Annotated in this window: 38 protein-coding genes and 1 pseudogene (1 of these 39 running past the window's edge); 26 read left to right on the forward strand and 13 right to left on the reverse strand. The window is 71.0% G+C overall.

The annotated features are described in order from the left end of the window. The 11 genes and pseudogenes from AC1HC7_RS17480 to AC1HC7_RS17530 all read left to right on the forward strand — a co-directional run. Positions 1–1,135 (forward strand): annotated as a pseudogene (locus AC1HC7_RS17480) (hypothetical protein); the annotation flags it as partial. Between the two features lie 2 nt (positions 1,136–1,137). Continuing rightward, a complete protein-coding gene (locus AC1HC7_RS17485) occupies positions 1,138–1,854 on the forward strand; it encodes an ABC-type transport auxiliary lipoprotein family protein (RefSeq protein ID WP_479496881.1) in 717 nt (238 codons plus the stop codon). A gap of 29 nt (positions 1,855–1,883) precedes the next feature. Next, positions 1,884–2,843: an agmatinase gene (gene speB / locus AC1HC7_RS17490; protein WP_479496882.1), complete on the forward strand. Its 960-nt coding sequence runs from the start codon at positions 1,884–1,886 to the stop codon at positions 2,841–2,843. A 377-nt stretch (positions 2,844–3,220) separates the two neighbouring features. Continuing rightward, positions 3,221–4,105, forward strand: coding sequence for an SPOR domain-containing protein (locus AC1HC7_RS17495; protein ID WP_479499270.1), 885 nt, complete (start codon positions 3,221–3,223; stop codon positions 4,103–4,105). Between the two features lie 10 nt (positions 4,106–4,115). Then, on the forward strand, positions 4,116–5,381 hold the full coding sequence (locus tag AC1HC7_RS17500) for a D-alanyl-D-alanine carboxypeptidase family protein (RefSeq protein WP_479499271.1): 1,266 nt from the start codon (positions 4,116–4,118) through the stop codon (positions 5,379–5,381). A gap of 95 nt (positions 5,382–5,476) precedes the next feature. Continuing rightward, positions 5,477–6,097 carry a dTMP kinase gene (gene tmk / locus AC1HC7_RS17505; protein WP_479496896.1) on the forward strand — a complete coding sequence of 207 codons (621 nt, stop codon included), beginning with the start codon at positions 5,477–5,479 and terminating at the stop codon, positions 6,095–6,097. Further along, positions 6,094–7,263, forward strand: coding sequence for a DNA polymerase III subunit delta' (locus tag AC1HC7_RS17510; protein ID WP_479496885.1), 1,170 nt, complete (start codon positions 6,094–6,096; stop codon positions 7,261–7,263). The genes tmk and AC1HC7_RS17510 overlap by 4 nt, the downstream gene beginning before the upstream one ends. 28 nt (positions 7,264–7,291) lie before the next feature. Continuing rightward, the gene (locus AC1HC7_RS17515) at positions 7,292–8,110 is read left to right on the forward strand and encodes a TatD family hydrolase (RefSeq protein ID WP_479496886.1); all 819 of its coding nucleotides are present in this window, start codon (positions 7,292–7,294) and stop codon (positions 8,108–8,110) included. Then, positions 8,107–8,919, forward strand: coding sequence for an MBL fold metallo-hydrolase (locus AC1HC7_RS17520; protein WP_479496887.1), 813 nt, complete (start codon positions 8,107–8,109; stop codon positions 8,917–8,919). Before AC1HC7_RS17515 ends, AC1HC7_RS17520 begins: the two co-directional genes overlap by 4 nt. A 6-nt stretch (positions 8,920–8,925) precedes the next feature. Further along, entirely contained in the window at positions 8,926–9,870 is a 945-nt protein-coding gene (locus tag AC1HC7_RS17525; protein WP_479496888.1) for an AEC family transporter, read from the forward strand. Between the two features lie 108 nt (positions 9,871–9,978). Next, positions 9,979–11,994 (forward strand): putative bifunctional diguanylate cyclase/phosphodiesterase, encoded by a 2,016-nt coding sequence (locus tag AC1HC7_RS17530; RefSeq protein WP_479496889.1) that lies wholly within the window; start codon positions 9,979–9,981, stop codon positions 11,992–11,994. A gap of 101 nt (positions 11,995–12,095) precedes the next feature. On the opposite strand, the gene AC1HC7_RS17535 is transcribed toward AC1HC7_RS17530, so the two are convergent. From AC1HC7_RS17535 to AC1HC7_RS17550, 4 genes are all read right to left on the reverse strand, one after another. Beyond that, positions 12,096–12,410 carry a TraR/DksA family transcriptional regulator gene (locus AC1HC7_RS17535; RefSeq protein WP_479496890.1) on the reverse strand — a complete coding sequence of 105 codons (315 nt, stop codon included), beginning with the start codon at positions 12,408–12,410 and terminating at the stop codon, positions 12,096–12,098. 36 nt (positions 12,411–12,446) lie between these two features. Continuing rightward, positions 12,447–13,973 carry an MFS transporter gene (locus AC1HC7_RS17540; protein WP_479496897.1) on the reverse strand — a complete coding sequence of 509 codons (1,527 nt, stop codon included), beginning with the start codon at positions 13,971–13,973 and terminating at the stop codon, positions 12,447–12,449. A gap of 356 nt (positions 13,974–14,329) precedes the next feature. Continuing rightward, positions 14,330–17,500: an efflux RND transporter permease subunit gene (locus AC1HC7_RS17545; RefSeq protein ID WP_479496891.1), complete on the reverse strand. Its 3,171-nt coding sequence runs from the start codon at positions 17,498–17,500 to the stop codon at positions 14,330–14,332. A 4-nt stretch (positions 17,501–17,504) separates the two neighbouring features. After that, a complete protein-coding gene (locus AC1HC7_RS17550) occupies positions 17,505–18,692 on the reverse strand; it encodes an efflux RND transporter periplasmic adaptor subunit (protein WP_479496892.1) in 1,188 nt (395 codons plus the stop codon). A 259-nt stretch (positions 18,693–18,951) separates the two neighbouring features. Here AC1HC7_RS17550 and AC1HC7_RS17555 point away from each other — a divergent pair, with 259 nt between their 5' ends. The 3 genes from AC1HC7_RS17555 to AC1HC7_RS17565 all read left to right on the forward strand — a co-directional run bounded on the left by AC1HC7_RS17555 (position 18,952) and on the right by AC1HC7_RS17565 (position 23,419). Then, a complete protein-coding gene (locus AC1HC7_RS17555) occupies positions 18,952–19,605 on the forward strand; it encodes an ABC transporter ATP-binding protein (protein ID WP_479496893.1) in 654 nt (217 codons plus the stop codon). Continuing rightward, on the forward strand, positions 19,602–22,121 hold the full coding sequence (locus AC1HC7_RS17560; protein ID WP_479499272.1) for an ABC transporter permease: 2,520 nt from the start codon (positions 19,602–19,604) through the stop codon (positions 22,119–22,121). The genes AC1HC7_RS17555 and AC1HC7_RS17560 overlap by 4 nt, the downstream gene beginning before the upstream one ends. 200 nt (positions 22,122–22,321) lie before the next feature. Then, positions 22,322–23,419, forward strand: a complete 1,098-nt coding sequence (locus tag AC1HC7_RS17565; protein WP_479496895.1) for a lipocalin-like domain-containing protein — start codon at positions 22,322–22,324, stop codon at positions 23,417–23,419. 188 nt (positions 23,420–23,607) lie between these two features. On the opposite strand, the gene AC1HC7_RS17570 is transcribed toward AC1HC7_RS17565, so the two are convergent. The 5 genes from AC1HC7_RS17570 to AC1HC7_RS17590 all read right to left on the reverse strand — a co-directional run bounded on the left by AC1HC7_RS17570 (position 23,608) and on the right by AC1HC7_RS17590 (position 40,253). Beyond that, positions 23,608–26,139, reverse strand: a complete 2,532-nt coding sequence (locus AC1HC7_RS17570; RefSeq protein WP_479498315.1) for a CHAT domain-containing protein — start codon at positions 26,137–26,139, stop codon at positions 23,608–23,610. A gap of 119 nt (positions 26,140–26,258) precedes the next feature. After that, a complete protein-coding gene (locus AC1HC7_RS17575; RefSeq protein WP_479499273.1) occupies positions 26,259–36,620 on the reverse strand; it encodes a two-partner secretion domain-containing protein in 10,362 nt (3,453 codons plus the stop codon). Positions 36,621–36,683: 63 nt separating this feature from the next. Continuing rightward, positions 36,684–38,510, reverse strand: coding sequence for a ShlB/FhaC/HecB family hemolysin secretion/activation protein (locus AC1HC7_RS17580; protein WP_479498317.1), 1,827 nt, complete (start codon positions 38,508–38,510; stop codon positions 36,684–36,686). Between the two features lie 158 nt (positions 38,511–38,668). Further along, on the reverse strand, positions 38,669–39,361 hold the full coding sequence (locus AC1HC7_RS17585) for an OmpA family protein (protein ID WP_479499274.1): 693 nt from the start codon (positions 39,359–39,361) through the stop codon (positions 38,669–38,671). Between the two features lie 199 nt (positions 39,362–39,560). Continuing rightward, positions 39,561–40,253 carry an RluA family pseudouridine synthase gene (locus AC1HC7_RS17590; protein ID WP_479498319.1) on the reverse strand — a complete coding sequence of 231 codons (693 nt, stop codon included), beginning with the start codon at positions 40,251–40,253 and terminating at the stop codon, positions 39,561–39,563. A 200-nt stretch (positions 40,254–40,453) separates the two neighbouring features. Here AC1HC7_RS17590 and AC1HC7_RS17595 point away from each other — a divergent pair, with 200 nt between their 5' ends. Both AC1HC7_RS17595 and AC1HC7_RS17600 read left to right on the forward strand, forming a co-directional pair. Further along, the gene (locus tag AC1HC7_RS17595) at positions 40,454–41,548 is read left to right on the forward strand and encodes an NADP-dependent oxidoreductase (RefSeq protein ID WP_479498320.1); all 1,095 of its coding nucleotides are present in this window, start codon (positions 40,454–40,456) and stop codon (positions 41,546–41,548) included. Further along, a complete protein-coding gene (locus AC1HC7_RS17600; RefSeq protein ID WP_479498321.1) occupies positions 41,545–42,234 on the forward strand; it encodes a histidine phosphatase family protein in 690 nt (229 codons plus the stop codon). The genes AC1HC7_RS17595 and AC1HC7_RS17600 overlap by 4 nt, the downstream gene beginning before the upstream one ends. Positions 42,235–42,283: 49 nt before the next feature. On the opposite strand, the gene AC1HC7_RS17605 is transcribed toward AC1HC7_RS17600, so the two are convergent. Beyond that, positions 42,284–43,096, reverse strand: a complete 813-nt coding sequence (locus AC1HC7_RS17605; protein WP_479498322.1) for an IclR family transcriptional regulator — start codon at positions 43,094–43,096, stop codon at positions 42,284–42,286. 345 nt (positions 43,097–43,441) lie between these two features. On the opposite strand from AC1HC7_RS17605, the gene AC1HC7_RS17610 reads away from it, so the two are divergent. From AC1HC7_RS17610 to AC1HC7_RS17620, 3 genes are all read left to right on the forward strand, one after another. Further along, the gene (locus AC1HC7_RS17610) at positions 43,442–45,199 is read left to right on the forward strand and encodes an AMP-binding protein (RefSeq protein WP_479498323.1); all 1,758 of its coding nucleotides are present in this window, start codon (positions 43,442–43,444) and stop codon (positions 45,197–45,199) included. 272 nt (positions 45,200–45,471) lie between these two features. Next, a complete protein-coding gene (locus AC1HC7_RS17615; protein WP_479498324.1) occupies positions 45,472–45,936 on the forward strand; it encodes a c-type cytochrome in 465 nt (154 codons plus the stop codon). Between the two features lie 15 nt (positions 45,937–45,951). Continuing rightward, positions 45,952–46,881, forward strand: coding sequence for a c-type cytochrome (locus AC1HC7_RS17620; RefSeq protein WP_479498325.1), 930 nt, complete (start codon positions 45,952–45,954; stop codon positions 46,879–46,881). A 229-nt stretch (positions 46,882–47,110) separates the two neighbouring features. Here AC1HC7_RS17620 and AC1HC7_RS17625 read toward each other — a convergent pair whose 3' ends face one another. Next, positions 47,111–48,283: a M20 aminoacylase family protein gene (locus tag AC1HC7_RS17625; RefSeq protein WP_479498326.1), complete on the reverse strand. Its 1,173-nt coding sequence runs from the start codon at positions 48,281–48,283 to the stop codon at positions 47,111–47,113. A 67-nt stretch (positions 48,284–48,350) separates the two neighbouring features. Beyond that, positions 48,351–49,529, reverse strand: a complete 1,179-nt coding sequence (argE, locus tag AC1HC7_RS17630; RefSeq protein WP_479498327.1) for an acetylornithine deacetylase — start codon at positions 49,527–49,529, stop codon at positions 48,351–48,353. 353 nt (positions 49,530–49,882) lie between these two features. Here argE and AC1HC7_RS17635 point away from each other — a divergent pair, with 353 nt between their 5' ends. The 7 genes from AC1HC7_RS17635 to AC1HC7_RS17665 all read left to right on the forward strand — a co-directional run bounded on the left by AC1HC7_RS17635 (position 49,883) and on the right by AC1HC7_RS17665 (position 56,893). Continuing rightward, positions 49,883–50,959 (forward strand): ABC transporter ATP-binding protein, encoded by a 1,077-nt coding sequence (locus tag AC1HC7_RS17635; protein WP_479498328.1) that lies wholly within the window; start codon positions 49,883–49,885, stop codon positions 50,957–50,959. Continuing rightward, positions 50,952–51,968, forward strand: coding sequence for an ABC transporter ATP-binding protein (locus AC1HC7_RS17640; protein WP_479499275.1), 1,017 nt, complete (start codon positions 50,952–50,954; stop codon positions 51,966–51,968). The genes AC1HC7_RS17635 and AC1HC7_RS17640 overlap by 8 nt, the downstream gene beginning before the upstream one ends. A 100-nt stretch (positions 51,969–52,068) precedes the next feature. Continuing rightward, the gene (locus AC1HC7_RS17645) at positions 52,069–53,772 is read left to right on the forward strand and encodes a peptide ABC transporter substrate-binding protein (RefSeq protein ID WP_479498330.1); all 1,704 of its coding nucleotides are present in this window, start codon (positions 52,069–52,071) and stop codon (positions 53,770–53,772) included. A gap of 134 nt (positions 53,773–53,906) precedes the next feature. Continuing rightward, entirely contained in the window at positions 53,907–54,920 is a 1,014-nt protein-coding gene (locus AC1HC7_RS17650; protein ID WP_479498331.1) for an ABC transporter permease, read from the forward strand. 49 nt (positions 54,921–54,969) lie between these two features. Then, complete coding sequence (locus tag AC1HC7_RS17655) at positions 54,970–55,854, forward strand: ABC transporter permease (RefSeq protein ID WP_479498342.1); 885 nt, start codon at positions 54,970–54,972, stop codon at positions 55,852–55,854. Between the two features lie 23 nt (positions 55,855–55,877). Then, a complete protein-coding gene (locus AC1HC7_RS17660; RefSeq protein ID WP_479498332.1) occupies positions 55,878–56,330 on the forward strand; it encodes an alpha/beta fold hydrolase in 453 nt (150 codons plus the stop codon). Between the two features lie 95 nt (positions 56,331–56,425). After that, positions 56,426–56,893 (forward strand): Dps family protein, encoded by a 468-nt coding sequence (locus tag AC1HC7_RS17665; RefSeq protein WP_479498333.1) that lies wholly within the window; start codon positions 56,426–56,428, stop codon positions 56,891–56,893. Between the two features lie 181 nt (positions 56,894–57,074). Here the strand turns inward: AC1HC7_RS17665 and AC1HC7_RS17670 are convergent, their stop codons facing one another. Continuing rightward, on the reverse strand, positions 57,075–57,671 hold the 3' portion of the coding sequence (locus tag AC1HC7_RS17670) for a M20 aminoacylase family protein (RefSeq protein ID WP_479498334.1). Its footprint extends 567 nt past the window's final position; 597 of the gene's 1,164 nt are visible here — the last part of the coding sequence; its start codon lies off the right edge, out of view; it ends in the stop codon at positions 57,075–57,077.

The following is a 57,671-nucleotide window of genomic DNA, read 5'->3' on the forward strand; positions in this document are numbered from 1 at the left end:
CGCGGCGCTGGCCAGCGCCGACAAGACCCTGAAGTCCTTCGATCTCGCGGCGCGCGACGCCGATGCGCTGATCGCCGGCGACGGCGCCGCGCTGGTGGCCGACGCGCGCGCCGCGCTGGCCGCCGCCGACCCGGCCATCGCCCAGGCCGAGGCCACCGCCCGCGCCATCGAGATCGCCGCCGCCGACCTGACCGCCCAGGCCCAGGCGGTGGGCGCGGCCGCCACGGCGCGGCTGATCCAGGCCCAGGCGACGCTTGACAACGCCGACGCCATGTTCGCCTCGATCGCCACGACCTCGGACAGCATCGACGCGCTGGTGGCGGGCGAGGGCGCGGCGCTGGTCGCCGACGCCGCCGCCGTCGCCGCCGAGGCCAGGCGCGCGCTGGAGGCGATCAACGCCGCGCTCGAAACCGACATGCCCGCCATCGTCGCCGATGTGCGCGCCGCCGCCGCCACGGTCAATCGCGTGGTCGACAAGGTGGGCGGGGACCTCTCCGCGTTCACCGGCGATCTCGACATGCTGGCGGCGGAGACCGAGACCGCGCTGAAGGCCGCGACCGAAAGCTTCGCCAACGCCAACGTGACGCTGGCCGCGATCGCCGACACCATGACGGTCAGCGACAGGGCGCTGAATTCGATCCGCGCGACCATGGGCAACACCGACGAGGCGCTGGCCGCGTTCCGGACCACGCTGAACAACAGCGACGCCACCCTGACCGCGATCCGCGCGACCATGGGCAACGCCGACGGCGCGCTGATCGCCGCCAACCAGGCCATCGACCAGGTCAATGTCATTCTCGAGGAGGACGTGGACGCGATCCTCGCCGATGTGCGCAGCGCCTCGGGGGATCTGGCGGTCTCGATCAAGACCATCGCCGCCGACGTGCCGGTGATCACCGGCGAAGTGCGCGGCATGCTGAAGAAGACCTCCGGGCTGGTCGCCAGCCTCAACAGCGTGGTGGTGGACAACAGGGAACAGATCGACGGGTTCCTGAAGGCCGGTCTGCCGCAATTCCTGCGTTTCATCAGGGAATCGCGCGAACTGATCAACACGTTGCAGCGGCTGTCGGCGAAGATCGAACGCGACCCCGCCCGGTTCCTGCTGGGCGGCCGGACGCAGGAATTCAGGAGATGAGCATGATCACTGTCTCAGGCCTATCGCCGACCCGCGCGGCGTCCCCCCGCGCCGGCCGGTTTCGCCCGGCGGGGCGGCTGGCTGGGCGGCTGACCGCCGGCGCTGCGCTGTCGGCGCTGCTGTCCGCCTGCGCCGGGCTCAACACGCTTTCCGCGGTCACCGAGCCCACCGATCTTTATGATCTGACGCCCAAGAGCACGTTCTCGTCCGATCTGCCGAAAGTGCGCAGCCAGATCGTGGTCGACGTGCCCACCGCAACCAGTTACGTGAACACCAACCGGATTCCGGTGAAGTCCAACGAATTCAAGGTCGAATACTTTCCGGTCGCGCGCTGGGCCGACGGCGCGCCGCAGATGGTGCAGACGCTGCTGATCGAATCGCTGGAAAACACCGGCGCGGTTGAATCGGTGGGGCGCGAGGCCATCGGCCTGACCTCGGACTACACCCTGTTCACCGAACTGCGCGAATTCCAGGCGCTGGCGCCGCCCGAGGGCGAGGGGCCGGTGAGCGTCAACGTCCAGCTCAACCTGAAGATCGTCGCCGAGCCGGAGGGGCTGATCATCGCCTCGGAATCCTTCGAACGCCTGATCCCCTCGCCCTCCAACGACATGATCGACGTGGTGCGCAGCTTTGACGTCGCGCTGGGCAAGACCATGCGCGCCGCGGTGGAGTGGACCGTGCGCACCATCGCCGCGCAGCCCCGCCGCCAGCGCTACTGATCGCGCCGCGCCGGCAGAAGGACCCCGCCATGACCGCAAACGCCTATGATCGCGGGCGGCTGAACCTGCCCTTCACCGGCATCTGCACCTTCGGCAAGTATCCGCATGCGCCGGATTGGGACGCGTTCGACGCCGATGTGGCGATCCTCGGCGCGCCCTTCGACGCCGGCACGCAGTATCGGGCCGGGGCGCGGTTCGGGCCGCGTTCGGTGCGCGAGGCCTCGACCCTGTTCGCCTTCGGCCATGGCGGCGCCTATGACCACGAGGACGGCGTCACCTATCTCGACGGCGCGCGGATCGTGGACATGGGCGATGCGGACATCGTGCACACAGACACCGCGCGATCCCACGCCAACATCGCGTTCGGGGTTCGCAAGGCGCTGGCGGCGGGGGCGATCCCGGTCACCATCGGCGGCGATCATTCCGTCAACATCCCCTGCATCGAGGCGTTCGAAGATCAGCCGCCGGTGCATCTGGTGCAGATCGACGCGCATCTGGATTTCGTCGACGAACGCCACGGGGTGCGCAACGGCCACGGCAACCCCATGCGCCGCGCCGCCGAAAAGCCCTGGGTGGGCGGGCTGACCCAGCTTGGCGTCCGCAACGTGTCCTCCACCGCGCGCGAGGGCTATCTGGCCGCCGAGGCCATGGGCTCGGACATCCTGTCCGTGCGCCAGTTCCGGGCGCTGGGCGTGGCCGGCGCGCTGGCGCGCATCCCGGCCGGGGCGCGCTACTATGTGAGCCTCGACATCGACGGATTCGATCCCTCGATCGCGCCGGGCACCGGCACGCCCAGCCATGGCGGGTTCCTGTATTACGAGGTGCTGGAGCTGCTCGACGGGCTGACCCGGCAGGGCGAGATCGTGGGCATGGATCTGGTCGAGGTGGCGCCCGATTACGACCCCGCCGGGATCACCCCGATCCTCGCCGCGCAGATCCTGATGAACGCCATCGGGCGGATGCTCGGCAATCGGCCGGATCGGCCCTGAACCGGGCGGTCCCGGGGGCGCGGCGGCTTTTCTTTGCCTGGTGGCTCCTGTAGCGTCCCAGCCAGAGAGCAGGGCGATGCGCAAACGGGATTCTTGGGCGGGAAATGCAGGCAGGGCGGGGCGTGAGGATTGGCGGTTCGACGTGGCGCCGGGGCCTGGCGGCCATGGCGCTGGCCATGCTGTCGGCCTGCGCGCAGCCGGGGGCGCCGGGCCCCGGCGCGCGGCAGACTCCGGGCGCGCCGCCAGGCGCCGATGCGCCGGCGCCGGCAGATCGAGCCCCCACTGATCGGTCCCCGTCGGAGGCGGCGGCGATCGGGCCGGCCGAGGCCGCCGCGCCGCCCCGGGACCCGCCATCCGGCAACCCGCCGCGCGCCGAGATGGAGGCGCCCGACATCTTCGAATCCACCGGGTTGACGCTTTGGGACGGGCTGCCGTCGCTGGGCGGGATCTGGGCCGCGCATCCACTGGTCGAGCGCCCGACGCGGGTGCGCATCGTCAATCTTGATTCCGGTCTTCAGACCGAGGGCGCGCTGCTGCGCCGCGACGGCAGGCTGGGCGGCCCGGCGATCCAGATCTCGGCCGACGCCGCGGCGGCGCTGGAGGTCGGCGCCGGCAAGGTTGCGCGGATCCGCATCGTCGCGCTGCGCGATGCGCCGATCCGTCCCGACGCCGCGCCCTCGGCCGCGGCCCGACCGGACGGCAAGACCGCATCCGCCCCCCGGCCGGACAGCAACGCCCCGGCGGCGCCGAAGGATTTCGAGGCGAAGATCGCGCGCGCCATCGACAGCGCCGGCGAGACCGGCGCCGCACCCAAGTCACCGGGCGCGCCGGCCCGCCCGGCGCCTGCCGCCGCGATGTCGCCGGTTTCGGCGACGCCCGCCGCCGCCATGCCCGCCGCCGCCAAACCCGCCGCCGCCAAACCCGCCGCGACGCCGGCCCCCGCCCGGCCCGCCGCCGTCAAACCCGCCGCCGAGGCGCCCGCGCCCACGGCAGTGACCGCCGCCGCGCCCCGGGACGCCGGGCCTCCGGCGAAGGCGGCGTATCTGCAGGTCGCGACCTTCTCGAACCCGGATTACGCCGATCGCGCCGCCCGGGGCTTCGCCGACGCCGGGCTCGCGACCCGCATCCGCCGGGTCTGGGCCGGCGATCGCGCCATGCGCGAATTGCTGCTCGGCCCGTTCGACGACCCCGAGGCCATGTCGGCGGCGCTGGCGCAGGCCCGCGCGGCGGGCTATGCCGACGCTTTCAGCGTGCGGCGGTAGGGGGCGCGCCATGACCAGATGCGTCTCGCCGCCGATGCACGCCACGTTCGCCCGCCAAAGCTCCACAGCGCAGGAACCCGCCATGTCCCGCACGCCGCTCGCCCGCTTCCCCGCCCCGTTCCGCCTTGGGCTCGCGCCGCTGCTGCTCGCGCTCGCGCTGCTGCTGACGCCGGGCGCCGGGTCGGCGCTGGAAACCGCCGCGCGCGCGGCGCTGGTGGTGGATGCGGAGACCGGCGCCCGGCTGCTGGAGAAGAACGCGCAGACGCCGATCCCGCCGGCCTCCATGTCCAAGCTGATGACCCTCAACCTGGTGTTCGAGGCCCTGGCCGACGGGCGGCTCGACCTCGACGACCGGTTCCGGGTGTCAGCCCGCGCCGCCAGGATGGGCGGCTCGAAGATGTTCACCCGCGAGGGCGATTCGATCCGCATCGAAGACCTGATCCGCGGCGTCATCGTGCAGTCGGGCAATGACGCCTGCGTGGTGCTGGCCGAGGGGCTGGCCGGGACCGAGACCGCCTTCGCCCGGCGCATGACCGAGCGCGCCCGCGAACTGGGCATGATGGACAGCGTTTTCGCCAATTCCACCGGCTGGCCCGATCCGCGCGGGGTGATGAGCCCGAATGACCTGGTGTTCATCGCCCGGCGCATCATCACCGAATTTCCGCAATATTACGGCTACTTCGCCGAAACCGAATTCACCTGGGCCAAGATCACCCAGAAAAACCGCAACCCGCTCCTGTATCTGAATATCGGCGCCGACGGGCTGAAGACCGGCCATACGGCGGAGGCGGGCTACGGGCTGGTGGGTTCGGCGACCCGCGGCGACCGGCGGGTGATCCTGATGCTTGGCGGGCTGAGCAGCGTGCAGGAACGTTCGGTCGAGGCCGAGCGGCTGATGGACTGGGCGTTTCGCGAATTCGCCAACGAGACGCTTTACGCCAGCGGCCAGGTGCTGGGCGCCGCCGAGGTCTGGCTTGGCGCAAGCGCCATGGCGCCGCTGACCGTGGCCGAGGATGTGCGCGTGACCCTGCCCTATGCCGCGCGCGGCAAGGTGAAGGCGGAAATCTTCTACGAAGGCCCGGTCGAGGCCCCGATCGCCAAGGGCCAGCGCATCGCCGAATTGCGGGTCAGCGCGCCGGGCATGGCCCCGATGACGATCCCCGTGGTGGCGGCAAAGGCCGTGGACAAGGGCAATTATCTGGTGCGCCTGCAGGCGGCGGCGGGGCTGCTGCTGCGTCAGGCCATCGACGCCGCGACCCAGGCGGCGGGGGACTGACCCCGGTGACGCGCGCGGCGGGGGCGAAGGAGCGGGGGGCGAAGCAGGGGGGCGCGAAGGCGGATGGCGCGGACGAAAGCGCCGCGCCGCCCGGTCTGTTCATCACCTTCGAGGGCGGCGACGGCGCCGGCAAGACCACGCAGCTGCGCCGGGTCGCCGCCGGGCTGCGCGCCGCCGGGCGCGACGTGGTCGAGACCCGCGAACCCGGCGGCGCCCCGGGGGCCGAGGAGATCCGCGCGCTGGTGCTGGAAGGCGATCCCGGACGCTGGTCGCCGGTCACCGAATTGCTGCTGTTCGTCGCCGCGCGCCGCGATCATGTGGAACGCGTGATCCGCCCGGCGCTGGCGCGCGGCGCGGTGGTGCTTTGCGATCGTTTCGCCGATTCCACCCGGGTCTATCAGGGGGTCGCTCGCGGCGCCGGGGCGGCGCTGGCCGACGATCTGCACGATCTGGTGATCGGACTGACCCCGGACCTGACCCTGATTTTCGACATATCGCCCCAAACAGGGCTGTCGCGCGGGCTGGCGCGGGACATCGCCGAGGAACGCTTCGAGAAATTCGGCGTCTCGCTGCAGCGGACCGTGCGCGCCGAGTTCCGAAAACTTGCGGCGGCGCATCCCGATCGCTGCCGCATGATCGACGCCGAGGGCGACGCGGATCAAGTCGCCGGGCGCGTCGCGACGGCGCTGGCGCCGCTGCTGGGCGCCCGCCCGTGACCCGCCGCGCGCAAATCGTCGACCCCGCGGCCGCGCCCCCCGAAGCCGACCGCGTCGAGGGCGCGCCGCATCCGCGCGAAACCGCGGCGCTCTACGGTCAGCAGGCGGCGGAGGCCGCGTTTCTCGACGCCTGGCGGGCCGGGCGGCTGCCCCATGCCTGGCTGCTCGCCGGCCCGCGCGGCGTCGGCAAGGCGACGCTGGCCTGGCGCATCGCCCGGACGATGATCGCGCGCCCGCCCGAAACCGGCGATGGCGGGCTGTTTGGCGCGCCCGACGCGGCGCCGATCCCCGACAGCCTGCAGATGGATCCCGACGATCCGGTGTTTCGCCGCGTCGCCGCGCTGGGCGAGGGCCGCATCCGCCTGCTGCGCCGATCCTGGGACGACAAGAAAAAGCGCCTGATGACGGTGATCAACGCCGAGGAGTCCCGGGCGTTGAAACACCTGTTCCAGCAGACCGCCGCCGATGGCGGCTGGCGCGTCGCCATCGTCGATTGCGTGGATGAAATGAACCCGCAGGCGGTGAATTCGCTGCTGAAGCTGATCGAGGAGCCGCCCGCCAATTCGCTGTTCCTGCTGATCAGCCACGCGCCCGGCGGGCTGCTGCCCACGGTGCGCTCGCGCTGCCGCGACCTGAAGCTGAAACCGCTGAACGAGGCGGACCTGCTTGGCGCCGTCGCCATGGACCCGGGCGACCCGCAGGCCAGGGCGCTGGCGCTGCTGGCCGAGGGGTCGGCGGGCGAGGCGCTGCGGCTGGCGGCGATCGACGGCCCGCAGATCTACGCGACGCTGGTCAAGCTGCTGGCCAGCGCGCCGGGCATGGACGGGGCGGCGCTGCAGGCGCTGGCGAGCGGCGCGTCGGGGCGGGAGGGCGCGGCGCGCCTCGACGCCGCCATCCGGCTCGCCAGCCTGCTGTTGGCGCGGCTGGCGCGGGCGGCGGCGCGGGGGATCGCCCCGCCGGAGGCCGCCCCCGGCGAGGCGGCGCTGTGCGCGCGGTTCGCCGCCGCCCCGGCGCAGGCGCGGATCTGGGCCGATGCGGCGCAGGCTTTCGCCGACCGGGCGGCGCGGGCGCGCGCGGTCAATCTTGACCCGGGCCAGATCATCCTTGATACCTTCCTCGCGCTCGACGCCGCCGCGGCACGCGCCCTGGCCGCGTCTCCGGCGTAACCTCCCGCCCCGCTTCGGAGCCGCCTTCATGCCGCCGACCCTTGTTGACAGCCATTGCCATCTGGACTTTCCCGATTTCGACGGGGAGCTGGCGCAGGTGCTGGACCGCGCCCGCGCCGCAGGGGTGACGCGGATGGTGACCATCTGCACGCGGCTCGACGGCGAAGCGCGGGCGCGCGCCATCGCCGAGGCCCACGCCCCGGTGTTCTACGCCTGCGGCACGCATCCCATGAACGTCGCCAGGACCGAGATGATCGCCGTCGCGGATCTCGTCGCCGTCGCCCGCCATCCCAAGATGGTCGGCATCGGCGAAACCGGGCTCGACTATCACTACAGCGCCGACAGCAAGGCGGCGCAGCAGCAGAGCCTGCGCATCCATTGCGAGGTCGCGCGCCAGACCGACCTGCCGCTGATCATCCACGCCCGCGACGCCGATGACGACATGATCCGCATCCTGGCCGAGGAACGCGCCGCCGGGGCCTTTGGCTGCGTGCTGCACTGCTTTTCCTCGGGCCGGGCGCTGGCCGAGGCGGCGCTGGAACTGGGGTTTTATCTGTCCATGTCGGGGATCGCGACCTTCAGGCGCTCCGACGAGATCCGCGCCATCTTCGCCGACGCGCCGCTTGAGCGGGTGCTGGTGGAGACCGATGCGCCCTATCTGGCGCCGCCGCCCCATCGCGGCAAGCGCAACGAGCCCGCCTTCACGGCGCTGACCGCGGCCGTGGGGGCGAAGGTCTTCGGGATCTCGCCCGCGGATTTCGCCGCCGCGACCACCGCCAATTTCGACCGGTTGTTCGCGAAGGCGGCCGCGTGGCCCGGGGCCGGCGCCGACCGGGGCGTCGCATGACGCTGCGCTTCACCATTCTGGGGTGCGGGTCCTCGGGCGGCGTGCCGCGGCTTGGCGGCCATTGGGGCGCCTGCGACCCTGAAAACCCGAAAAACACCCGCCGGCGCTGCTCGATGCTGGTCGAACGCCTCGGCCCCGACGGGGTCACCCGGGTGTTGATCGACACCACCCCGGACCTGCGCCAGCAATTGCTGGATGCGGGGGTCGGGCTGCTCGACGCGGTGCTCTACACCCATGAGCACGCGGACCATGTGCACGGGCTCGACGATTTGCGCATGATCGTCTTCAACCGCCGCGCACGCCTGCCGGTCTGGGCCAATCCCGAAACCCAGAATTCACTGATCAACCGCTTCGGCTACGCCTTCGTGCAGCCGCCGGGTTCGCCCTATCAGCCGATCCTCGATCTGCGCACCATCGACGGGCCGGTGGTGATCGAGGGCAAGGGCGGCGCGATCGAATTCCGCCCCTTCGAGGTCAATCACGGGGCGATCGACGCGCTGGGCTTTCGCATCGGCCCGCTGGCCTACCTGCCGGACGTGCTGGCGATGACCGACCCCGCCTGGGCCGAAATCGAGGGCGCGCACACCTGGATCCTCGACGCCCTGCGCTACAAGCCGCATCCGACCCATGTGCATCTGGAACGGTCGCTGGACTGGATCGCCCGCGCCGGCGTGCGCCGCGGGGTGCTCACCAACATGCATATCGACCTCGATTTCGACACGGTGGCGGCCGAGACCCCCGACAATGTCGACCCCGCCCATGACGGCATGGTGCTGGAGTTTCCGGGTTTTGCCGGCCTCGGGGACTGAGCGCGCGTGTTGGAGATCCTGATCACCGTCATGCCGGTTTTCGTGGTGGTCGGGGCCGGATACGGCGCCGCCAAGGCCGGCTACATGACCGCCGTCGCCATCGACGGGCTGCTCGGCTACGCGGCGAAATTCGCGGTGCCCTGCCTGCTGTTCGCGGCGCTCTACCGCATGGATCTGGGCGCCAGCTTCGACCCGCGCCTGCTGTTCAGCTTCTACGCGGGCAGCGTGTTCAGCTTCGTCGCCGCCATCGTCATCGCCCGCACGGCGTTCAAGCGCCGCCCGGGCGAATCCATCGCCATCGGCTTCGGGGCGCTGTTCTCCAATTCGCTGATGCTGGGCCTGCCGATCACCGAACGCGCCTACGGCGTCGATGCGCTGGCGGGGAACTACGCCATCATCGCCATCCACGCGCCGTTCAGCTACCTGCTGGGCATCGTCGCCATGGAGGCCTCGCGCGCCGACGGGCGCGGGCTGGCGGGGACCCTGCGCGCCACCTCCACGGCGATGTTTCGCAACACGCTGTCCATTGGGCTGGCGCTGGGCTTCATCGCCAATGCATCCGGGCTGGCCATGCCCGAACCGCTGATGGCCGGGGTCGACATGCTGGCGCGCAGCGGGCTGCCGGTGATGCTGTTCGCGCTGGGCGGGGTGTTGTCGCGCTACGCCATACGCAGCGGGCTGGGCGAGGTGGGCATGGTCGCGACCCTGTCGCTGATGGTGCATCCGGCGATCGCCTTCGCGCTCAGCGCCTGGTATTTCGATCTGTCGGAGGCGTCGGTGCGCTCGATCGTGGTCACCGCGTCCATGGCGCCCGGGATCAACGCCTATCTGTTCGCCGCCATGTATCAGCGCGCCGTGGGGGTGACGGCCTCGATCGTGCTGCTCGCCACCGGGCTGTCGGTGGTCACGGTGACATTCTGGCTGCTGGTTCTGGAGGCCGCGGGCTACTGACCCGCCCCCGGCAACAAAACCTTAACACAAGCCTCGCTATCCTTCGCCGGACGTTTGGGTGACGTCGGAGGAAGCGGGGACGCCATGGGCGGGGAACTGGGTGCGCGGATGCGGACGGCATGGGCGGTGTTCATCCGTTCGATGACCGAGCGCCCCAGCGTCGCCGACGTGCAGTGGGTCATGGCGATGACCCCGTTCGGCGCCGCCGTCAGCGCAATCAACGTCATCGCCTTCATGGCCATCGCCCTGCGCAGCGAGCCTGTCGCGCCGCTGCTGCTCTGGGCCGGGGGATCGCTGGCGCTGTTCGCGGGGCTGAGCATGCGCACCCGGCGCGCGGCGGCGCGCGGCGTAACCCGGGTCTCGCGCCGCGCCGGGCCGCGCATGGCGCTGTTCGCGCTGGCCTTCGCCCTGCCATGGGTCATCCTGGTCGCCACCCATGTGGGACAGGGCCCGCTGCCCTTGCAGATGGCCGTGGGGCTGCTGTCGGCCGGCATGACCGCCGGGGGCGCCTTTCTGCTGCACCGGGCGATGATCTCGGCGGTGGTCTACGTCGCCGCGATCCTGCTGGCGCTGAGCGCCACCGCACTGTTGCGCGACGCGGCGGACATGTGGTCGCTGGCGCTGCTCTCGGCGCCCTACAGCCTGTGTCTCTACCTGATGGCGCTGAACGCCGCGCGCACCTCGCGCCAGATGGAGATCTCGGTCGAGGAGCTGTCAGGCAACCTGCGCGCGCTCAACGCCGCCAATGACGAAATCCGCCTGCTCGCCTACACCGACGCGGTGACCGGGCTGCCCAACCGCAAGGCGTTTCACGACCATCTCGGCGCGCTGACAGACCGGGCCGGGCGCAGCGGCGCGCGCATCGCCGTGCTGCTGATGGATCTGGACCGTTTCAAGAACGTCAATGACAGCTACGGCCACCCGGCGGGCGACCGGCTGCTGTCCGTGGTCGGCGCGCGCATCGCCGAATGCCTGCGCGGCGAAGACATGGTGGCGCGCCTCGGCGGCGATGAATTCGCGGTGGTGATCGAACGCCTGGACGATGCGGAGACGGCCTCCGTGGGCCAACGCATCATCGATCGCCTCGCCGCGCCGGTGCGCTTGGGCGAGGCGGTGATCCACACGGGCGCCAGCATCGGCATGGCGCAGTTTCCCGACGACGCGCGCAGCAGCGAAGGCCTGCTGCTGCGCGCCGACATCGCGCTCAACCGCGCCAAGGACGCCGGGCGCGGGCTGCTCATGGCCTATCGCCCGGCCATGGAGGACGCGATTTCGGAGGACAACCGCGTGGAGGCGGCGCTGCGCGGCGCCATTCTCCAGCAGGAATTGCAGATCCACTACCAGCCCAAATGCTGCATCCGCACCGGGCGGCTGATGGGGGCCGAGGCGCTGCTGCGCTGGCGCCACGCGGATATGGGCTGGATCGGCCCCGACAAGATGCTCGAGGTCGCCGAAGGCCGGGGGCTGCTGACCCGGATCACCGATTTCGTCTTCGCCCAGGTGACGCGCGACATATTGATCTGGCGGCTGCGGGGCCTCAGCACCGGGCCGGTGGCGGTGAACATCCATCCCGTGGATCTGAAGAACCCGCAATTCCTGCTCGGGCTGCTGCGCCGCACGCTCGACGCCGGCGTCGGCAACGAGGACATGGTGATCGAGATCACCGAGGGCTGCGTGGTCGGGCGCGGCTCGGACGCCGCCTCGCTGACGCTGGACGCCATCAACGACATGGGATTCGAGATGTCGCTTGATGATTTCGGCACCGGGCACGCCTCGCTGTCGCACCTGAAGCGGCTGCCGGTGCGCGAATTGAAGATCGACCGGGAATTCGTCACCGGGCTCTGCGTCAACCGCAGCGACCGGGCCATCGTCTCGGCGGCGCTGGAGATCGCCCGCTGCATGGACATCCGGTGCGTCGCCGAGGGCGTGCAGGACGCTGGACAGGTGGCGGCCCTGCAGGAACTGGGCGCCGAACTGGGGCAGGGCTACTACTGGTCGCGCCCGCTCACCGCCGACGATTTCGCCGAATTCGCCGCAGCGGACGCCGCGCTTGGCGCGCATGGCTGCGGCGGTCGGCCGCGGACCGCCATCGCCGCCGCCGGGCGCGCGCCGCACGCGACTTGAACGCCCGGCGCCGGCCGATCGCGACCTGAAAGCGCGGCGCATGAACCCGTATGCGCGGGGGCTGATCGCCAGCGCGCCGGCGGGTCGGCCGCGCCCGGCGGTCAGGCGCATTTGCGGCATTTGGCGGCATGGGGCACGATCTCCAGCCGCTCGGGCGAGATCTCCTCGCCGCATGCCACGCAACAGCCGAATTCGCCTGCCTCGATCCGGTCCAGCGCCGCCTTGATCATGCGGATCTCCGCCAGCCCCGAGGCGCCGAGGCTTTCCAGCACCTCGTCGCCCTCGCGTTCGGTGGCGAAATCCTCGAAATCCTTCGGCGGCGCCGCGTCGAGATCGTGCTCGATGTCGTCGAGCCGGGCCTCCAGTTCATGCAGGCGGGCGGTCAGGCGGGCTTTCCAGGGGGCGGGGTCGATCATGGGCGTGTCTCCTTTTCATGAAGGGATGGGGCGTCGTCAGGCGGCGCTGCGGAACCGCGACCGCTGCACCAGCGCGATGGTGGCGAGCGGCAGCGCCAGACCCAGCGCCGCCACCAGGATCAGCAGCGGACCAAGCTGGGAATAATCGGCGGCGGCGGCGACGGCGCCGGCGGGGTCGCGCAATTCGCGCGACACCACGAAGATTTCGTTCAGCCGCCGCGTGGCGAGGGAACTCGCCGACAACGCCAGATTGGTGAAGGAGGCCATGACCGCGAAGAAGGTCGCCTTCAGATGCGCCGGCGCGTTGCGCGCGATCCAGGCCAGCATCGGGATCATGGCGATCTGGCCCAGCGGCGATTCCATGGCGGTGTCCAGCAGCGCGATGAAACGCGCGTCCACCACGCCGCCGGTCATCGCCGAGGTCCAGTGATGCAGCCCGTAGACCAGGCCGATATTGGGCAGCGCCAGCAGCGCCCCGGCGATGCTGAGCGCCGTCACGATCCAGGCGATGGAGCGGCGCGCCATCATCGGGCGCAGCGCGATCATGCCGACCAGCGCCAGCGAGGCCGAGATCAGCGACAGCACCGACAGGAATTGCGGATCGAAGCCCAGCACGTCGATCTCGAACCAGGTGGCGCCGGGGCCGGGCAGGGGCGCGGCGCGGAACACGAAGATGATGATCGCCGTGCCCACCAGCGCGCGCGCCTGCGCCGGCGCCAGCGCGCGCAGCAGCCGCGCCATGATCAGCAGCACGATGGCCATGGAGCCGGCAAAGACGATTTCCTGCGCGAAAGGCGGGTCGCTCAGCCCGACCGCGAGGATGAACGCGGCGAAGCCGAGTCCGCCGCCGAAGATCCGCCAGTCGGGCCGCGTGGCCTCGGCGGGCGCGGGGGCGCGGGCCTTCATGCGCCGAGTCATGACCCAGCCCAGCGCCACGCCGCTCACCGAAAGCGCCGGGATCGCCAGCGCGATCAGGTAGATCTGCGCATAGATCGCGGTTTTCTCGGCCGCGCTCATGGTCTCGACGCCCTGAAAGGCCAGGATGTTGACCAGCGCCACCGCCGCCAGACCCGAGATCACCGCAAAGCGGCCCAGGGTCTGCATGGTGGTGTGCATGGCCTTCTGCTCGGGTTCGGGCAGCGGCGCGCCGGCGGCGTCGAGCGCCGGCACCGCCTCGACGGTCATGGCGTCGGCGACGGTGTCCTGCAGCACGTAGCCCACCGGCGCCAGCAGCGCCGCGAGCACGTACCAGGCCGCGGCCGGGGCCAGCGCGGCCATGGCGGCGTTGCGCGTCACCAGCCCGTGCATGATCATCAGGCTCGCGGCGATCAGCCCCGCGCCCAGCAGCACCAGAAACCCCTTCCAGCGCCAGATCACGTCAACCAGATGCCCCAGCGGCATCTTCAGCGCCCAGGGCAGCCCGGCCCAGAAGGCGATCTCGGCGAGAAAGGCGGCGGAGAGGTCAAGCTGCTCCTTGACGAAGAACGCGCCGACCACCGCCGTCAGACCCGACACCCCGGCGGCGAAATACACCATGAGCGGCGGCAGGAACGACCAGCGCATGCGCTGCGCCAGCCCGACAGTCACGGCGTAGAGCCAGCCCCGTGGGGGCGTCGGGGCGGGCGTCGGGGCGAGGCGCGCGTCGCTGCCGTGCTTGCCGTCGGTGTCGGCCATGGGGTCCTTCGCTGCGGTCAGGGCGCGCGCCCGGCGGGGTCGGCGGGCGCGGGCGGGGTTCCGCAATAGTGGACCTCGCCGCCGGTCGCGCGTTGATGCGGATCAAGTCGCCGCCCGGCCCGGGGCGCCGGCGGCCAATGGCGGATCGGGATCCGCCCTACACAAAATGCAAGGCGGCGATGAAATTTAAGGCGCGGCTTTCGACGCGCCGTAGGGCGGATCCCGATCCGCCATTGGCCTCGGTCTCAGGCGCTGGCGTCGGGATTGCCGGCCGCGCGTTCCGCCGCCGGGCGGATGTCGTTGCCAAGCAGCCGGTGGCCGCGTTCGCGCATCAGCTGGAACACCACGTAAAGCGCCGGGATCAGCGCCACGCCCACCACCGTCGCCGCTGTCATGCCGCCCGCCACCGCGGTGCCCACCGCGCGGCGGCTGAGCATGCCGGCGCCCTCGGCGAAGACCAGCGGCAGCAATCCGGCGACAAAGGACAGCGCCGTCATCATCACCGCCCGAAAGCGCATCCGCGCCGCCTCGATGGCGGCGGCGACCACGGCGAGGCCGGCTTCGCGGCGCTCCTTGGCGAATTCGACGATCAGGATGCCGTTCTTGGCCGCAAGCGCCACCAGCAGCACCAGCCCGATCTGCGCGTAGAGATCGTTCGACAGCCCCGCCGCCAGCACCGCGCCCATGGCCCCGGCCACCGCCACACCGATCGACAGCAGCACCGGCAGCGGGATGGTCCAGCTTTCGTAAAGCCCCACCAGAAACAGGTAGGCGAAGACGATGGCCAGCGCCAGGATCGCGCTGGTCTGCCCCGCGGCCTCGATTTCCTGCAAGGCCGTGCCGGTCCATTCGAAGGCGTAGCCCAAAGGCAGGGTCGCGTCGGACAGCTCCTGCATCGCGGACAGCGCCACGCCCGATGCGACGCCGTCCGCCGGGCCGCCGTTCAGGGTCACCGAGCGGAAATTGTTGTAGCGCACAACCGATTGCGGCCCGAGGGTCTGGCGCACCGTCGCCAGGGATCGCATGGGCGTCATTTCGCCGTCGGCGTTGCGCACATGGATGGCGCCGATGTCGTCGATGGCGTCGCGGTCGCCTTCGACCGCCTGCAGATTGACCTTCCAGCTGCGCCCGAACAGGTTGAAGTCATTGACGTAGATCTGGCCCAGCGTGCCCTGCAGCGTGGCGAACACGTCGCTGACCGCCACGCCGAGCGTCTGCGCCTTTTCGCGGTCGAGTTCGAGATAGAGCTGCGGCGTGCTCGCCGAATAGGCGGTGAACAGCGGCGCCAGCCGCGGGTCCTCGTTGGCGGCGATCATCAGCCCGCGCGCGGTGGAGGCGATCTCCGCCGGCGGGCGGCCCTGCAGGTCCAGCAACTGGTATTCGAATCCCGATCCCGTGCCGAGGCCGGAGATCGGCGGCGGCATGAAGGCGAAGACCTGGGCCTCGCGAATGCCGAGGAACTGCGCCGAGCCGCGCGCCGCGATCGCGGTCGCGGCGTTGTCGCGCCCCGGGCGGTCGGAGAAATCCGCCAGCGAGGCGATCAGGAAGGCGCTGTTGGATTTATACCCGGCGTCCAGCATCGAATAGCCGGCCACCGCGATCACGTCCTCGACCCCGTCGAGCCCGCGCAGGATGCCGTCGACCTTCTTCAGCACCTCGGTGGTGCGGTTGACCGAGGCGCCGTCGGGCAGGGCGACCTCGACGAAGAACGCGCCCTGATCCTCGTTGGGCAGGAACCCGGAGGGCGTGACCTTGAACAGCCAGCCCGCCGCGGCGTAGGCGACCAGCAGCAGCGCCACGCCGAGGATCGCGCGCCGCGCCAGCGCCGAGGAAATGACCACGAACCCGTCGCGGGTCCGGTCGATGCCGCGCGCCACCCAGCCCAGCGGGCCGCGGGGCGGGCCCTTGCGCCGCTTCAGCAGCATGGCCGCCAGCGCCGGGCTCAGGGTCAGCGCGTTGATCGCCGAGATCAGCACCGCCACCGACACCGCCACGGCGAATTGCTGGAACAGCAACCCGGTGATGCCGGGAATGAAGCCCACCGGCACGAACACCGACAGCAGCACCAGCGTGGTGGCGATGATCGGGCCGGAAATTTCGCGCATGGCCAGGCGCGCGGCGTCGGGCGAGGAAATCTCCGGGTCGTCCTCCAGCACCTGCTCCACGCGTTCGACCACGATGATGGCGTCATCCACCACCACGCCGATGGCCAGCACCAGCGCCAGCAGCGACACGGTGTTGAGCGACATGTCCATGGCCAGCATCACCGCCAGCGTGCCCACCAGCGCCACCGGCACCGCGATCACCGGGATGATGGTGGCCCGCCACGAGGCGAGGAACAGGAACACCACCAGCGACACCAGCGCGAAGGCCTCGATCAGGGTGGTCACCACCTCCTCGATGCTGGCCTCGACGAATTTGGTGGTGTCATAGACGATCTTCTGGCTCATGCCCTCGGGAAATTCCCCGGCCAGCCGGGCCATGATCGTCTTCACCTGATCGCCGGCGGCGAGCGCGTTGGCGCCGGGCGCCTGATAGATGCCGATCATCGCCACGGGGGACGCGTTCAGGTAGCTCGCCGCGTCGTAGCTTGCGGCGCCCAGCGTCACATCGGCCACGTCGCGCACCCGCACGAATGCGCCGTCGGGCAGGGCGCGCAGCACCACGTTTTCGAATTCCTTGACGCTGGCGAGGCGCCCCTGCGTCACGATGTTGAACTGCAGCAGCGGGTCGTCGGTCATCGGCTGCGCGCCCACGCGCCCGATCGCCGCCTGGATGTTCTGGTCGCGCAGCGCCGTCACCACGTCCCCGGGGGTGAACCCGAGGCTGGTCAGCTGGTCCACCTTCAGATTGACGCGCATGGAGAAATCGCTGGGCGCGAACATCGAGGCGTCGCCCACCCCCGGCACCCGTTTCAGCGAATCGATGATGTTGATGGCCACGTAGTTGGACAGGAACAGCGCGTCATGCTCCGGATCGTCGGAATAGACCCCGATCACCTGCAGCAGCCCCGAGGATTGCTTGCGGGTGGACACGCCGGCGCGCTTCACCTCTTCGGGCAGGCCGGGTTCGGCCAGCGCCACCCGGTTCTGCACGTTCACCGTGGCGATGTCGGGATCGGTGCCCACCTTGAACGAGATGTTGAGCGTGTAGCCCCCCGAGGCCGAGCTGGTGGATTTCATGTAGATCATGTCGTCCACGCCCACCACGCGGGATTCGATCGGCTGGGCGACGGTGGCCTCGACCACCTCGGCGTCGGCGCCCGGATAGGTGGCGGACACGGTGACCATGGGCGGCACGATGTCGGGATACTGCGCCACCGGCAGCGCCCCCATGGCGATCAGCCCGGCCAGCGACATGACGATGGAAATGACGATGGCCAGCCGGGGGCGGGCGATGAACAGCTGCGAGATCATGCGCTCAGTTCCCCTGCGCGAGAGGATCCGCGATCGGCGCCGCGTCCACCTCCACGCCGGCGCGCACCTTGTTCACGCCCTCGACGATGACCATCTCGCCGGCTTTCAGGCCGTCGGCGATCACCGCCTTGCCCTCGAGCTGGTAGCTCACCGTCACCGCGCGGCGCTCGACTTTGCTTTCGTCGTTGACCAGCAGCACGAAGCTGCCCGCCACGTCGCGCTGAATCGCCTGCTGGGGCACGGTCAGCGCGGTTTCCTTTTCCTTCGAGGACAGCACCGCCACCACCAGCTGCCCGTCCACCAGCGCGCCGCCGGGATTGGCGATGCTGGCGCGCAACAGGATGGTGTCGGTGCCCTGGGACACCTGCACGTCGACGAAATCAAGCTTCGCCTCCTCGGGATAGGTTTCCCCGTCCGACAGCCGGATGCGCACCCGCGGCGTAGTGTCGAGATCGCCCCGTTCGGCGCGGTCGCGCCGGTAGTCCAGCAGCAGCGATTCCGAGACCGGGAACACCACCTCCATCGGGTCGACCGAGGTCAGGGTCGCCAGCGCGCCGCTTTCGGGGCCGACGAATTCGCCCACGTCGTAGCTGCTGAGCCCGATGACGCCGTCGAAGGGCGCGGTGATCCTGGTGTAGCTCAGGTCAAGCTCGGCGCGTTGCAGCGCGCCCTGCAGGCGCAGGATCTCGCCCTCGGCGCTGCCGACCTCGGCGATGGCCCTGTCGAGCTTCTGCTGGGTGCCGGTCTCACGCTCCACCAGCGTCTGCTGGCGCGCGCGCTCCAGTTTCGCGAGGTCGCGCTGGGCCTCGGCGGCGAGGATGGCGCCCCTGATCTCGGTGACCGCGGCCTCGTAGGCGCCGGATTCGATGGTGAACAGCGGATCGCCCTGCTTCACCATGCGCCCCTCCACGAAGTGGCGGTCTTCAAGAAAGCCGATGACGCGGGCGCGGATGTCGATCTTGCTGACCGCCCGCACCCGCCCGGTGAAGGTGATGTTGGGGTCGACCTCGGTGTTGGCGGCGGGCGCGACGGACACCGCCGGCAGCGGCGCGCCGGCGGATTGGGCGCGCGCCCCCGGCAGCGCCGGGGCCAGCAGCGCGGCGCCGAACACGACGATGCGCCCGGCGGCGCGAAGGACGGTCAAAGCCTTGCGCGCGGCGTCTGGGCTGGGGCATGGGCGGAGAATGCGCATGAAGCAATCCTTGTTCGTTGCGTCGGCCGTTCCGGCGACGGATCGTCTCTTGCGGCGCGATGACGCGATACGGGCGAGGTAACTGGCGGATTTCCTGGCGGAGACTAGCAGCAATCAACCGTGCGCAACAATGTCATTGCGCAGATTTCGCCTGCCGATTGCGCGATCAGGCCGTGCCCGCGATCGCGGAGGCGGCGCGATGCCGCTTGCGTTCTCGCGCCGGCGGGTCACATTGCGGCATGTCGTTGCGGAGCCGCCCATGCTGACCGTCCGGTCTCTCGTCAAAAGCTATCCCGGTCCGCAGCGCCCGCTGCAGGTGCTGCGCGGCGTGTCGCTGGATCTGGCGGCGGGCGAGGCGGTGGCGCTGACCGGCGAATCCGGTTCGGGCAAGAGCACCCTGCTGCATCTGATCGCCGGGCTCGACGACGCCGATTCCGGCGAGATCCGCATCGACGGCGCGGCGCTGACCGGGCTGGGCGATGCGGATCGCGCCCGGCTGCGGCGGGAACGCCTCGGGCTGGTTTTCCAGCAGTTCAACCTGATCCCGAGCCTGCGCGTCGCCGACAACCTGTCCTTTCAGGCCCGGCTGGCGGGGCGGCGCGATCCCGGCTGGCTGGCGGAGCTGACGGCGCGGCTGGGGCTTGACGACCTGCTGGCGCGCTATCCCGAACAGCTGTCCGGCGGCCAGCAGCAGCGCGTGGCGATCGGCCGGGCGCTGGCCCCGCGCCCGGCGCTGCTGCTGGCGGACGAACCCACCGGCAATCTCGACGAAAAGACCTCGGATTCGGTGCTGGCGCTGATGCGCGATCTGGTGGCGCGCAGCGGCTGCGCGCTGCTGATGGTCACCCATAGCGAGAGGCTGGCCGCGATGCTGGACCGGCGCCTGCATCTGACGGACGGGGCGCTGGCATGACCGCTTTCGGCTGGACGCTGATCGCGCTGCTGAGCCATTGGCGCCGCCGGCCCATGCAGCTTGCGGCGCTGCTGGTGGGGCTGGCCGCGGCGACGGCGCTGTGGTCCGGGGTGCAGGCGCTGAACGCGCAGGCGCGGGCGAGCTACGATGACGCCGCCTCGGCGTTGGGCGGCGGCGCGGTGTTGGAATCGCGCGGCGGCGGCGCGGTGGCGCAGGCGGATTTCGTGGCGCTGCGGCTGGCGGGCTGGCCGGTCTCGCCGGTGCTGGAGGGGCGGGTGACGATCGCCGGGCGGCCGCTGCGGGTGCTGGGGGTCGAACCGCTGTCCCTGCCCCGCGCCGCCGCCGCGCAGGCCTATGGGCGCGACGATGGCGCGGGCGATGCGCGCGCCGCGCTGGCGGCGTTCCTGATCCCGCCGGGCCGCAGTTGGGTCGCCCCGGAGACCCTGGCGGCGCTGGGCTTGTCCGCGGGGGCTGCGCCCGAAGCCCGGGCGCAGCCGCCCGGGGCCGGCGCCGCCAATGGCGGATCGGGATCCGCCCTACGCATGATCCCGCCGCTTGACGCCCGACCGGGGATGCGGCCCGGGCTTCTGGTGATGGATATCGGCGCCGCGCAGCGGGTGCTGGCGTCGCCCGGCGTCCTGTCCCGGCTGCTGGTGGACCCGCAGGGCTGGTCGCGGGATCTGGCGCGACTCGCCGTGATCGCCCCGGGGCTGACATCGCGCCAGGCGCCGGGAAGCGGCGATCTGGCGCGGCTCGCCGAAAGCTTTCACATGAATCTCAGCGCCTTTGGCCTGCTGTCCTTTCTGGTGGGGTTGTTCATCGTGCATGCGGCGATCGGGCTGGCTTTCGAACAGCGCCTGCCCATGCTGCGCACCCTGCGCGCCTGCGGGGTCGCGGCGCGGACGCTGACGCTGGCGTTGCTGGCCGAATTGCTGACGCTGGCGCTGATCGCCGGGCTGGCGGGCACGCTGGGGGGCTATTTCATCGCCGCGGCGTTGCTGGACGACGTGGCCGCCAGCCTGCACGGGCTTTATGGCGCGACGATCGACGGCGCGCTGACCCTGCGCGCCGCATGGTGGCTGGCGGGGATGGGGATCAGCGTCGCCGGGGCGCTGCTGGCGGCGCTGGGCGGGTTGGCGCGGGTCTGGCGCATGGCGCCGCTGGAGGCCGCCGCGCCGCGCGCCTGGCGGCGCGCGCAGGAAACCCTGCTGCGCCGTCAGGGGCTGGGGGCGCTGGCGGCGCTCGTCGCCGGCGGGCTGGCGCCGCTGGCGTTCGACGGGCTGCTGGCGGGGTTCGCGCTGATGGCGGGGCTGATGCTGGGCGCGGCGCTGGCGCTGCCGCTGGCGCTGGACCGGTGCCTGCGCTGGGGGGCGCGGCGGCGCGGCTCGGCGCTGACGCAATGGGCCTGGGCGGATTCGCGCCAGCAGCTGCCGGGCCTGTCGCTGGCGCTGATGGCGCTTTTGATGGCGCTGGCCGCCAATGTCGGCGTGGGGACCATGGTCGAGGGGTTTCGGGTCACCTTCGTCGACTGGCTCGAGGACCGCCTCGCCCCTGAAATCTACCTGCGCGTCGCCGACCCCGGACAGGCGGCGGCGCTTGAGGCGTGGCTCGCGACCCGCGCAGAGGTGCGCGCGGTGCTGCCGGCCCCCCGCGCCGAGACCCGCATCGGCGGCTTGCCGGTGGAGCTTTACGGGTTCGCCGATCATCCCACCTATCGCGACCGCTGGCCGCTGCTGAGCGCGCGCGCGGGGGTCTGGGACGACCTGGCGCGGGGCGAGGCGGCGGTGATTTCCGAACAGCTCGCCCGCCGGCTGGATCTCGATCTGGGCGACATGCTGGCGCTGCCGGCGCCGGGCGGCGCGTGGCCGGTGCGCGTCGGCGGGATCTTCGCGGATTACGGCAATCCGAAGGGGCAGGTGCGCGTCGCCGCCGGGGCGCTGCTTGATCACTGGCCGGACGCGGATCGCACGCGCTACGGGCTGCGGCTGGCGCCCGAGGCGGTTCCGGCGCTGATGGCGGCGCTCGACGCGGCGCTGTCCCCGGCGCGGATGCTGGATCAGGCGGGGCTGAAGGCGCAGAGCCGGCGGATTTTCGAAAAGACCTTCGCGGTGACCGGCGCGCTCAACGCCCTGACGCTGGGGGTGGCGGCGATCGCCCTGTTCGCGAGCCTCACCACGCTGGCGGCTTCGCGCCTGCCGCAACTGGCGCCGCTCTGGGCGATCGGGCTGGGGCGGCGGCGATTGGCGGCGCTGGAACTGGCCAAGACGCTGGGGCTGGCGCTGGCGACGGTGGCGCTGGCGATCCCGCTGGGGATCGCGGTGGCCTGGGTGCTGGTGGCGGTGGTGAATGTGGAGGCCTTCGGCTGGCGCCTGCCGCTGCGCCTGTTCCCGCTGCAATGGCTGGAACTGGGCGCCTTGGCGCTGGGCGCGGCGCTGGTCGCGGCGGGGGCGCCAATGTGGCGGCTGTCGCGAATGCCGCCGGCGGAATTGGCGAAGGCCTTCGCCAATGAGCGCTGACTTGACGCGGCGCGGCGATGACGCCGCCGCCCTCGCGGCTGCGCCGCATCGGGGCGCATGGCGGCGACCGGGGGTCTTGCTTGTGGAGGGATGCGATGATGACGGGCGGCGCCGGTCTTGCGCCACGGCGGGCGCAACTGGCTGATTCGGACGAACGGGCGAGAGCGCCCTCGCGGCTGCGCCGCATCGGGGGGAGGCGTTTGTCGGCGATCTCGCGCGCGCTGGTCCGCCGGGCGGCGGCGGGCGCGATTGCGCTGTGCCTGACGGCGGCGCCGCTGGCGCAGGTCGCTTGGGCGCAGGGATTCGCCGGGCTTGGCGGCGAGGCCGCCGGGTTCGACAAGGCGCGGCGCGACCATCGCCTTGAGTTTCCCCGCGATCATGGCGCGCATCCGGGGTTTCGCATCGAATGGTGGTATGTGACCGCCAATCTCACCGGCCCCGACGGCGCGGCCTATGGCGTGCAGTGGACGCTGTTTCGCCAGGCGCTGGCCCCCGGCGCGCCGCGCGAAGGCTGGGCGAGCGGACAGATCTGGATGGGCAACGCCGCGGTGACGTCGGCGCGCCGCCACGTCTTTGCCGAGAAATTCGCCCGCGGCGGCGTCGGCATAGCCGGCGTCGCCGCCGCGCCTTTCACGGCATGGATCGACGACTGGCGGCTGGAGAGCGTCGGGGCGGGGTTCTCGCCGCTGCGGATGCGGGCCTCGGGGCCGGAATTCGGCTTTGATCTGTCGCTCGCCACGGACCGGGCGATGGTGCTGCAGGGGGACGCGGGCTACTCGGTCAAATCGGATCGGGGGCAGGCGAGCCATTATGTCTCGCAGCCGTTCTTCTCGGTGCGCGGGGCGCTGCGGCTTGACGGGACGGAGATCGCGGTCACCGGGCGGGCCTGGATGGACCGGGAATGGTCGAGCCAGCCGCTGGCCGCCGATCAGACCGGCTGGGATTGGTTCGCGCTGCATCTGGACGGCGCGGCCGATGGCGAGAAGCTGATGCTGTTCCGGCTGCGCGACGGCGATGGCGCGGGGTTCGTTTCCGGAACCTGGATCGACGCCGACGGGCGCGCAACGCCGCTGACGCGCGACGAGATCGAGATCGCGCCGGTCGCCAGCGGCGAGGTCGCCGGGCGCGAATTGCCGTTGCGATGGCGCGTCGCGGTCCCGTCGCGCGGGTTCGACGTGGCGGTCGCGCCGCTCAACGCCGAGGCCTGGCTTGCCACCCGGTTTCCGTATTGGGAGGGGCCGATCCGCTTTTCAGGCAGCCGCGAGGGCGTCGGCTATCTGGAAATGACCGGTTACTGAACGCCGGGACCGGCGTTGATCCCGCAAGCCGGGCGGATGCCCCTCCCCCCTTTAGGGCCCGCCCAAGGCGGGGCGGGGGCCCCCCCAACCCCAGCCGCGGGCGCCGCGCGCGGCGCCCCCCGCGCCCCCTTTGGGGCCCCGCCCGGGGGGGCTGGGCCTCCCCCCTACGCCCTGCATCGGCCGCAGCGCTAGGCGCCGCCGTCGCCCACCAGCACGAAGGCCGCCCAGTAGAACGGGTCGGAGGAGCGCGGGTTGGCGCGCACCGCCCTTTGCGCCGCGCTCAGGGCGGCGGTGTAGCTGCGCCCGGACTCCAGCGTCCGGTAGAAGGTCTCCACCAGCAGGATCGAGGGGTCGCTGTCGTCGATGGGCCAATGGGTGACCAGCGCCGCCCGCGCGCCCGCGTCGAAGAAGGCGCGGGTGAGGCCCGACAGGGCCTCGCCGCCCTCGCCGATATTGCCCTGCAGCCCGATGACCTTCGCGCCGGCGCTGTCGCAGGCGGTGAGCACCACCAGATCGGCGCTGATTTCCAGCGCCCGGATTTCGGATTCCGTCAGCATGCCGTCGCTGTCGGGCGCGTCGGTGGCGGTCACCGTCAGCCCCGCCTGATTGAGGCAGTCCGCGCTTTGCGGCAGAAAGCCGTGGGTGGCGAAATGCATGATGCCGATTTCGCCCAGCGCGCCGCTGTCGGAATCCGCTTTCAGGCGCTCCTCGGTGAAATCCGCGCCGGTGATCAGCGTCGCCCGGTCGCCGAAAATCTCGCTGATCTTGCTCAGTTCGCGCCGCGTGCCGTCGAGCGGCGAGGCGTTGGAGATCAGCTTCGCCTCGGACAGGCATTCCTCGGGCATGAAGGAGCGCGCCAGCACCTTGCGCGGGTCCACCCCCGGCTTGAAGGCGCCAAAGGCGGTGATGGTCCTGGCGCCGCCGCCGGTCGCCCTGCGCACCCCGGCGGCGCGCAGGCGCACCAGCGTGTCGGGCGAGGGCACGTAGCTGATCTCGAAGCGGTTCGCCATCCAGTCCACATCGGTGAAATCCGTGCCCCGGTCCAGATCGTCGATCGGGGACCGACTGGTGGCCAGCGCCTCCATGGGCAGCGAGGCCAGCGCGCCGCTGACCGTGAAGATCAGCCGCTTGCGGGCGTTGAGGTCGTCCTCCACCGGGGCCAGGAACGCCTCGTAGATGGCGTTGGAGATGTTGGGCGCGTAGGGCGCCCCGCCGCGCATGCCGTCGCGCAGGAACTGCACGTAGCTGCCGAGGATCTCCACCGTCAGATCGACCGCCACCGGTTCGACGCGGATGCCGTCTTTCGTCACCACGAAGATCAGGCTGCGCGGGTCGCCCGGGACGATCTGCACATAGGCCTCGTCCTCGGCCAGCGCGCCCTGCAGCGCCTTCAGGTCCACCTCCGCCGACAGCAGATCAAGGAAATCCGGCGCGTTGGCGCGCAGATCGTCGGTCAGCGACGCCACCTTCTGCGATGCCCGCCGGTGCAGGTCGCGCACCTCGGACACCTGCCCCGGGGTCGCCAGCGGGTTGGCCTCGACCGCGCTGCGCAGGGAGGAGATGCGCGACAGTTCCTGGCGCGCGCGCAGCCAGTCGCGGATGGAGCGGGCCTCGGGGCTGTCGCCCTCGGCGCGGGCGATGGCGGCGGCGGCGACCGAGGCGGCGGTGGTGCGGCTGCGCACCGTCTGGGCGGCCTCGAATATCGCCTCGGTCAGCGCCGCGCGCCGGTCCGGGCGATCGCGCATGGTGCGGATGGCGAGCTGGAAATACGGCCAGATCAGATCATAGGTGATCGGCACCGCCACGGTCTGGTAGATGGCAAAGCCGGCGGCGAAGGCTTTCAGGGCCTCCTCGGGGCGGCCGAGTTCGCTGAGCGCCACGCCCTGCACCACCAGCGCCCGGGCGCCCAGCGCGGTGTCGCGCAGATCGGGCGAGAACATCAGTTCGGCCAGTTTGGCCTCCGCCAACGCCGCCTTGGGGTCGCCGCGCTCCAGCGCCAGAATGCCCTTGGTGGTGCGAAACCGCGGCGTGAAGCTCGATTCCGCCCCCGGCACCGCGGCGATCAGCGTCAGCGCCCGGTTGATGGCGGTCTCGGCGCGGGCGATCTCCTTGCGCTGCAGATGGATGTAGGCGCGGGAAAACTGTTCCAGCGAGGCGATCGCCCGGTCGCGCTTTTCCTTGTCGGACAGCTGGATGAAACTGGCCTGCTCCGCGTCATAGGCGAAGGCCGCGTCGGCGCCTTCGATCAGGGAGTCCGCCAGCCGGTCGGCCTCGGCCAGCGCCGCGTCGTCGGTGACCGCGCGGTTGAGGCTGTGGGTGATGCGCAGCACGTCGAGGATCGCCACCCGGGCTTGGCTTTCGTCGGTGCTGCGGTCGATGTTCTCGGACTCCAGTTCGCGCCGCGCGGCGCGGAACATGCCCTCGGCGGCGACGAATTTGCGCTGGTTGGAATAGACCAGCGCCTGATTGGCCATCAGCGAGGAGCGCGCCGGCGCCTGCGGGCATTCCGCCAGCGGATTGCGGTCGTCATACGACGCGGACAGCTGCGCCCAGACCGCCTCGGCGCTGGCGAACTGGGTGAGGAAATTGTAGCGGTGCGCCTGATCCACCAGCAGCTCGATTTCCGAACAGTAGCTGGTCTGCGCCGTCGGCGCGTCGGCGGCGGTCTCCGCATCCTGGTTGAGCGCGCCGCAGCCGCCGAGCACCGCCAGCGCCAGCATCGTCGCGCGCCCGCGCCCGCATCGCGGGGCCCCGATCGCGCCGCCGAGGGCGGATCGGCGTCCCAGGACGCGCGACAGACCCCCCCGCGCGGCGGGGCGGCGGGGCGGTGCGCTCGGGGTCATTGGCTCTGCTCCTCGTCGTCGTCTTCGCCCAGTTCGTCGGTGGTGAAGGATTGCGGCAGACGCCAGAGATCCTCGTTGCCGAAGGCCCCGAACAGCTCCGACAGGTTGGTGTCGGCCAGTTCGAAGGCGGGCGGTTCGATGAACCTGATCTGCGGGGTGATCACCTCCGGCCCGAGGGTGACGCAGCTGCTCACATTGCCGATCTCGCAATTGTTGAACAGGTATTTGTCGTCGCCGGGCGGGGTGAAGGGGCCGACGGGCAGCAGCCCGACGGTGCGGGTGCGGTTGCCCTGCAGGGCGCCGTAGATCTCGATCCGGTCGGGCTTGTCATCCGTGCCGTCGGGCTGCGTCACCGCGCCGTATTCAAAGCGGTTGGCGATGTCCACGCCGTAGAATTCCAGCGCCCGGGCGAAGAACCCGGCGGCGTTTTCCGAGACCATGAAGCGGATGTCGCCGGTGGCCTGGACGCTGAGCGCGTTCATGACGAAGAAATCCTCCTTGGTGGTCGCCTCCTCGATGAAGAAGGTCGCGACCCCCAGCGCGCCGGACTCCTCGTCGGTCCCCACATTGTCCGCAAACAGGTCGAGATCGCCCTGTTCGATGCGCAGCGGCGCGGCGCGCGTCCCTGCGGCGGGCGCCGCGGGATCGTCGAGCCCTTCGGGGCGCGCGCCCGCCAGCACGTTGCCCGCGCGCGCCACCGCCACGGCGCCCAGCGGGTGCGCGACGCCGGCGCGCTCGAAAAAGACCACGTCGCCGGTCCCGGCGGTCAGGTCCAGCCGCGGCGCGACGCCGGGCGTCCCGTCCACCTTGCCGAGAAAGACGATCGAGCTGTCGGCGTCGCCGCCGGCGCTGTCGATGGCGAGGTCGCCGTGCAGCGTCAGGTCCGGATAGACCTGCACCTGATCGGCGGTGAGAATGCGCGTGTCGCCGCCCACGTCGAGCAGGCCCAGCGCCAGCAGGTCCGGGTCGGCGGCCGGGCGGCGGGCAAGCTCCGCCGTCACCGGGGCGGGCAGGGCGCCGCCGCGCTCCTCGGTCAGCAGCGCGTCGCCGCCGATGTTCCCAAGCCGGATCGCCGGTCCGAAGCTGTTGTCCGGGTTGTCGAGCGTCACCGCCCGCGCCGCGCCCGCGCCGCCGCCTTTCTGTTCGATGTCGAGCCCCGCCGCGGCGGTCACAGACCCGAGCGCGTCCCAGGCGCGCAGCTCCGCCGGGCGCAGCGTCAGCGGCGTTGCGTCGCCGGCGGCGATCTTCGCCGCGCCGCCCGCGTCGGTCAGCGCGCCGTTGACCCGGGCCGGGGCGAAGCCGACGTCGCCCGGCGCGAGGTCGGACACCGCCGCCCGGCCGCCGCCGCCGTCGCGATCGGCGACCAGCGCCAGCGAGCTTGCCAGAACCCGGCCGAGGCCGATGTCGCTGTTGGATTCGATGGTCACGGTCTTGCCGAAACCCGATGCGCCGCCGCTGAAATCGGCGCCGGCGACGCGGATGTCCTGATCGCGGCGGGTGGCGGCCTCCAGCCCGGCGACGCGGCGCACCCGGCTGAGCGCGATGCCCGCGGTCGCCTCGACCGACAGATCGCCGCCGATGTCGTAGCCGGCGCCCGGCGCGGTGCTGACCTCGCCGCCCGTGGCGATCAGCCGCGCGTCGCCCTCAGCCGCGACCCCCGGCGCCGGCGCCGCTGCCGACAGCAGCCCGGGCGCGGCGTCGGCGCCGATTTGCAGCGCGCCCGCGACCTCGACATAGAGCGCCGCGCCCGCATCGGCGGTGACGCCGCCGTCAAAGACGTTGGTCGATCCGCCCAGCGCCGCGCTTTCCGGGGCCATGAGGATGTTGGTCGCGGCCAGCAGCGCGGTTCCGCCGCGCACGCCGACCAGTTCGCCCGCCACGGCGTCGGCGGCGTCGGCGGCCAGGGTTTCGCGCAGCCGCGCGTCGCTCGCCGCGCCGAGGATCGCGGCCGCGTCAAAGCCGATCTCCGCAGCGCGCGCGCCGGGCGGGGCGACATTGTCGGTATCGCGGGTGACGATGGCGCCGTTGTCGGCCTCCGCCGCCAACCCGCCCGCGACCGTCACCGCGCCCAGCCGCGCATCGCCGCTGCGCGCGCGCAGGATCAGGTCGCCCTCGGTTGTCAGATGATCCAGCGAGATCCGCCCGACGGCGTCCACCGTGACGCCGCTTTCAGCCACCGCATGTTCGATGGTCACGCCCCCGCCGCTGGGCGCGCCCCCGCCGCCGACGGCAAGCGCGCCGCCCGCCCCGCCCGCGTCGGCGCGCAGCCGCGCGTCGCGGATTGTCAGGTCGCCGCCGCTGGACAGCGCGGCGTCGCGCGCCAGCAGCGAGATCGCGGCGAATGCGTTGCCGGCGTCGGCGAGCGTCACGTCGCCGAGCGCCGCGCGCGTCAGCCCGCCGGCGTGATCGCCGGTGATGAAGCTCGCCCGACCGGCGACGGCGATCGCCGCGGTCTGGGTGATGCCCGCGCCGCCCGCGGCGTCGGCGTTGTCGGCATTGCTGCGCAGCGCCAGTTCGCCGGCCACGTCGAGCGCGCCGTCGGCGGCGACGAACGCCGTGCCGTCCGGGCGCAGCCCCGCCGAGCGGCCCAGCGCGATCGCGCCCGCCGCCTCCAGCGCCGCGTCGCCATCGGCGAACACCGCCGCGCCGGCGGCGAACCCGTTGTGATCGCCGCCGCCGTTGCGGGTGATCGCGAGGCTGCCGGCGGTCGCCGCCGACCCCGCGCCGGCGCGCCCGGCGATGAACAGCGCGTCGCCGCTGACCGTCAGCGCACCGCCCAGCGCGGCGCGCCCGGTGATCGGCAGGTCGGCTTCAGACGCGGCCTCGGCGAAGATGCGGCCGCGCAGTTCGCTGTTGCCGAGTTCGCTGGCGACGTCGAAGCCCAGCTGCGCCGGCGCGCCGGCATTGGCCCCGGCGATGGCGTAGTCGCGATCGGGCGCCGGGGCGGCGTCGGCGGTGAAGATCGCGCCGTCGAGAGTTTGCGCCGCGAAGGCGCCGCCGACGCCGGTCGGGCCCAGCGCGATGTCGCCGCCACGCGCCAGCAGCGACAGGTCGCCGGCGCTTTCCACCTGCGCCAGGGTCATGGCGGCGGCGCTTTCGAAGCCGCCCCCGTCCATGACCAGGTTGTCGAGATCCAGCGCGCCGCCGCTGACCGCGCCGGTCGCGCCGCCGCCGGTCATGGCGCCGTCCGTCAGGGCCATGGCGCCGCCCGAGGTCAGGTCGAACCCGGCGATGTCGAACCGCGTCAGGGTCAGGGCGCCGCCTGCCGCCAGGTCGACCAGCCCGCTCGCCTGCAGATCGTCAAGGCGCACATCCCCGTCGGCGGCGACGGTCGCGCCGCCGATGTCGAGCCGCGCGCCGGTGACGTCGCCCGACGCCTCGGCGACAAGCGCGCCCGCGACCACCGTGTCGCTGACGGTCAGATCGCCGGTGACGAGCCCGCCCGCGTCGCGCGCCGTCAGGCGCAGATCGCCGGCGAGGCGGCTGCTGGCCAGCTCCAGCCCGTCATCGTCGACCAGTTCGGCGTCGATCGCCAGCAGCTGCGTCACGCCCAGCGCGTTGGCGTCGTCGTCAAGCGTCACGTCGCCGGTCGCGGCGCCGCTTGCGGTGTCGGCGGCAAGAAGGGCGGTCACGCCCGAGACCCGCACTGCGCCGCTTTGGGTGAGGTTCCCGGTCTCGCCCGCGCCCAGCGCCGCGCCGCTGCGCAGGGTCAGGCTGGCGGCCGCGGCTCCGGTGGCGTTGACGCCGCCCAGATTCAGGTCGTTGGCGTCCTCGATCGCCACCCGCCCGGCGCCCAGCACGGTGACCGCGCCCTGAAAATCATTGTGCACGCTGTCCGCCGGGTCGGCGGGGTTGGCGGCGGTGAGCAGCCCGTGGGGCAGCAGCAGATCGCCCCCGGCGTCGAGGTTGAACGCCGCGTCGCCGCGCACCTGCACCAGCCGGTCGTAGGTCTGCCCGGCGACGCCGGCATCTGCGATCATGCCGGCGCCGTCCGAGGCCCGGCCCGGAAAATCCGGGGCGGCGATGACGATGGCGGCGCCGTCGGGGCGGGCCGCGTCCAGCGCCGTGTCGCCCATGGAAACGATGTCCCCGTCAAGCGCCGTCAGATCCATGGCGTCGCCGATGTCGAGGAACCCGGTGACGATGCTGTCGGCGGTGGCGGCGAGGTTTTCCACCCGCAGCCCCGACAACACCAGCGCGCCGTCGGCCGCCAATGTCAGATCGACGCCGCCGCCGAGTCCGTCAATGCCGAAGCTGACGTTTTCGATGGCCACGGCAAGCGCCCCGCCGCCGAAATCCAGCGGGCCCTCCATCAGGCCGTTGATCCAGCTGACATTGCCGCTCGCGGCGCCGGTGGCGACCTCGCCAAGCGCGAAATTCGTCAGCGACAGCGCGCCGTCGAGCGCGGTGGGCGCCAGCGCCGCCGTCGCCGCGCCGCCAAGCGCGGTCTCGCCCGCCACCACGTCCTGCAGGGTTATGCCGCCGCCCGAGGCGACGATCAGCGCGCCGCCGGTCTCGACGGTGATCTCGTTGCCCGCGGGCGCGTCCTCGACGCCCACGAACACCCGGGTCAGGGCCACGTCGCCGTCGCTGGCGGCGGCGAGGCTGGTCGTGGCGTAGCTGTCGCGCAAATCCAGCGCCGGCGCGTTGACGATCGCCACATCGGCGCCGGTCGCGCGCACCGGCCCCGCCAGCGCCGCGTCGCCGCCGGTCAGCGCCACGCGCCCGTAAACGTCGTTGGAAATGTCGTCGTCGAGCTGGTTGTCGAGCGCCGACAGCTCGGTCTGGCCGCTGACCGCGAGCGCCGACCCCGCCTCGTCGACGATGCCGCCGAGCGCCGCGACCGTCAGGTCGTTGGGCGCGTTGACGACGCCAAGCCGGATCTCGTTGCGTTCGCGCAGCGCGATGTCCTGACCGGCGGCGAGCGCGCTGGCGTTGACCGCGCCGATATCGTCGGCGGCGATGGTCCCGTTGAAGCCGAAATCATGCAGCCGCGCCGTGTCGCCGAGCGCGCCGCGCGCATTGTCCAAAAGGATGCCGCCGCCTTGCGAAACCAGCGTGGTCTCGCCGCCGACCCGGATGGCGTCCAGCGCCGCGTCGGTGAGGTCGCCTTGCGCATCCACGCTCAGATCGCGGCTGACGATCACCGCGGATTCGGTCAGTTCGGTCCCGCCGCTTTCCACGAAACCGGTCACCCCGTCGGGCGCGCCGGCGGCGATGACGCTGGCGCTCATGTCAAATTGCAGGCCGCCGGCGCCGGTCTCGGTGATTGTCGCGGCGCCGTCGGCGCGCAGCGCCAGCCCGCCGGCGATCAGCACCCCGCCGCCGCCGGCGTCCGGCCCGATGGCGATGCTGCGCAGCCCGGTGTCGGCGCCCACGTCCCCGGCGATCAGCAGCGCGTCGCCGCCGACAGTCAGCGCGTCGTCGAGCGCCGTGCGGGCGATGTCGGCGTCGGCCACGGCAATGACGCCCTCGATCACCCGCCCGTCGTCGTCGGGCGCCGGGTTGGAAAGCTGCACCGCGCTGTCCACGCCGACATTGGCGCCGCCCGGCCCGGCGACGGTGAAATCGCCGCCCTGTTCGGCGAAAAACGCGTCGTCGCCCGCGTCGCGCGTCGCGATGTCGCCGCCGGTGGATTGCGCCGCCAGCCGCCCGCCGACGTCGAGCCGCCCCAGCCCCAGATCGCCCGCAGCCAGCATTTCCAGATCGTCGACCACCGCCACGCCGGCCAGCGAGATCGCGCTGGCGGCGAAATCCCCGGATTGGATTTCCAGATTGGACAGGGCCAGCGCCCCGCCGCTTTCCGCGGCGCTGGCGCCGTCGCTCAGATCGACGCCCATGGCGCCTTCGGCGAGGCTGACGTCGCCGCTGGCCGCGATGGAGAAATCGCCGATGTCAAACCGCGTGAGGTCGAGCGTCCCGGCCCCGGCGGCGAGCGTGGTCGCCCCCGCGCGCAGGTCGACGATGGCCAGCGAGGTCCCGGCGGCGGCGGCGAACCCCGCCATGTCGAGCCGCGCGCCGGTGATGGCGCCGCTCGTGGCGATGCTGGTCGCGCCGCCGGCGACGATGTCGGCGAGGGCGATGTCGCCGGTCTGCCCGGCGCTCAGCGACAGGGATCCCGCAAGGCGGCTGTTGGCGATGGCGAAGCCGTCGGCGTCGCCGAAGGTCGCATTGTCGGCGACCGCCTGCACGACGGCGAAGCCGTTGCCGAGATCGCCCAGCGTCACGTCGCCATCGGCCAGCGCCGAAAGCGCCCCGGTCACCGAGATGGCCCCGCTCTGGGTCAGGCTGCCGGTCTCAGACGGGTGCGACCCGGCGCGCAGGGCGAGCGTGGCCGCGCCGGAGACGCCGCCGATCAGCAGGTCGTTGGCGTCTTCGATCGCCGCTGTCGGGGCGTTGGCGATGGTCACGGCGCCGGTGAAGTCATTATGCATGCCGTTGGCGCCGCCCGCCGTGGTGTGGGGCAGCAGGATGTCGACGCCGGCGCTCAGCGCCGTGGTCCCGGTCACCGAGATCAGCCGCGTGAACGGGGCCAATCCGGGCGCCGATGCGCCCTCGACGATGCGCCCGCCGCCCGATTGAAGCGGAAAATCCGGCGGCGTCACGTCGATGGGGCCGGGCACGGCCAGCGCCAGCGCCGCGTCCGAGATCGATCGGATCGACCCGGTCGCCGCCGCCGTGACGTTCAGATCGCCGGTGACTTCGAGGAACCCGGTGCGGATGCTGGTCCCGCTCAGCGTCAGGTCGGTGGCGCGCACCCCCGACACGGTGAGCGTGCCGACGGCGCTCAGGTTCAGCGGCCCGCCGCCGGCGCCGGTGAAATTGACCAGCCGCAGGTCGCGCCCGGCGCCGATGCTCTGCACGCCGGTGACCAGACCGGTTTCCAGCGACACCTCGCCGGCGGGCGCGGCGCCCGTGGTCAGGTCCTCGACGATGAATTCGGCGATGCCCACATCGCTGCTCAGCGCCGTGGCGACGCCCGACACGGTGCCCACGCCGCCAAGGGTGGTCGCGCCGGCCAGGATGTTGCGCGCGTCGATGGCGCCGCCCGCGGCCACGGTCAGCGTCGAGGGCGAATCGATGGCGACCGTGGGGCCGGCGGGCGCGGCCTCGACGCCGACGAACACCCGGTTCAGGGTCACGCCGAGGCCGCCGTCGACGGTCAGCGAATCGGTGGCGTAGCTGTCCTCGACATCAAGCGGCGAGGCGCTGGTCAGGGCGATGTCGGAGCCCGCCGCGCTGAGGCGGCCGATGACCAGCAGATCGCCCTGCGTGAGATCCACGGGGCTGTAGACATGATCCGCGACGCTGCCGTCATTGCCGCGATCGAGCGCCTGCAGCCGCGCGTCGCCCTCGACGGCGATGGCGCCGCCGATCGCGGCGCGCAGCGTCTGCTGCGAAAGCACCGTCAGATTGTCGTCGAACCCGGCGTCGCCCGCCGCCGGATCGGCCCCGAGATCGTCGGCGTCGATCTGCGTCAGCACCGTGTCGCCGCCGCCGATCGTGACCAGCGCGATGTCCTCGCCGGTGGCGCTGATCGGCCCCAGCGCATGCCCGGCGTCGAGCACGATGTCGCGCCGCCCGCCGCCCGCGGTTTCGGCGGTGAGCGTGACCGCGCCCGGCGCGGTGACGACATGGCCGTCGGTGTCGAGAATCGAGCCGCCGGCGGTGACGGTCAGCGCGCCGCCCGAGGTCACGTCGCGCAGGGTGACGCCGTTGCGGTCGCTCAGCGTCACCGCCGTGCCGCTGGCCGACAGGGCGGCGGCGAAATCATGGGCGTCGATCCGGTCGATCGCCACCAGCCCGCCGATGCTGGTCAGGGTGGCCGCGGCGCTGGCCTCGATCACCGAGCCGGCGGAATCGGTGATGTCGCCATCGGCGATGACGGTCAGGCTGGTGGCGTCGATCGCGCCGAGGATGATGGCGGAATCCGCCTCGATGCGCACGCCGTCGCCGCTGGCCGACACGATGCCGTCGAAAGTGTGGGTCTGGGGTTCGTTCAGGCGCACGAAGCCGCCGCTGCTGGTCAGCGACGCGGCCCCGCTGGCGTGGATCGCCGCGCCGTTGGCGTCGATGACGTTGCCCCCGGCGACCACGGTCAGCGCCGCCGTGTCGATGTTGCCGAGGCGCAGGTCGTTGACGTCGTGCAGCACCACGCCGACCGCGGCGTCGGCGGTCACGGTCCCCATGAAATCATGGGTGACGGGTTCGTTGAGGCGCACCGCGCCGGAATCGCTGGTCAGCGAGGTCGCGCCCGCCACCGAGATGTCGGCGTCCCCCGCGGTGTCGATGATGTTGCCCGCGGCGCGCAGCGTCAGCGCGCCGCTCAGATCCAGGGTGCGGATGAACATGGCGTTGGTGTCGTCGAGCGCCGCGAAATCCCGCGCCGCGCCATCGAGGGTGGCGAAATCATTGCCGGCGTTCTGCAGGGTCACGTCGCCGGTTCCGGCGTCGAGGATCAGCCGCCCGGCATTGACGATCGAGGCCCCGGCCAGCTGGGTGATGTCGTCACCGGCGGTCTCGATGGTGGTGCGGTTGGCGAAATCGGCGTTGGGAATCACGAAATCCGCGCCTGAAACCAGCAGCGCCGCGTCGCCGCCCGCCGCCGAGGTGATCAGCGCGCCGGCGGCGCCGGTGGTGACGATCAGCCCGGCCCCGCCCTCGATCTCGATGCGCGGGCTGGCGGCGGCGACGCGCACGCTGGCCCCGGGGATCAGCGCCGGATTGAAATCGAAGAACGCGCCGGCGTTGATTTCCAGGATGTTCTGGGCGAAGGCCGAGGCGTTGATGAACACGTCGCGCCCGGCCTCCAGCGTCAGGTCGCCGGTCATGGCGATGGCGGCGTTGACCTCCAGATTGTTGCCCGCGCGCAGGGTCAGGCTGACATTGTCGGCGCCCGGCGCGATCGGCGCCTCCACGGTGATGTCCTCGGTGGCGACCAGCCGCAAGTCGGCGCCGGCGCCGAGGTCGTTGACATAGGCGGTGTTGAGCACCGTGTTGGCGGGCGGGTCGCCGGCGGCGATGTCGGCGCCGCCATTGCCGCCGCCGCCGTCGTCGCCGCCGGGATCCTGGATGACGATGTTGGTCGGGTCGATCAGCAGCGCGCCGGTCGCGCCATGCGCCGCCGTCAGGTCGACGCCGCCGCCGAAGCCGACGAAGCCCTTGGACGAGATTTCCACGAAGCCGCCATTGCCGCCGCGTTCGCCGCCGCGCGCGGTGATGGTTCCGGCGAAACGCGTGTCCTCGTCGGACCACAGCACCGCCAGCCCGCCGTCGCCGGTCAGCGTCGCGTCGGCCTCGATCCGCGCGCCCGCATGCATGACCGTGCGCCGGGCCGTGGCGCCGTCGCCGTGCAGCCCGCCGCCGACGGTGACCCTGCCGCCGCCGGCGGCGCCCGAGGCGTCGAGCCGCGCGGCGTCGCCAAGCTCGATGTCGCCGCCGCGCAGCCTGATCTCGCCGCCGCGCCCGGCGCCGCCCTGGGCGTTGAGGGTTCCGGTGACGTTGACCCGGGCCCCGTCGCTGACGATCAGCCCGGCCCGGCCGTCCAGCGTCCCCGCGTCGATGGCGCCCCCGAGCGAAACGATGGATTCCAGCGCCGCCCCGGCCTCGGCGGCGGAGATCGACACATAGCCGCCGGGGTTGACGATCGCGCCCGAATTGCCGGCGCTGAGCGCGCCCCGCGCCGGGCCGAGGGTCTCCAGCGCCAGGATGCCCTCGCCGGTGACGTCGAGCGCGAAGGTCTCGCGCCCGGCGACGATCACCGCGCCGAGCTTGCCGGCGATGCGCCCGTCATTGGCGGCGTTCGGCGCCACCAGCGCCGCCAGCCCGGCCTCGGCGAAGCTGATGTCGCCGCGGTTGATCACCCTTGCGCCGGGCTTGCCGGGGCGGTCGAACCGGTAGTTTCCGGCCATGAAATCGCCGTTGCCGATATCCGAGGTGGTGGCCAGCAGCCCGCCCACGTCGACGCGCGAATTCCGGTGGAGCACCACGCCGCTGCGATTGACCACCCAGACCTGCCCGTTGGCCTCGAGCGCGCCCTTGATGTGGGTCGGGGCCGCGCCCGTCACCCGGTTGAGCGCGATCGCCTTGCGCCCGGGCTGGGCGAAGCGCGTGGTCTCGCCGGCGTCGATGTCGAAATTGTCCCAGTCGATCACCACCCGGCGCGATGTCTGGCGGATGGTGGTGACCGCGCCCTTGCGGGTGATCTTGGCCTGCCCGGCCTTGACCGCGCCGCCCTTGGGCCCGGCGAACCCCGGCGCCGGGGTCAGCGCCAGCGCCGCCGCGACCAGCGCCGAGCTGGCCAGAAGACCGGCGCGCGCCGAAGCCGGAAGGCCGGAGGGGGCGTCGGGATCGGTCATGAGCTTGGCTCCCAGTGTTTGCGCGGTCGTCGGCGCCCGGCGGTGCGGCGGGCGGGATGAAAGTCAGAATCGCTGCGTGAGGCCGAAGAAGAATCGCAGGTCGCGTTCGCCGTTGCGCGCCAGCGCCCGGTCGAGCGATCGCGCCGCCTCGAATTCCAGATCGGTGTCGCGGGCGATGTTGAGCCGCAGGCCGACCCCGGTCGAGGTCATGTCCTGACGGCCCGGCAACGCGTTGTCGATGTTGAGCGCCAGCCCGTAATCGACGAATCCGTAGACCTGCCAGCCCAGATCCTGATCCTGCAGGGTGAACACGTCGCTGTAATTCACCTCGCCATAGACCGCGAAGCCGGAATCGCCGGTAAGCTCGGAGGGATCGAAGGCCTTGCCGTAGAGCCCGCCGCCGACGGTGAATTCCTGCGTCGACAGCAGCGGCTCGCTGGACCATTGCGCCTTGGCGCGCGCGATCAGCCCGAAACCGGCGCCCAGATCCTGCTCGCGCTCGATCTCGCCGCGCAGCAGCAGGAAATCGCCGCCGCCGTCAAGCCGCGACAGCCCGGCGTCGCCGCGCTTCGAGGCGCCGAACAGGTCGACGCCGAGGCGCAGTTCCGCGAAGCCGCGGGTGAACCCGGCGGCGTCGCGCTCCACCCCGCGCAGGCGCAGATAGGGCATGGACAGGGTGTCGTCGGTGATGGTGCCGGCCCCGGTTTCGGAATCGCTGAGATCGTATTCGAACCCGCCGCCGCCCCAGAACGACCATTTGCGGGTGCGCAGGAACGGGTGTTCGACCTCCACCGCCGCATTGGTCTGGGTGTTGGTCAGATCCACCACCTTGCGCAGGCCGTCGCCGGGCTTGGACTGGCTGTAGAGCGCGCGCAGCTCCAGCCGCGTGGCGCCCTCGCCGAAAAACATGAAATGACGCAGCTGTATGGTGTTGCGCTCGTCCAGATCGAAAGGCGAATGGTCGTCGCCCAGCGAATTGAAATAGGCCAGTTCGGTGGTGCCGCCGAGCGCGGTGTGCGAATTCCACGCCGCGATGCCGCCGATCAGCGCCGGGCCGACGATGGGCGACTGGCGGTTGTCGGCGATGAACACCCCCTGCCAGGGGTCGCGCACCACGTTGAGGTCAAGCCGGATGCGCCCCGGGGCGCTGCCCGCCGTTGGCACGAAGGTGGCGCGGTTGAGCCCGGGGATGTCGGAGATCAGCAGCGACACCCGCTCCAGATCCTCCAGCGTCGGGTTGAGTTTGCCGCGCAGCGGCGCGGCGATCTTTTCCACCGCCGCCATCACCGGGCCGATCTCGCCCTCGGGGGTCTGGATTTCCAGCGTCTCGACCAGCGCGCCGATGACCTCGATGCGCAGGGACAGCGGCGAGGGCGCGGTCAGCTGCGCGCGGGCGTCGGGAATGGCGACGCGGGTGAACACGAACCCGGCCTCGCGCAGGGTCACGCGCATCGCCTGCACAAGGGCCAGCATGTCGGCGGCCGAAACCCGCGCGCCGACATCCCCGGCGTAGATCGCGCGCAGGTCCTCGACCGGCAGGCCGCTGGCGGGCGACAGCGGGGCGCCGGTCTCGTCGATCAGCGCCACCCCGGCAAGTTCGAAGAACAGCTGGTCGGCGCCGGCGGGGGCGGCGGCGGCGGCGGGGGCGTCGGGCGCTGCGGGCAGGGCGCCGGGGGGCTGGTCGATCCGGCGCTCCACGTCCTGCACCTGCTGGGTGGCCGTGGGCAGGGACTGGGCCGCCGTCCGCTGCGCCCCGATCGCGACCAGCGCCAGCGCCGCCAGCGCGCCGGCGATGCGCGGGGCCGTCCCGGGCCGGAGGACGCGCGACCCCGCACGCGATCCCGCCGATTCCGCGCCGCCGCGCGCGCGGCCCGCCCTCGGATAGCTCATGAACACGCATCCCCCTCAGGTTTCCGGCGCCGCTTCATGCGGCGCGCGCGCGGACCATACGCAGCCCGAGCGCCGGGTCCCGGCCTGGCCCCCGATTCCGGCCCTGCAACAATCGCCGCGGCGCGGCCCGGTTCTCCGGGACCGCGCCGCGGCCACGCTCAACTTGCCAGCTGCAATTCCACCCGGCGGTTCTTCGACGCCCGCGGATGGGCGGGGTCCAGCAGCCGCTCCTCGCCCTCGCCCGCCGCGCGGATCCGCGATGCGGAGATGCCGCATTCCGAGATCATGTAGCGGCGCGATTCCTCGGCCCGCGCCAGCGACAGGCGCATGTTGTAGGCGGCCGGACCCGAGGCGTCGGTGTGGCCGATGATGACATAGGTCGCGTCGGGTTCGTCGGCGGCGATCAGCTGACAGTAGTATTTCAACGCCTTGCGCGCCTGCGGCGTCAGCCGGGCGCTGTCATATTCGAAGTTGACCGGCTGGGCGACGGTGATGTCGGCGCTGTAGGCCCGCGTCACCGGCTGCGCGGCCGGCTGCGTCGCCGCCACAGCGGTCGGCGTTGCGGTCGGCGTTGCGGCCGCCACGGGCGTTTGCTTGGCGGCGGGCGCGGCGGCGGTTGTGGCCGCGGGCTTGGCGGCGGTTGTGGCGGCGGGCTTGGCGGCGGTTGTGGCGGCGGGCGCGGCGGGCTGCGCCGGCGTGCGCTTCACCGTCACCGCGGCGGCGGCGGGCTTCTTCGGTTGCGCGGCGTTGTCGACGATGCCGAGCGTGCGCGTCTGCTGTTTGCGAATCACGCTGCGCTGCGCCTGCAGCCGCTGCAGGTCGCTCTGCAGATCATTCGATGACTGGGCCATCCCGACATCGGGCGCCGTCAACAGGATTCCGAACGCAACCGTCAGTCTAAATGGATGAAACATCTTGAAAATCCCCCGATGGATTAACGGATGTTACCCTTTGTCAATGTGATTCGTCCAGCCAGCTGAGAGCCGCCGCCGCCGCCGCGCGCCCGTATCGCGCGCATGACTCCGGGGGGGCGCGATGCGCGCGGGCGGATCAGAACGGGCAGGGGGACTCGAAGGCCGTGGGCGCGCCGTCGCCGGGATGGCGAAACGCCAGACGTGCGGCGTGCAGTTGCAGCCGCGGCGCTGCGGTCAGCGCCGCGCCTTCGGCGTAGAGCGGATCGCCCAGCACCGGGTGGCCGAGGCTCAGCATATGCACCCGCAGCTGGTGGCTGCGCCCGGTGAGCGGGGTCAGCTCCACGCGCGTGGCGTCCGGTTCCCGCGCCAGCACCCGCCAGCGGGTGCGCGCCGGCTTGCCGCGCGCGGCGCAAACCATCTGGCGCGGGCGGTTGGGCCAGTCGGCGATCAGCGGCAGGTCGATCTCGCCGCAATCGGCCGCGATCCGTCCATGCACGCGGGCGATGTAGGTCTTCGCCGTCTGGCGGTTGGCGAACTGCATGGACAATATCCGCTGCGCCCGCCTGGTCATCGCCATCAGCAGCACCCCCGACGTGTCCATGTCCAGCCGGTGCACGATCAGCGCCCCGGGATGGCGCGCCCGGGCCCGCGATTCCACGCAATCGGCCAGATGGGCGCCCTTGCCGGGCACGCTCAGCAGCCCCGCGGGCTTGTCGATCGCCAGCAATTCGGCATCCGCGTGCAGCGCCGTCAGGAACGGCGTCGCGGGCGGGCGGTAGACCAGCGGCGCGGGGGGCGGGCGGTCGGGCGACGGGCGGGGCGCAGGCATGTTTTCACGGCTTTCGGGCAAGGCGGGCGGGGCTGCGCGCAACTTAAGGTCTGGGCGAGCGACGGTCCAGCGGCGCCCCGACGCCGAACCCCGACGCCGAACCCCGCGCTTGATCCCGGCGCATTCGGGGCTAGAGTGCCGAAGGCGCGCGGAACATGGTTTCGCACCAACCCGGAAAACCGCCCAGCAGGAGAGCCCCAATGACCGACGCCCCCTCAGACCTGCCCGCAGACCTGCCCGCCCAGATGCAGCGCATCGTGCTCGCCTCGCGCCCCGACGGCGCGCCGACGCCCGAAAACTTTCGGCTCGAAACCGCCCCCATGCCGCGCCCCGGCCCGGGCGAGATCCTGGTGCGGGTGATCTACCTGTCGCTCGATCCATATATGCGCGGGCGCATGAACGACGTGAAATCCTATGCCGCGGCGGTGCAGATCGGCGACGTGATGGAGGCCGGCTGCGTCGCCGAGGTGCTGGCCTCCCGCACCGACCGCTTCGCGCCCGGCGACATCGTCAACGGCCCGTTCGGCTGGTGCTCGCACGCCGTGCATTCCGGCGAGGGGGTGCGCAAGGTGGACCCGTCGCTGGCCCCGATCTCGACCGCTGTCGGGGTGCTGGGCATGCCGGGGCACACGGCTTTCGTGGGGTTCAACGACATCGGCCGGCCGAAACCGGGCGAGACGCTGGTGGTGGGGGCCGCGACCGGCGCCGTGGGATCCGTGGTCGGGCAGTTGGCCAAGGCGAAGGGGCTGCGCGCGGTGGGCGTCGCCGGCGGCCCGGAGAAATGCCGCTACGCGGTGGAGGAACTGGGCTACGACGCCTGTCTCGACCACCGCGCGGCGGATGAATCCGGGCTGCGCGCGCAACTGGCGGCGGCCTGCCCGGACGGCGTCGACATCTATTACGAAAACGTCGGCGGCAAGACCCGCGACGCGGTGCTGCCGCTGATGAACGTGTTCGGGCGGATCCCGGTCTGCGGCATGATCGCCGGCTACAACATCGGCAGCGGCGACGTCGGCGGGGCCTCGCAGGACCGCTTGCCGGGGCTGTGGCGGGCGATTCTGGTGAAGCGGCTGAAGGTGCAGGGTTTCATTATCTTCGACCATTTCGATCGGTTTGGCGCGTTCCAGGCCGAGGTGTCGGCGCTGATCCGCGACGGGAAGCTGAAATACCGCGAGACCGTGGCCGAGGGGCTGGACAACGCCCCCGCCGCCTTCATGGCGCTGCTCGAAGGCGGCAATTTCGGCAAGCAGCTGGTGCGCGTGTCCCCCGACCCGACGCTGGGCGGCGCCGCGTGAGCGAGGTCTGGCTGATCCGTCACGGGCAGGCGAGCTTTGGCGCGCAGGATTACGACCGGCTCTCGGATCTGGGGCGGCGGCAGGCGCGCTGGCTGGGCGAGCATCTGCGCGCGCTGGGGGTTCGCCCGGCGCGCGTGGTCGCCGGCGGGCTCCGGCGTCAGCGCGACACCGCGTCGGAGATGCTGGCGGGGCTGTTCGGCGGCGATGGCGACGGCGACGGCAATGGGGCGCCGCCGGTCGAGGCCCATGAAGGCTTCGACGAATACGACGCCGAGGCCCTGCTGCGAGGCTGGCTCGCAACCCGCGCGGCGCCCGCGGCGGATGACCGCCGCAGTCATTTCCGCGCTCTGTCCGAGGCGCTGGCCGCGTGGCAGCGCGACGACGCGCGGGAAGGCCCGCAAGGCGCGGAAAGCTGGGCGGCGTTTTGCGCCCGCACCCGGGCGGCGCTGGATTTCGCCGAAGGGGCGCGCGGATCGGTGACGCTCGCCGTGACCTCGGGCGGGGTCATCGGCCAATGCCTGGCCGCCGCCATGGGCGCGCCGCCCGCGGCGATGGTCAGCCTGCACATGCAGGTGAAGAACGCCGGCTATTCGCGGCTGGCGACGCGGCGCGGCGGGCATTGGCTGCTCAGCTTCAACGAAAGCCCGCATCTCGACCAGCGCGAGGGCGCGCTGACCTGGTCCTGAAACCGGCCTGACGCGCCCGCCCCGGCCCCGCCCGCCCGACCGCCCGGCTTCAGTCCGGCTGCGGCGCGTCCATGGGCGACAGGGTCAGGTCGCGGGTGGCCTGCACCAGCCGCGGGCCGATTTCCTCGCGCAGCAATTCGGGGGACACCAGAAATGACGGGCCGCCCACGTTCAACGCGAAGATCCGCTCCCGGTCCATGGAGAAGATCGGCGCGGCGATGCCGTGGATCTCCTTCTTCCAGTCGCCGAAGGAATTGACGAAACCCTGCATGCGGTATTCCTCCAGCGCCCGGGCGACGCCGTCCTCGGTGGCCTGCCGGTGTTCGGGGTAGCGCTCGGCCAGTTCCGCCATCACCTGTGCGCGCTCCTCGGGCTGCATGGCGACCAGGATCGCCCGCCCCATGGCCGAGGCCCCCAGCGGCAGCCGCGCCCCCACGTCCAGCGTCAGCGCCAGCGTCTGCGGCGCCCGGCGCACCGCCAGATACACCGCCTTCAGCCGGTGACGTTCGGCCAGCGCCACGGTGACGTTGGCCGGGGTGGCGAGCGCCTCCATCAGCGGCAGGGCGCGCTCGCGCATCTCCATCCCCGACAGCACGCCGTAGCCGAGCCCAAGGATGCCGGGGCCGAGCTGATAGGCGCCCTCGCGGTCCGAATAGATCAGGTAGCCCAGCGCGCAGAGCGTGTAGGTGAGCCGGGTGACGGTGGGTTTGGGCAGCCCGTTGCGCTCGGCGATCTGCTGGTTGGTGAGGCCGTATTCGCCGGGGCGAAAGCAGCGCAGGATCTCCAGCCCCCGGGCCAGCGAGGTGACGAATTTCCGATCTTCGGCGGTGTCGCGGCCGGCGGGGCCGGTCCCGCCGGTCATGCGCGCGCCCGTGACGCCGGCCTGCGCCGCAATGCCTGTGCCGATGGGGTCGCCATGAGGATCTCCATTGTTTGGCGCCGTATTCGGCGCGCCTTATCGTTTTCCGCTTCGCATTCCGTTTCGCATTCCGCATCGGATTCGGCGCCGGCGCTTGCGCCCGGCGACGGGATCCATGCCTGCGAAACAGCCTTTCGAATACTGGACGCAACGTCAACGTTATTTGCCCGTTCCCGGCGCCGTTCAAGCGGTCCCGCACGCATTGACGCTGCGCGCCGGGCTTCATAGGCTCGCGTCAGAACGGCGTTTTGCACAGCGGAACGCGGCAGGCAAGCAAGCGGGGCGGCGATGGCGGAGGCGAAGGGGCGCAGGGATCGCGCGACGGACGGGTTGGCGGGCGCGGCCGGGTCGCGCGCGCCCATGCGAGAGGCCGAGCCCAAGCCCTGGCGCGCCTCGTATCCGCCCGGCATCGACGCCGACGCGCGCATCGAACCCGCCACCGTGCCGGGGCTGTTTCGCAAGGCGATCGCCGCCCATGGCCCGCGCCCGGCGCTCAGCTATCGCGACGCCGAGCTGAGCTATGACGAACTGGGCGCCCGCGTGGCGCGCATCGCGGCGGCGCTGCGCCGGGGCGGGCTGGGGCGCGGCGGGACGCTGGCGCTGTATCTGCCCAATTGCCCCTTTCACCCGGTGTTTTTCTACGCGGCGCTGTCGATCGGCGCCCGCGTGGCGCATCTGAGCCCGCTCGACGCGTTTCGCGAACTGGAGCACAAATGCCTCGACAGCGGCGCCGACGCGCTGGTGACGCTCAACCTGCCGCCCATGGCCGCGATGGCGGAGCGGCTGGCGGAGGCCGGCGCCGTCGGGCGGGTGATCCTTTGCGACGACGCCGAATTCGGCGCGCCCGCCGCGCCCCTGGCGCCGCTGCCCGCGCGCGCCGATTTCATTGATTGCGCGGGGTTCTGCGACGGGCTGCCCGCGGCGCCGCCGCTGCCCGACGACATGGTCGCGCCCGATGACGTGGCGCTGATCCAGTACACCGGCGGCACCACCGGGCTGCCCAAGGGGGCGATGCTCACCCATGGCAACCTGACCGCCGGCGTGGAGATCTACGACCTGTGGAACAAGGGCTTCGATCAGGGCGGGGCGACGGATCGCGAGGTGGCGCTGCTGGTGCTGCCGCTGTTTCACATCTACGCCATCATCGTGCTGCTGCTGCGCCAGATGCAGGAAGGCGCGCTGCTGCTGCTGCGCATGCGCTTCGACCCGGCGCAGGTGCTGGACGACATCGAACGGCGCCGCGTGACGCTGTTTCCCGGCGTGCCCACCATGTGGACGGCGCTGGTGAACATGCCGGGGGTGGAGGCGCGCGACCTGTCCTCGCTGCGCAATGTCGGTTCGGGCGGCGCGCCGCTGCCGGTGGAGGTGCACCGGCGGTTCCAGAAGCTCACCGGGCTCAGCCTCGGCGGCGGCTGGGGCATGACCGAGACCTGTTCGGCGGGCACCGCGCATCTGCAGGTCCCGGACCCGGCCAAGACCGGGTCCATCGGCCTGCCGCTGCCGGGGCTGGACCTGAAGATCGTGGCGCTGGACGACGCCGCGCGGACGCTGCCGCTGGGCGAATCGGGCGAGATCGCCATCCGCGGCCCCAACATCACCCGCGGCTACCTGAACCGGCCCGAGGCGGCGGCCGAAGCCTTCGCCGACGGCTGGCTGCTGACCGGCGACGTGGGGCGCATCGATTCCGACGGCTATGTCTGGCTGGTGGACCGCAAGAAGGATCTGATCATTTCCGGCGGCTTCAACGTCTACCCGCAGATGATCGAGCAGGCGATCTACGAACACCCCGCCGTGGCCGAGACCGTGGTGGTCGGGATTCCCGACGCCTATCGCGGCGAAAGCGCCCGCGCCTACGTCACCCTGCGCCCCGGCGCGGAGCGGTTTTCGCTGGAGGAGCTGCGGGATTTTCTCGCCGACCGGCTCGGGCGTCACGAACTGCCCGCCTCGCTGGAGTTCCGCGACGCCCTGCCGCGCACCAGCGTCGGCAAGCTGTCGCGCAAGGACCTGCGCGACGAGGCGCGCGCGCAATCCTCCGCCGGCGGGTGATCGACCGATCGGCGCCGGGCGGACAGTTTGTTTCCATATCGGAGACATTCATGCAGCCGGTCCTGACCTGCCTTTTGATCCGCATCTGCTTGGCCAACAACGGGTTAAGGCTTTGTCGCTGCGGTTTTCGCAGCGCGGCGGGGCGCAAGGCGGGGCGCCGGCGCGATTGTTGGTCGGGCGGGAGTCCTGTGGCACACTCGCCGTTGCCAATTGAAACCAAAGCGTCGCACGTCGCTAACGCAGGCGCGCCGCGCCAGTCAGGATCAAGCCCCATGAAACGCCTTGCCTCAACCACCGTCGCGCTGAGCTTCGCCCTTGCGCTTGGCGCCGCCGCTCAGGACAACGCGCCCGCGGATCTGGGAAACCCGATCTCCGTGCGCCAGCACATCATGAAGAACGTGGGCGGCGCCATGAAGCTCGCGGCGATGATGGCCAAGGGCAAGACCGCCTATGATCCGCGCGTCGCCAACGCCGCCTTCCGGGTGATGAACAACGCCGCGCTCGGGATCGGCGCGAATTTCCCGGCGGGCAGCGAGACCGGGCTGGACACCACCGTGTCGCCGAAAATCTGGTCCGACGCCGCCGGGTTCCAGGCGACGCTCGCCAAGTTCCTCGCCGACACCACGGCGGCGGTGGCCGCGACGCCCGCCGATCTCGACGGGTTCCGCGTCGTGTTCGGCAAGGTCGCGGGCAACTGCAAGGCCTGTCACGAGGGGTATCGGATCAAGAAGAAGTAGCCGGGGCCTGAGGGCATGGACTCGCGTCGTCTGCTGTTCGCGGCTTTCGGGCTCGCGGCGGCGGGCGGCGTGGGCGGCTGGCTGCTGAGCGCGCCGCATCACGTGGACCCGGCGGATTTCGCCGGGATCGCCGGAAACGCCGCGCAGGGCGAGGCGGTGTTCAATGTCGGTGGCTGCGCGGCCTGCCACGCGGCGCCGGGCGCCAAGGGCGAGGCGCGGCTGGCGCTGGCCGGCGGGCGGCGTTTCGCCACCGCGTTCGGGACCTTCGTCGCGCCCAACATCTCGCCCGACCGCGCGGCGGGGATCGGCGGCTGGTCGCTGCTGGACTTCGCCAACGCGGTGCAGCGCGGCGTGTCGCCCGAGGGGCGGCACTATTACCCGGCCTTCCCCTACGCATCGTATGCGCGCATGACCGCGGGGGACGTGGCCGACCTTTGGGCCTTCATGCAGACCCTGCCGCCGGACGACGCCCCGAAGGTCGCCCATGACGTGGGGTTTCCGTTCAACGTCACCCGGGGGCTCGGGTTGTGGAAGCTGCTGTTCGCGGACCCGGACTGGGTCATGCCCGACGCCGAACTCGCCGATGCGGGCAAGGCGGAGCCCCTGCTGGCGCGGGGCCGGTATCTGGTCGAGGGGCCGGGCCATTGCGGCGAATGCCACACGCCGAGAAACCTGCTGGGCGGGTTGCAGCGATCGCGCTGGCTGCGAGGCGCGCCAGCCCCCGAGGGCAAGGGGTTCACGCCCGACATCACCCCGGCGGGCAAGGAGATCTCCGGCTGGTCCGAGGAGGACATCGCCGAATATCTGAGCTCCGGCTTCACCCCGGATTACGACAGCGTCGGCGGGGTCATGGTCGAGGTGGTCGACAATCTGGCGCGCCTGCCGCCCGAGGATCGCGCCGCGATCGCCCGGTACCTGAAGGCCCAGCCGGCAGCGGGCGGCTGAGCGCTTTCCTGCAATGGGCGCGGCCTTTCCGGCGCCGCGGATTTCAGCCGCGACTTGTCCGGGCGTCTGCGCCCGGCGCCCTTGTCGCGGCGTTGGCCAAACCGTCCCGGCGCAGGCAAGGCCTGCGCGCTGCGGCGCGCCGCAGCATCCCGGGCTTTTCGCCCGGGCGGGACGGGGCGGCGCCGGCCGTGACGCAGGTTCGGCGCCTGTCTGTCCGACCGGGGCCGGCTCAGCCCGCGGGCATCGCCGTTTCCGCCAGCCGCACCCAGTAGGAGGCGCCGAAGGGCGAGGCCGCGTCGTTGAAGTCATAGGCCGGATGGTGGCACATCGCCGTGTCGCCGTTGCCCACGAAGATGAAGGCCCCGGGGCGGGCCAGCAGCATGTAGGAGAAATCCTCGGCCCCCATCAGCGGCGGCGTGTCGGACTCCACCTTGTCGTCGCCGGCGACCTCGCGCGCCACGCGGGCGGCGAATTCGGTCTGCGCGGCATGGTTCACCGTCACCGGATAGCCGCGGATGTAGGTCGCGGTCGCCTCGGCGCCGTAGGCGCGGGCGGTGTTTTCCACAACCTGCGGGATCAGGCGCTCCATCTGGTCCTGCACCTCCGGGTCGAGCGTGCGCACCGTGCCCAGCATCTTCACGGTCTGGGGGATGACATTGCTGGCGGAGCCTTCGGTGTGCATGGTCGCCACCGTCACCACCGCCTGCTTCAGCGGGTCGAGATTGCGCGACACGATGGATTGCAGCGCGATGACGATATGGGCCGCGGCCAGCGTGGTGTCGATGCATTCATGGGGCATCGCCGCGTGGCCGCCGCGCCCGGTGACGTTGATCTCGATCTCGTCGGCGCCGGCCATCATCCCGCCGGGGCGGATGGCGAACTGGCCCACCGGCAGGTCGGGCATGTTGTGCATGCCGTAGACCTCGGTGATGCCGAAGCGTTCCATCATGCCGTCCTTGACCATGGCGTCGCCGCCGGCGCCGCCTTCTTCGGCGGGCTGGAAGATCAACGCCACGGCGCCGTCGAAATTGCGGGTCTCGGCGAGGTGCTTCGCCGCCCCGAGCAGCATCGCCGTGTGCCCGTCATGGCCGCAGGCGTGCATCTTGCCGGGCACGGTCGAGGCGTGTTCGGCGCCGGTGATCTCGGTGATCGGCAGCGCGTCCATGTCGGCGCGCAGCCCCACCACCTTGCCCGAACCATTGGCCTTGCCGCGGATGACGCCGACCACGCCGGTGCGCCCGACGCCCTCCACCACCTCGTCGCAGCCGAAGGCGCGCAGCTTTTCGGCGACGATGCCGGCGGTGCGATGCACGTCGTAGAGCAGTTCCGGATTCATGTGGAAATCGCGGCGCCATTCGGTGATCTCGTCATGGAAATCGGCGATCCGGTTGAGCACGGGCATTTTCATTGGTCCTTTTGCATGGCGCCCCGCCCCGGGGGGGGGGCGCGGGAGGCGCGGGAGGCGCGATCTAGGCCGAGAGCCGCGCGATCAGGCTGCGCATGAAGGCTTCGCCCTGATCGAGCTGGGCGATGGCGATGAATTCGTCGGGCTGATGCGCCTGCTCGATGGAGCCGGGACCGCAGATCACCGCCGAATAGCCCGCATCCTGGAACTGCCCGGCCTCGGTGGCGTAGGAGACCACGTGCAGGCCGTTGTCGCCGGTCAGCGCGCGGGCCAGCGATTCCGCCTCGCCGTCGGGTTCGCGGCGGCAGCCCGGCACGATGCCGCGCGCCTCCACCTCGATGGCGGCCTCGGGGCGGATCTTCCGGATCTCGGCCTCGAGCCGCGCCGCCTCGGCCCGGTAGCGGGCCTGCCATTCGGGCGGGCTTTCGGGCGGCACGGTGCGGATGTCGGTGGAAAAGCTGCAATCCCGGGCGGTGATGTTGCTGGCGGTGCCGCCCCTGACCAGCCCCACATGCAGCGTGGTCCAGGGCGGGTCGAAGCCTTCGGCCAGCGGGTTGGCCGCGGGGTCGGCTTCATGCGCCGCGCGGTTGTCGGCCATGCGCGCGTCCATCCAGCAGATCAGCTTCGCCGCGGTCATCACCGCCGACACGCCGGTGTGCAGGATGCTGGAATGCACCTCGAAGCCGCGCACCCTGGTGATCAGCCCCACATTGCCCTTGTGCGAGGTCACCGGTTTCATCATGGAGGGTTCGCCGACGATCACCGCAGAGGCTTTCGGCATGATCCCGGCCATGGCCTCGATCATCGGCGGGGCGCCGAGGCAGCCGATCTCCTCGTCCCGCGACAGGGCGATCTGGATCGGGCGGGTCAGCCCGGCGGCCAGCATCTGGGGGACCATCGCCAGCGCCAGCGCGTCGAACCCCTTCATGTCGCAGGTTCCGCGCCCATACAGCCGCCCGTCGCGTTCGGTGAGCGTGAAGGGATCGGTGCTCCAGTCCTGGCCCTCCACCGGCACCACGTCGGTGTGCCCCGACAGGATCACCCCGCCGGGGATCGGGGGGCCGATATGGGCGAACAGGCTGGCCTTGGTCCCGGTGTCGTCGAGATCCACATGCGCCCTGACGCCGTGGCCTTCCAGATAGGCGCGCACGAATTCGACCAGCGCCAGGTTGGATCGCGAGGACACGGTGTCAAAGCCAACCAGCTTGGCGAGCATTTCGCGCGGCGTGTATCGGGTGGACATGATGCGGCGCTCCGGTCTGCGGCGTGGGGGCTGGATTTCGCAAGGCGGGCTGACGAGGCGGGCCTCGCGGAACACTGTGCGCGGGAAGGCCCCGGGTCAAGCCCCCGGGGGCGGGCCTGGCCGCTGATCCGGGCCCGCCGCCGCGATCGGCGTTTCGCGCGGCGTTCGGCGCGCAGGCGCAAGAAAACGCGATCTGGCCGCGGACTCAGGCGCCGCCGGGCGCCGGCGACCCGCGAAATGGTTGATTTAAGAGATTGTCGGATCAATCAGGATGATGTTGACTGGCCCGCGGACAAGCAAAAACAAGCCGGGAACCGCGGTGATCAGAACAACAACAGGACCGAGGCGCGCCCGTGCCTGACGGCGCCCCCTCGGTGGAGCCGATTCTCGAAGTCGAGGATCTGGAGACCGTATTCGCCACGCGCGGCGGCGCGGTGCACGCTGTCAACGGAGTCAGTTTCACGGTGGCGCCGGGCGAATTGCTCGGGGTGGTCGGGGAAAGCGGCTCGGGCAAATCCGTCACCATGATGTCGCTGATGGGGCTGCTGCCAAGCCCGCCGGCCCGGCTTGCGGGCGGGCGCATCACTTTTGACGGGCGCGACGTGCGATCCATGACCACGGCCGAGATGCGCCGCCTGCGCGGCGGCGAGATCGGCTTCGTGTTCCAGGATCCCATGACCTCGCTCAACCCGGTGTTCACGGTGGGCTTCCAGCTGATGGAGCCGCTGCGCGAACATCTGAACCTGTCGCGCAGCGCGGCGCGCAGGCGCGCCGCGGAACTGCTGGCGCTGGTGGGCATCCCGGCCCCGGCCGCGCGGCTCAACGATTATCCGCACCAGTTTTCCGGCGGCATGCGCCAGCGGGTGATGATCGCCATCGCGCTGGCCTGCGACCCCAAGGTGCTGATCGCCGACGAACCCACGACGGCGCTGGACGTGACCATCCAGGCGCAGATCATCGAACTGATCAAGCAGCTGCGCGCCGGCGAGGCCGGCACGGCCCCCGGCGCCGATGTCGGCGCCGATGCGACCGTCGCGGCGGTGATCGGCGCGCGCATGGGAATCATCTGGATCACCCATGATCTGGGCGTCATCGCCGGCATCGCCGACCGGGTGATGGTGATGTATGCGGGGCAGGTGGTGGAATACGCCGATGTGGGCGCGCTGTTCGCCGACCCCCAGCACCCCTACACCCGCGCCCTGCTGGAAACCATGCCCAACGTGGAAGGGCCGCGCGCGGCGCGCCTGCGCTCGATCCCCGGGCAGCCGCCCAGCCTTGGCGCGCGGCCCGAAAGCTGCCCTTTCGCGCCGCGCTGCACCCATGCCTTCGATCGCTGCGCGCGCGAAAACCCCGCGCGCCGCACGGTCGGGCCGGGCCATGACGTGGCCTGCTGGTGGGATCCCGCGACAGGCGGGCCGCGCGATGCTTGACGCCGCCAGCGACGCCGCCGCCCCCGGGGGCGCGGATCCGCAGCCGCTGGTGCGGGTGCGCGGGCTGACCATGCATTTCCCGATCTACAAGGGGCTGCTGCGCCGGCAGGTGGGGCAGGTGAAGGCCGTGGACGGCGTGTCCTTCGACATTTTTCGCGGCGAGACGCTGGGACTGGTGGGCGAAAGCGGCTGCGGCAAGTCCACCGCCGGGCGGGCGGTGCTGCGGCTCTACGATCCCACGGCGGGCAGCGTCGAGATCAACGGCCAGGACATCGTGCCGGTCAGCGGCGACGCCCTGCGCCGCCTGCGCCCGAAGATGCAGATGATCTTCCAGGACCCGCAGGCCTGCCTCAACCCGCGCATGACCGTGGGCTCGATCATCGCCGAGCCGCTGGACGAGCACCGCAGGATGTCGCGCCGCGACAAGCAGGCCCGGGTGGCCGAACTGCTCGACGCCGTCGGCATGGACGAGGCCTTCGCCAACCGGTATCCGCATGAATTCTCCGGCGGCCAGCGTCAGCGCATCGGCATCGCCCGCGCCCTGGCGCTGGAGCCCGAATTCATCGTCTGCGACGAACCCATCGCCGCGCTCGACGTGTCGATCCAGGCGCAGGTGGTCAATCTGCTGGAGGATCTTCAGGATCGGCTGGGGCTCACCTATCTGTTCATCAGCCACGATCTGAGCATGGTGCGCCATCTCGCCACCCGGGTGGCGGTGATGTATCTGGGCAAGATCGTCGAACTGGCGCCGCGCGACGACCTTTACGGCGCGCCCCGCCACCCCTACACCCGCGCGCTGCTGTCGGCGGTGCCCTCGCCCGACCCGGCGCGCGAGGCGGTGCGCGAGCGCATCATCCTGCAGGGCGACGTGCCCAGCCCGGCGAACCCGCCGCCGGGCTGCAATTTCTGCACCCGCTGCCCGCAGGCCTTCGAGCGCTGCCGCGCCGAGGAACCTGAATTCAGAGATCTGGGAGGGGGACGCTTCGCGGCCTGCCATCTGCTTGACTGACGCGATCGGTCGGCGGGGGCGGTCGCAGGACACCGAACCGGAATAACCGCAGGATCCGGAAAACCGGACCGCACAACTCCAACCATCAGGGAAAATGCAAATGAAACTCGTGAAATCGCTTATGGCCGGGGCGGCCGCGCTGGCGCTCGGCGCGCCGGGCGCGATGGCCGAACGCGGCGCGGACGGCCAGCTCAACATCATCTACTGGCAGGCGGCGTCGATCCTGAACCCGTATCTGTCCGGCGGCACCAAGGATCAGGAGGCCGCCTCGCTGGTGATCGAGCCGCTGGCCCGCTACGACGAGACCGGACAGATGGTCCCCTATCTGGCGGCCGAGATCCCCACCGTCGCCAATGGCGGCATTTCCGAGGACCTGACCACCATCACCTGGAAGCTGAAGCCGGGGATCAAGTGGTCCGACGGATCGGATTTCACCGCCGAGGACGTGGTGTTCACCGGCGCCTATTGCATGGACGAGACCGGCGGCTGCCAGCAGCTGGCCAATTTCACCGATGTCGAGAAGATCGAGGCGCTCGATCCGCTGACCGTGAAGATCACCTTCGGCGTCTCCAAGCCTTTCCCCTACGGCCCCTTCGTCGGCGCTCAGGCCCCGATCATCCAGAAGGCGCAGTTCAAGGATTGCATGGGCGCCAAGGCGCCGGAATGCACCGACGCGAATTTCGGCCCGCACGGCACCGGCCCCTTCGTGGTCACCCAGTTCAAGGCCAATGACGTGGTGGTGTTCGCCGCCAACGAAAACTACCGCGACGCGGCCAAGCCGGCGTTTGCCACGGTGGTGTTCAAGGGCGGCGGCGACGCGGCCTCGGCGGCGCGCTCGGTGCTGGAGACCGGCGAATTCGACTACGCCTGGAACCTGCAGGTCGAACCCGAAATCCTCGCCCAGATGGCGACGGCGGGCAAGGGCACGGTGGTCAGCGCCTTTGGCACCTCGGTCGAACGCTTCATGATCAACCAGACCAATCCCAGCGCCGACATGGGCGACAAGCGCTCGACGCTCGAGGCCGGCCCGCACCCGTTCCTGACCGATCTGGCGGTGGTCAAGGCCCTGTCCATGGCCATCGATCGCGAGATCCTGGTCGAAGCCGGCTATGGCGCGGCGGGGCAGGTGACCTGCAACGTGCTGCCGGCGCCGGCGATCTACAATTCGACCAACAACGAAAGCTGCAAGACCCAGGACGTGGCCGGGGCCAACAAGCTGCTCGACGACGCGGGATGGGTGCGCGGCGGTGACGGGGTGCGCGCCAAGGACGGCGTGCGGCTGTCGATCCTCTACCAGACCTCGACCAATTCGGTGCGTCAGGGCACCCAGGCGCTGGTCAAGCAGATGTGGCAGCAGATCGGCGTCGAGACCGAGCTGCGCAATATCGACGCTTCGGTGTTCTTCGGCGGCGACCAGTCTTCGCCCGACACGTTCCAGAAATTCTTCGCGGACGTGGAGATGTACACCAACAATTTCGACGGCACCGATCCCGAAAAATACATGGCCAACTGGCGCTGCAAGGAAATCCCGCAGCCGTCCAACAACTGGCTGGGCTCCAACATGCCCCGCTACTGTTCGGCCGAATACGACGCGCTGGTCGCCGAGATGGGCAAGACCGCCGCGCTCGAGGACCGCGCGGCGCTGGCGATCAAGATGAATGACATGCTCATTCAGGGCGGCGCCATCATCCCGCTGATCCATCGCGGCGGCGTTTCCGCCCACGCCAACTCGCTTCAGGGCGTGCTGATGAACGAGTGGGACAGCGAGCTGTGGAACATCGCCGACTGGTCGCGCGCCAAATAGGCGCGCCGATCGGCCGTTGGCCGCAAGCCGGACGGGCGCGCCTGCGTCCGGCCGGCGGGCGATCGTGACATCTGCGGCGCGCGGGCGAAGACATCCGCGCGCCGCCACCCGAGGCAACCGCCTTCGAGGCCCATATGCTCACCTTCACCATCCGTCGCCTGGCTTTCGCCGTGCCGACGCTGCTGGTCATCAGCTTCATCATCTTCGCGCTGCTCGACCTCGCGCCCAACGATCCCACCGGCAACCTGCCGCTGACGATCCCGCCCGAGGTGCGCGAAAAGATCCGCCTCAGTCTCGGGCTCGGCGAACCGTTCCACATCCGCTACGTCAGATGGCTGGAGCAGTTCTTCATCAACGAGCCGCTCAACATCCTCGAACAATGGACCGGCGAGAGCTACGGCGACAGCGCCAACCGCCTGCGCGTGACCTCGTGGTCCACGCGCTCCCCCGTGGTCGATCTGATCGTCGAGCGCATGCCCCAGACGCTGTGGGTCGTGGGCATGTCCTATGTGGTGGGCATCGTCATCGCCATCCCCATCGGCGTGGTCTCGGCCTACAAGCAGTATTCGTGGTTCGACCAGCTGGGCACGCTGTTCTCGATGATCGGCTTTTCCATCCCCACCTTCTTCACCGGGCTGCTGGCGATCGTCGTGTTCTCGGTCTATCTGGGCTGGCTGCCCTCGATCTACGACACCACGCACGAGGTCACGGACTGGAGCAGCTTCCTGTTCCAGATCAGGCAGATGATCATGCCCACCATGGTGCTGGGCCTGTTCAACGCGGCGCAGCTCAGCCGGTTCATGCGCGCCTCGATGCTCGACAACCTCAACCAGGACTACGTGCGCACGGCGCGCGCCAAGGGCATGTCGGAAAAGGTGGTGCTGCTGGTGCATGTGCTGCGCAATTCGCTGATTCCGGTGGTCACGGTGATCGCGCTGGGCGTGCCGCAGGTGTTCGGCGGGGCGATCATCACCGAACAGATCTTTCGGGTGAACGGGCTCGGGCAATTGCTGATCGTCGGCATCCAGGGCGCCGACATCCCGCTGGTGCAGACGCTGACCTTCATCTTCGCGGTGCTGATCGTGCTGTTCAACCTGATCGCCGACATACTCTACGGCATTCTTGACCCGAGGATCCGCTATGACTGAGCCGGCGACCGAACCCGCAGGCGCAAAGGGCCTCGGCGCGCCGGTGCAGATGGCGCGGCACCGGTCCATGTGGGGCGACGTGTGGCGCCAGTTCTCCACCCACACCGGCGCGCTGGTCGGGGTCGGGGTGTTCGCCTTCGTGCTGCTGGTGGTGATCCTCGGGCCCTACATCCACAACGTGGACCCGCAGTTCCTCGATATCCGCGCCCGCAATCAGGGCATGAGCCTCACCCATCCCATGGGCACCGACAATCTGGGCCGGGACATGCTGGCGCAGGTGATCGCCGGCGGGCGGGTCAGCCTCGCCGTCGGCATCACCGCCATGCTGCTGAGCCTGATCGTCGGCGCGCTGGTCGGCGTGCTGGCGGGGTTTTTCAAGCGGCTCGACGGGCCGCTGATGCGGCTCACCGACCTGTTCCTGGCGCTGCCGCTGCTGCCGCTGCTGCTGGTCATCATCATGCTGTTCCGCGACACGCTGCGATCGGCCTTCGGGCCCGAAACCGGGATCTTCCTGCTCATCGTGTTCATCATCGGCATCACCAGCTGGATGCAGACCGCGCGCATCGTGCGCGGCGACGTGCTGGCGCTGAAGGAACAGGAATTCGTGCTGGCGGCGAAAAGCATCGGCGCCCCGTCGCGGCGCATCATCACCCGCCACATCATGCCCAACGTGATGAGCCCGATCATGGTCTCGGCGACGCTGGGCGTCGCCAACGCCATCATCACCGAAAGCGCGCTGAGCTTTCTGGGGCTGGGGTTTCCGTCGGATTTCCCCACCTGGGGGCGGCTGCTTTACGACGGGGCGAATTTCATGACCCTGACGCCGGAGCGGGTGTTCTGGCCGGGGCTGGCGATCTCGATGACCGTGCTGTCGGTCAACTACATCGGCGACGGGCTGCGCGACGCGCTGGACCCGCGCATTCGCGGCCGCTGAAGCGAACGGGAGGACCATCGGTCATGCGCGCCATATCCGTCGAGGACCCGCCCAGGAAAACCGTCACCGTGCATGGAAAATCCATGGCCTATGTCGAGATGGGATCGGGCGATCCGATCGTCTTTCAGCACGGCAACCCCACGTCCTCCTACCTGTGGCGCAACGTCATGCCCCACCTGCAGGACCAGGGCCGCTGCATCGCCATCGACCTGATCGGCATGGGCGATTCCGACAAGCTCGACGATCCGGGCCCGGACAGCTACCGCTTCGTCGAGCATCGAAAATACTGGGAGGGCGCGCTGGCCGCGCTCGGCCTGCGCGACAACGTCACCCTGGTGATCCATGACTGGGGCTCCGCGCTTGGCTTCGACTGGGCGCGCCGCCACCCGGACGCGGTGAAAGGCATCGCCTACATGGAGGCGATCGTGGCCCCGGTCCCGGGCTGGGATCTAGCGCGTCCGTCGCACCCCCCTTGAAGGCCGGGCCGAAACAACCACGTCTGGATCGCGGGGCGGTCTGTCCCGAAGGATCGGCCCGAAACGCTGGCCGAAATACCGGAAAGGGTTGTCGAATGACCGAAATGAACATCGGGATCTCCGAAGCCGACAGGCAGGCGATCGCCAAGGGTCTCAGCCGCCTGCTCGCGGATTCCTACACCCTGTATCTGCAGACCCACAACTTTCACTGGAACGTCACCGGGATGCGGTTTCGCGAACTGCATCTGATGTTCGAGGAGCAGTATACCGAGCTTGCCATCGCCGTTGACGAGATCGCCGAGCGGATCCGCACCCTCGGCGCCCCGGCCCCCGGCACCTTCAAGGCCTTCGCGGCGCTGAGCGCGATCCGCGAGGTCGACGGCACGCCTCCGGCGGCGGAGATGGTGGCCATTCTGACCAAGGGCCACGAGCAGGTGGTCAACACCTGCCGCGACGTGCTGGGCGTGGCCCAGAAGGCGGGCGACGAATCTTCGGTGTCGCTGATTTCCGACCGCATGCGGCTGCACGAGAAAACCGCCTGGATGCTGCGCTCCATGCTGTAGGCGCCGCCCCCGCCGCCCGCTCTCCCCCCCCTCCGCCCCGAGGCGCTGTTGCGCTTCGGGTCGGGGGGCGGGGGGCGCGCCGTGATCGACGCCGGTTTTCCCGCGCGCCCCGGCGATCTGCCGGCCGACGCCTTCGTCAATCCCGCCTTGCCCCGTCGCTCGCCTTGCCCCGTCGCCCGCCTTACCCCGCCGCCAGCCGCGCCTGCGCGATGCGCGCCATCAGCGAGGCGCCCAGCGGCAGGATATCGTCATCGAACTGGAAGCCGGGATTGTGCAGCGGCACGTCGTGGCGCTGGCCGAGGGTGAAATAGGCGCCCGGCGCCGCCTTCAGCATGTCGGCGAAATCCTCCGATCCGGTGACCGCCATGTCATGCACCAGCACCTGATCGGCGCCCGCCACCGCGCGCGCCACGTTCGCCACCTCGCCCGCCAGTTCCGCGTTGTTTTCCAGCACCGTGAAGATGTCGCGGATGTCGGCCTCGATCTCGACCCCGTAGGCCAGCGCCTGCCCGGCGCAGATGGCGCGCATGCGTTCGCGCATGACGTCGCGCACCGCATCCGAGAAGAACCGCATGGTGCCCGACACCACGGCCTCGTCGGGCAGCACGTTGTAGGCGCCTCCGGAATGGATCTGGGTCACCGACAGCACCGCCGCGTCATTGGGCGCCAGATCGCGGCTGACCACGCTTTGCAGCGCCTGCACCAGCCCGGCGGCTGCGAGGACGGCCTCCTTCGCGTGCTGGGGCGAGGCCCCGTGCGCCCCGACGCCCGTGATCTT

It is taken from the genome of Oceanicella sp. (assembly GCF_056449545.1).

Bases quoted from the DNA above. Each gene is read 5' to 3' on its own strand.
- AC1HC7_RS17495 (WP_479499270.1), top strand. From the start codon at position 3,221: ATGGAGGCGCCCGACATCTTCGAATCCACCGGGTTGACGCTTTGGGAC.
- AC1HC7_RS17660 (WP_479498332.1), top strand. From the start codon at position 55,878: ATGCGCGCCATATCCGTCGAGGACCCGCCCAGGAAAACCGTCACCGTG.
- AC1HC7_RS17530 (WP_479496889.1), top strand. From the start codon at position 9,979: ATGCGGACGGCATGGGCGGTGTTCATCCGTTCGATGACCGAGCGCCCC.
- AC1HC7_RS17535 (WP_479496890.1), bottom strand. From the start codon at position 12,410: ATGATCGACCCCGCCCCCTGGAAAGCCCGCCTGACCGCCCGCCTGCAT.
- speB (WP_479496882.1), top strand. From the start codon at position 1,884: ATGACCGCAAACGCCTATGATCGCGGGCGGCTGAACCTGCCCTTCACC.
- AC1HC7_RS17570 (WP_479498315.1), bottom strand. From the start codon at position 26,139: ATGCTGGCGCTGGCGGTGCTCGGCGGCTGCGGCGCGCTCAACCAGGAT.
- AC1HC7_RS17595 (WP_479498320.1), top strand. From the start codon at position 40,454: ATGACCGACGCCCCCTCAGACCTGCCCGCAGACCTGCCCGCCCAGATG.
- AC1HC7_RS17550 (WP_479496892.1), bottom strand. From the start codon at position 18,692: ATGCGCATTCTCCGCCCATGCCCCAGCCCAGACGCCGCGCGCAAGGCT.
- AC1HC7_RS17645 (WP_479498330.1), top strand. From the start codon at position 52,069: ATGAAACTCGTGAAATCGCTTATGGCCGGGGCGGCCGCGCTGGCGCTC.
- AC1HC7_RS17520 (WP_479496887.1), top strand. From the start codon at position 8,107: ATGACGCTGCGCTTCACCATTCTGGGGTGCGGGTCCTCGGGCGGCGTG.
- AC1HC7_RS17610 (WP_479498323.1), top strand. From the start codon at position 43,442: ATGGCGGAGGCGAAGGGGCGCAGGGATCGCGCGACGGACGGGTTGGCG.
- AC1HC7_RS17655 (WP_479498342.1), top strand. From the start codon at position 54,970: ATGGCGCGGCACCGGTCCATGTGGGGCGACGTGTGGCGCCAGTTCTCC.
- AC1HC7_RS17590 (WP_479498319.1), bottom strand. From the start codon at position 40,253: ATGCCTGCGCCCCGCCCGTCGCCCGACCGCCCGCCCCCCGCGCCGCTG.
- AC1HC7_RS17515 (WP_479496886.1), top strand. From the start codon at position 7,292: ATGCCGCCGACCCTTGTTGACAGCCATTGCCATCTGGACTTTCCCGAT.
- AC1HC7_RS17640 (WP_479499275.1), top strand. From the start codon at position 50,952: ATGCTTGACGCCGCCAGCGACGCCGCCGCCCCCGGGGGCGCGGATCCG.
- AC1HC7_RS17605 (WP_479498322.1), bottom strand. From the start codon at position 43,096: ATGACCGGCGGGACCGGCCCCGCCGGCCGCGACACCGCCGAAGATCGG.
- AC1HC7_RS17555 (WP_479496893.1), top strand. From the start codon at position 18,952: ATGCTGACCGTCCGGTCTCTCGTCAAAAGCTATCCCGGTCCGCAGCGC.
- AC1HC7_RS17485 (WP_479496881.1), top strand. From the start codon at position 1,138: ATGATCACTGTCTCAGGCCTATCGCCGACCCGCGCGGCGTCCCCCCGC.
- AC1HC7_RS17575 (WP_479499273.1), bottom strand. From the start codon at position 36,620: ATGACCGATCCCGACGCCCCCTCCGGCCTTCCGGCTTCGGCGCGCGCC.
- AC1HC7_RS17650 (WP_479498331.1), top strand. From the start codon at position 53,907: ATGCTCACCTTCACCATCCGTCGCCTGGCTTTCGCCGTGCCGACGCTG.
- argE (WP_479498327.1), bottom strand. From the start codon at position 49,529: ATGTCCACCCGATACACGCCGCGCGAAATGCTCGCCAAGCTGGTTGGC.
- AC1HC7_RS17665 (WP_479498333.1), top strand. From the start codon at position 56,426: ATGACCGAAATGAACATCGGGATCTCCGAAGCCGACAGGCAGGCGATC.
- AC1HC7_RS17560 (WP_479499272.1), top strand. From the start codon at position 19,602: ATGACCGCTTTCGGCTGGACGCTGATCGCGCTGCTGAGCCATTGGCGC.
- AC1HC7_RS17545 (WP_479496891.1), bottom strand. From the start codon at position 17,500: ATGATCTCGCAGCTGTTCATCGCCCGCCCCCGGCTGGCCATCGTCATT.
- AC1HC7_RS17500 (WP_479499271.1), top strand. From the start codon at position 4,116: ATGACCAGATGCGTCTCGCCGCCGATGCACGCCACGTTCGCCCGCCAA.
- AC1HC7_RS17625 (WP_479498326.1), bottom strand. From the start codon at position 48,283: ATGCCCGTGCTCAACCGGATCGCCGATTTCCATGACGAGATCACCGAA.
- AC1HC7_RS17580 (WP_479498317.1), bottom strand. From the start codon at position 38,510: ATGAGCTATCCGAGGGCGGGCCGCGCGCGCGGCGGCGCGGAATCGGCG.
- AC1HC7_RS17540 (WP_479496897.1), bottom strand. From the start codon at position 13,973: ATGCGCTGGTCGTTCCTGCCGCCGCTCATGGTGTATTTCGCCGCCGGG.
- AC1HC7_RS17620 (WP_479498325.1), top strand. From the start codon at position 45,952: ATGGACTCGCGTCGTCTGCTGTTCGCGGCTTTCGGGCTCGCGGCGGCG.
- AC1HC7_RS17615 (WP_479498324.1), top strand. From the start codon at position 45,472: ATGAAACGCCTTGCCTCAACCACCGTCGCGCTGAGCTTCGCCCTTGCG.
- AC1HC7_RS17585 (WP_479499274.1), bottom strand. From the start codon at position 39,361: ATGGCCCAGTCATCGAATGATCTGCAGAGCGACCTGCAGCGGCTGCAG.